The sequence below is a fragment of the Lentzea sp. NPDC006480 genome (assembly GCF_040611995.1).
In the GTDB taxonomy this organism is placed as follows: Bacteria; Actinomycetota; Actinomycetes; order Mycobacteriales; family Pseudonocardiaceae; genus Lentzea.
The window spans coordinates 1-41,842 of sequence record NZ_JBEXPJ010000067.1; the positions used below are offsets into that span (position 1 = coordinate 1).

The 41,842-nt window shown below is 68.7% G+C and carries 32 protein-coding genes and 1 pseudogene; 16 read left to right on the forward strand and 17 right to left on the reverse strand.

Translation table 11 applies throughout. The features are described 5' to 3' along the window. Positions 1–259: pseudogene (locus tag ABZX92_RS24805) on the forward strand (hypothetical protein); the annotation flags it as partial. A 24-nt stretch (positions 260–283) separates the two neighbouring features. Then, complete coding sequence (locus tag ABZX92_RS24810; protein ID WP_355563775.1) at positions 284–1,162, forward strand: LysR family transcriptional regulator; 879 nt, start codon at positions 284–286, stop codon at positions 1,160–1,162. Here the strand turns inward: ABZX92_RS24810 and rph are convergent. From rph to ABZX92_RS24835, 5 genes are all read right to left on the reverse strand, one after another. Then, positions 1,138–3,558 (reverse strand): rifamycin-inactivating phosphotransferase, encoded by a 2,421-nt coding sequence (rph, locus tag ABZX92_RS24815; RefSeq protein ID WP_355563778.1) that lies wholly within the window; start codon positions 3,556–3,558, stop codon positions 1,138–1,140. The genes ABZX92_RS24810 and rph overlap by 25 nt on opposite strands. 111 nt (positions 3,559–3,669) lie before the next feature. After that, positions 3,670–7,257 (reverse strand): discoidin domain-containing protein, encoded by a 3,588-nt coding sequence (locus ABZX92_RS24820; RefSeq protein ID WP_355563781.1) that lies wholly within the window; start codon positions 7,255–7,257, stop codon positions 3,670–3,672. Positions 7,258–7,424: 167 nt separating this feature from the next. Then, a complete protein-coding gene (locus ABZX92_RS24825) occupies positions 7,425–8,369 on the reverse strand; it encodes a LuxR C-terminal-related transcriptional regulator (RefSeq protein WP_355563784.1) in 945 nt (314 codons plus the stop codon). Between the two features lie 49 nt (positions 8,370–8,418). Beyond that, positions 8,419–9,513, reverse strand: a complete 1,095-nt coding sequence (locus ABZX92_RS24830; RefSeq protein ID WP_355563787.1) for a hypothetical protein — start codon at positions 9,511–9,513, stop codon at positions 8,419–8,421. 111 nt (positions 9,514–9,624) lie between these two features. Further along, positions 9,625–9,963: a hypothetical protein gene (locus tag ABZX92_RS24835; RefSeq protein ID WP_355563789.1), complete on the reverse strand. Its 339-nt coding sequence runs from the start codon at positions 9,961–9,963 to the stop codon at positions 9,625–9,627. A gap of 80 nt (positions 9,964–10,043) precedes the next feature. On the opposite strand from ABZX92_RS24835, the gene ABZX92_RS24840 reads away from it, so the two are divergent. Continuing rightward, positions 10,044–10,772 (forward strand): type 1 glutamine amidotransferase domain-containing protein, encoded by a 729-nt coding sequence (locus ABZX92_RS24840; protein ID WP_355563791.1) that lies wholly within the window; start codon positions 10,044–10,046, stop codon positions 10,770–10,772. 154 nt (positions 10,773–10,926) lie between these two features. Here ABZX92_RS24840 and ABZX92_RS24845 read toward each other — a convergent pair whose 3' ends face one another. The 3 genes from ABZX92_RS24845 to ABZX92_RS24855 all read right to left on the reverse strand — a co-directional run bounded on the left by ABZX92_RS24845 (position 10,927) and on the right by ABZX92_RS24855 (position 12,430). Continuing rightward, a complete protein-coding gene (locus ABZX92_RS24845; protein ID WP_355563794.1) occupies positions 10,927–11,250 on the reverse strand; it encodes a hypothetical protein in 324 nt (107 codons plus the stop codon). Continuing rightward, positions 11,247–11,624 (reverse strand): cupin domain-containing protein, encoded by a 378-nt coding sequence (locus ABZX92_RS24850; RefSeq protein ID WP_355563796.1) that lies wholly within the window; start codon positions 11,622–11,624, stop codon positions 11,247–11,249. Before ABZX92_RS24850 ends, ABZX92_RS24845 begins: the two co-directional genes overlap by 4 nt. A 92-nt stretch (positions 11,625–11,716) precedes the next feature. Further along, the gene (locus ABZX92_RS24855; RefSeq protein ID WP_355563799.1) at positions 11,717–12,430 is read right to left on the reverse strand and encodes a response regulator transcription factor; all 714 of its coding nucleotides are present in this window, start codon (positions 12,428–12,430) and stop codon (positions 11,717–11,719) included. Between the two features lie 410 nt (positions 12,431–12,840). Between ABZX92_RS24855 and ABZX92_RS24860 the strand changes: the two genes are divergently transcribed. The 11 genes from ABZX92_RS24860 (at position 12,841) to ABZX92_RS24910 (ending at position 27,280) form a co-directional block, all read left to right on the forward strand. Next, positions 12,841–14,130, forward strand: a complete 1,290-nt coding sequence (locus tag ABZX92_RS24860) for a SidA/IucD/PvdA family monooxygenase (RefSeq protein WP_355563802.1) — start codon at positions 12,841–12,843, stop codon at positions 14,128–14,130. After that, on the forward strand, positions 14,130–15,650 hold the full coding sequence (locus ABZX92_RS24865; protein WP_355563805.1) for a class I tRNA ligase family protein: 1,521 nt from the start codon (positions 14,130–14,132) through the stop codon (positions 15,648–15,650). Before ABZX92_RS24860 ends, ABZX92_RS24865 begins: the two co-directional genes overlap by 1 nt. Beyond that, entirely contained in the window at positions 15,650–16,693 is a 1,044-nt protein-coding gene (locus tag ABZX92_RS24870; RefSeq protein WP_355563808.1) for an FAD-binding oxidoreductase, read from the forward strand. Before ABZX92_RS24865 ends, ABZX92_RS24870 begins: the two co-directional genes overlap by 1 nt. Next, entirely contained in the window at positions 16,693–17,913 is a 1,221-nt protein-coding gene (locus ABZX92_RS24875) for an MFS transporter (protein ID WP_355563810.1), read from the forward strand. The genes ABZX92_RS24870 and ABZX92_RS24875 overlap by 1 nt, the downstream gene beginning before the upstream one ends. Beyond that, positions 17,910–19,145 carry an ATP-grasp domain-containing protein gene (locus ABZX92_RS24880; protein WP_355563813.1) on the forward strand — a complete coding sequence of 412 codons (1,236 nt, stop codon included), beginning with the start codon at positions 17,910–17,912 and terminating at the stop codon, positions 19,143–19,145. Before ABZX92_RS24875 ends, ABZX92_RS24880 begins: the two co-directional genes overlap by 4 nt. 90 nt (positions 19,146–19,235) lie before the next feature. Then, positions 19,236–20,522, forward strand: a complete 1,287-nt coding sequence (locus ABZX92_RS24885) for a SidA/IucD/PvdA family monooxygenase (protein ID WP_355563816.1) — start codon at positions 19,236–19,238, stop codon at positions 20,520–20,522. Next, positions 20,519–21,808, forward strand: a complete 1,290-nt coding sequence (locus ABZX92_RS24890; protein WP_355563819.1) for an ATP-grasp domain-containing protein — start codon at positions 20,519–20,521, stop codon at positions 21,806–21,808. The genes ABZX92_RS24885 and ABZX92_RS24890 overlap by 4 nt, the downstream gene beginning before the upstream one ends. A gap of 20 nt (positions 21,809–21,828) precedes the next feature. After that, the gene (locus ABZX92_RS24895; protein ID WP_355563821.1) at positions 21,829–23,028 is read left to right on the forward strand and encodes an acyl-CoA dehydrogenase family protein; all 1,200 of its coding nucleotides are present in this window, start codon (positions 21,829–21,831) and stop codon (positions 23,026–23,028) included. 10 nt (positions 23,029–23,038) lie between these two features. Continuing rightward, positions 23,039–24,238, forward strand: a complete 1,200-nt coding sequence (locus ABZX92_RS24900; protein WP_355563824.1) for an acyl-CoA dehydrogenase family protein — start codon at positions 23,039–23,041, stop codon at positions 24,236–24,238. Positions 24,239–24,260: 22 nt separating this feature from the next. Next, positions 24,261–25,946: a tryptophan 2-C-methyltransferase gene (gene tsrT / locus ABZX92_RS24905; RefSeq protein ID WP_355563827.1), complete on the forward strand. Its 1,686-nt coding sequence runs from the start codon at positions 24,261–24,263 to the stop codon at positions 25,944–25,946. Next, positions 25,943–27,280, forward strand: a complete 1,338-nt coding sequence (locus tag ABZX92_RS24910; protein WP_355563830.1) for an FAD-binding oxidoreductase — start codon at positions 25,943–25,945, stop codon at positions 27,278–27,280. The genes tsrT and ABZX92_RS24910 overlap by 4 nt, the downstream gene beginning before the upstream one ends. On the opposite strand, the gene ABZX92_RS24915 is transcribed toward ABZX92_RS24910, so the two are convergent. From ABZX92_RS24915 to ABZX92_RS24935, 5 genes are read right to left on the reverse strand one after another with little or no spacing between them, the layout of a single operon-like run. After that, complete coding sequence (locus tag ABZX92_RS24915) at positions 27,277–28,269, reverse strand: zinc-dependent alcohol dehydrogenase family protein (protein ID WP_355563833.1); 993 nt, start codon at positions 28,267–28,269, stop codon at positions 27,277–27,279. The genes ABZX92_RS24910 and ABZX92_RS24915 overlap by 4 nt on opposite strands. A 48-nt stretch (positions 28,270–28,317) precedes the next feature. Continuing rightward, on the reverse strand, positions 28,318–28,653 hold the full coding sequence (locus ABZX92_RS24920; RefSeq protein ID WP_355563836.1) for a helix-turn-helix domain-containing protein: 336 nt from the start codon (positions 28,651–28,653) through the stop codon (positions 28,318–28,320). A 52-nt stretch (positions 28,654–28,705) separates the two neighbouring features. Beyond that, positions 28,706–29,581: a hypothetical protein gene (locus ABZX92_RS24925; RefSeq protein WP_355563839.1), complete on the reverse strand. Its 876-nt coding sequence runs from the start codon at positions 29,579–29,581 to the stop codon at positions 28,706–28,708. A gap of 53 nt (positions 29,582–29,634) precedes the next feature. After that, a complete protein-coding gene (locus ABZX92_RS24930) occupies positions 29,635–30,588 on the reverse strand; it encodes a BtrH N-terminal domain-containing protein (protein WP_355563842.1) in 954 nt (317 codons plus the stop codon). 18 nt (positions 30,589–30,606) lie between these two features. Beyond that, the gene (locus tag ABZX92_RS24935) at positions 30,607–32,598 is read right to left on the reverse strand and encodes an ATP-dependent Clp protease ATP-binding subunit (RefSeq protein WP_355563845.1); all 1,992 of its coding nucleotides are present in this window, start codon (positions 32,596–32,598) and stop codon (positions 30,607–30,609) included. Positions 32,599–32,813: 215 nt separating this feature from the next. On the opposite strand from ABZX92_RS24935, the gene ABZX92_RS24940 reads away from it, so the two are divergent. Beyond that, complete coding sequence (locus ABZX92_RS24940) at positions 32,814–34,076, forward strand: RICIN domain-containing protein (RefSeq protein ID WP_355563848.1); 1,263 nt, start codon at positions 32,814–32,816, stop codon at positions 34,074–34,076. A 23-nt stretch (positions 34,077–34,099) separates the two neighbouring features. Beyond that, positions 34,100–34,552, forward strand: a complete 453-nt coding sequence (locus ABZX92_RS24945) for a GyrI-like domain-containing protein (protein WP_355563851.1) — start codon at positions 34,100–34,102, stop codon at positions 34,550–34,552. On the opposite strand, the gene ABZX92_RS24950 is transcribed toward ABZX92_RS24945, so the two are convergent. From ABZX92_RS24950 to ABZX92_RS24965, 4 genes are all read right to left on the reverse strand, one after another. Continuing rightward, positions 34,525–37,185: a GH92 family glycosyl hydrolase gene (locus tag ABZX92_RS24950; RefSeq protein WP_355563854.1), complete on the reverse strand. Its 2,661-nt coding sequence runs from the start codon at positions 37,183–37,185 to the stop codon at positions 34,525–34,527. The genes ABZX92_RS24945 and ABZX92_RS24950 overlap by 28 nt on opposite strands. Before the next feature lie 146 nt (positions 37,186–37,331). Beyond that, positions 37,332–38,600: a hypothetical protein gene (locus tag ABZX92_RS24955; protein ID WP_355563856.1), complete on the reverse strand. Its 1,269-nt coding sequence runs from the start codon at positions 38,598–38,600 to the stop codon at positions 37,332–37,334. 139 nt (positions 38,601–38,739) lie between these two features. Continuing rightward, complete coding sequence (locus tag ABZX92_RS24960) at positions 38,740–40,398, reverse strand: cellulose binding domain-containing protein (RefSeq protein WP_355563859.1); 1,659 nt, start codon at positions 40,396–40,398, stop codon at positions 38,740–38,742. Further along, on the reverse strand, positions 40,398–41,842 hold a 1,445-nt coding region (locus ABZX92_RS24965), incomplete at its 5' end, for a cellulose binding domain-containing protein (protein WP_355563862.1). The genes ABZX92_RS24965 and ABZX92_RS24960, both read right to left, overlap by 1 nt.

Sequence of the window (41,842 nt, forward strand, 5' to 3'; positions counted from 1 at the left end):
GCCGGTTGATCCGGCGCGCGCGTACGCCGATCTGACGGCGCAGGCGACCAAGCTCAACGAGGAAGTCCTGCGCGCGCAGGAGGATCTGTCGGTGAGCGCGGGCAGTGGTTCGGACACGACGGTGAAGTCGTCGGCGCTGGGTGGGCCAGACGGGCGGCGCACCTGGCGGACGGCGTGGAATGTGCTCACGAGGAGAAACGTAGGAAGGAACGAGCCTGGGGAGCAGACCGCGAAGTTGATCGATCACCGTCTTCCATGAGCCGCGTTCATGGATAGTGGAGCCGTGGACCTGAGCCCCGCCGAGCTGCGCCTGCTGATCGCAGTCGAGAGCACCGGCAGCTTCACCGCCGCGGGCCGCGAGGTCGGCCTCTCGCAGTCCGCGGTGTCGCACGCCGTCCGGGAGGCCGAACGTCGTGTCGGCGCCGTGCTGTTCGAACGCGGCAGACAAGGTGCCCGCCCAACACCCGCCGGGGAACGCGCACTCGTGCACGCCAGGCAGATCCTGCGCCAGCTGGAACTCCTGCGGACCGAGGCCCGCGACGCCGCGGCCGGCTCGGTCACCGGCCCGGTCCGGATCGCCGCGTTCCGCACCGCCGCCGCCCACCTGCTGCCACCCGCGCTCGACCGGCTGACCACCCGGTTTCCCGGACTGCGGCCGCAGGTCCTGGTCGTGCCGGAGCTGGGGCGCGGCACGGCGGGCGAGGTCGCCGACGGACGCGCCGACCTCGCCATCGCCACCCTCGACGACAACGCCGAACTACCGGGTCTGCAGCACGGCGACCTGGTCACCGAGCCGTACCTGCTGGTGCACCCGGCCGGGCACCCGGATCCACGCAGTCTCCCGTTGCTCGACTGGCCGGAGAACTGCTCCTCCTACACCCGGCACTGGTGGGCCACGCAGGACTGGCTGCCACCGCGCAGGCTCGATGTCGCCGACGACAGCGTCGTGCTCTCCATGGTCGCGCAGGGCATCGGCATGGCGATCCTGCCGAAGCTGACGCTGCTGAACCCTCCGCCGGGCGTGGAGGTCGTCGACCTCGGACCGGACCGGCCGACGCGCCGGCTGGTCCACGTCACCACCACCGCGGCCAGGCACTCGCTGGCCGTCCGTGAGCTGATCCGCGAGCTGCGGGCGGGTCAGTCCGAAACGATCTCGATGTAGCCGTCGGTGCCGTGCACGCGGATCCGCTGCCCGTCCTGGATCAGCCGCGTGGCGCCCTCGACCCCGACGACCGCGGGCAGGCCGTACTCGCGGGCGATCACCGCGCCATGCGTCATCACGCCGCCGACCTCGGTCACCAAGCCCGCGATCGCGACGAACAGCGGTGACCAGCTCGGGTCCGTGTAGGCCGTGACCAGGATGTCGCCCGGTTCGAGATCGGCGTCCGCCACGTCGAGCACGACGCGGGCCCGGCCTTCGATCATCCCGGCGGACACCGGCAGACCGACGATCGCACCGGCCGGCAGGTCGTCGCGCCGGTACGAGCCCGAGATCGCCTCGCCGTCCGACGTGAGCACCCGAGGCGGCGTGAGCGTCTGGTACGACCGGAACGCGTCCCTCCGCTGCCTGATCAGGCCGGCGTCGGACTCCTGGGTGCGCACGACTTCCTGAAGTTCCTGGAACCGCAGGAAGTAGATGTCCTCCCGCTCGTCGAGCACACCGGCCCGCACCAGGCGGTCCGCCTCCTCCAGCAACGCCTGCTTGTAGACGAAGTAGCGGCTGACCATGCCGTACTTCGGGTACTCGCGGTAGCCGGTGAACGCCCGGACGCGCTCGATCATCCGCCGGGTCTCGTCGGCCTTCTGCTCGCCGTCCGGCAACACCCGCAGCCGTTCCAGCACCTCCCGCTCCTTGGCCGCCGCCTGCCGGAGCCCTTCCTCGAAGCGCTGCTTGCCCGCGCCCTGCTCGAAGTTCCGGATGTTGGTGAGCAGCACCGGCAACAGGGTGCTGGGCTGCTCGCTCCACCGCGGCCTGGTGATGTCGATCTCGCCGACGCAGCGCATCCCGTACCTGTCCAGATAGGCCTGCAGCGCGGGCAGTTCGTCCACAAAGGACTCGTCGTGCGCGTTCTGGAGCAACGAGACCAGCTCGGGACGCGGCCGGATCGCGTCCGCGACGTCGAGCAGTGCGAGCCCCATCTCCGAGGTGACGTTGTGCGGGACGGACTGCGTCAGCACGTCGGCCGCGTTCTTCTCACCGAGCCACTCCTGCAGATGGTCGTTCAACCACCACGTCGTCTGCATCCCGGCCATGATCACCTCGCTGCTGCGCGGGTCGAACAGCAGCCGCCGCAGCTCCTGGAAGTCCGCGAGGATGAAGTCGAGCAGCTCGGACCCGGACTTCTCCCTGATCGCGAGCTTCAGCGCGGCGACCGAGTCCTCGTTCTGCTTGATCAGCTCGGTGACGACGTCCGGATCGGTCTCGATCGTGGCCTTTGCGGAGCCGGGGATCGACAGGCCCGGCCCGTCGTCGTCCGACAACGGCACGAAGCCTTCACGCCCCAGAACCGTCTCCAGCGCGTCGCGGATCAGCGGATCGGACTTGCCCGCGACGTCCAGGAACGCGTTGCGGCTCGTCGTGACGGACAGGACCGGGGTGATGTCGACGAACAAACGGCCGCCCGCCTCCGCCATCGGCCGGGGAGTCGTCAGCTGCCACACGGACAGGCCGAGCGGCGTCATCGCGTCGGTCATCATCTGCTGGTGGCCGACGGACACGTAGACGTGATTGTCCTGGTCAGCGACCTCCGGCACGGGGAACAGCGTCGTGATCGGGCGACTCTGGACGATCTGGAACCCGCCGTCCGCCAGGCACCACTCGATGTCCTGGGGACGGCCGAAGTGCGCCTCGATCTCCCGCCCCAGCCGCACCAGTTCCACGACCTGCGCGTCCGTCAGCACGTCGGTGGCGACCGCCCTGTCGATGATCTCCCCGTCGCGCACCTGGTAGCTGTCCGCGTTGACCAGCCCGGACACGAACGCCTCGCCGAGCCCAGGAACGGCCTCCACGCGGGTGATCTTCCGGTTGGACGTGACGGGGTCGGCGGTGAAGAGCACGCCGGCGGCCTGCGCGGCGACCATCTCCTGCACGACCACCGCCATGGTGACGTGCTGGTCAAAGCCGTTGCGCTGCCGGTAGGCGACAGCTCGGTCGGTGAACAGCGAAGCCCAGCACAGGCTGACGTGCCGCAGCACGTCAGCGGCCTTGACGTTGAGGTACGAGTCCTGCTGACCGGCGAACGACGCACCCGGCAGGTCCTCGGCGGTGGCACTCGACCGGACCGCGTACAGGCCCTCACCGAGCGCCGAGGTGATCTCCGCGGCGACCTCGTCCGGAATGGCGATCGCTTCGATGATCTTCCGCAGCTCGGCCGGTTCCAGCCGCTCGTCGACCGCGTCCCGCACCACGTGGGAGAACGCTTCGGTCGTCACCACGAACCCAGCGGGCACGCTGATGCCGTCGACCCGCGTCAGTTCGCCGAGGTTCGCTCCTTTGCCGCCGGCGGTCGCAACCTGAGTCTGGTCGATGTCGTGCAGGTCCAGCACATAGATCCCCATGACGGGAGAGTGTGAAGCAAACCGGGGGTCTTGCCACAAGACCCCCGGTGCGCTATAAGTTGAACATGGCGGGGAGACGAGTCTCCTCGCTTTTGTCGTTTCCTCAGGACATCAGGTCAGCTTCGGCGCCGAGTTGTACGCCTCCGCCAGCAGCCGCGCCGAACGAACCGTCCTCTGCGGACTGATCGTCACGGTCCTGGCTTCCCCCGGCAGCAACCAGAAGTAGTTGTCGCTGTACAGCGTCGGCAACACCCGATCAGTCCCGTTGCGCTCCCGCAGGGACAACCGGACCATCGCGGCCACCGTCTTGCCGGTGTTGCGCACGATCGCGGTGTAACCGTCCTTCGTGGACGTCATCGTGATCGCCAGCTGCGTGTAAGCCAGCTGGTTCAACGCGTGCATCGACGCTTCCGTCCGGTACCGCCAGTAGGTGTTCTCGGAGATCTGCTTGCCCTGGGCGTCCGTCAGCGTGAGGCGTAGCAGGTGGAACGCGGGCAGCGCGGCGTCGAACGGCACGGTGAACACGGCCGGAGCCGAGGTCGGAGCGATGTCGAGCTTCTGCTTCTGCTCCTGCCCGATCGGCTTGCCGTCCAGGCCGTACAACTGGGCCTTCACCGTCACGCCGGTCAGCGCGGAGGCGGTGTGGTTGACGGCGTTGACCTGCCAGTTGGTCGGGTTGGCCTGCACGTGCCGCTGCTCGCAGCCCTTGCGCGAGCCGTAGAAGCTGCCGTTGACCTCCAGGTCGTAGTCGTAGGTCTGCCACACCGTGCTGTGCCACGCGGGGTGCGACATCCACAGCAGCACACCGGTGGCGTCGTTCCACAGCTTGGTGTTCCACGCCTCGAAGATCGCGCGCATGCTCTCGTAGTTCACGAACTGCGCCTTGCGGCAGAACTCCTCCAGGCTGCTCGACGGCGCGAGCCGGGCGTCGATCGCGCCCTTGTAGCCGCCCGGCTGCTGGTTGCTGTTCTCCGACCAGTCGTGCAGGTACCAGGCATCACCGATCGGCCAGCCCGCGTTGCCCTGGCCGACGAGGTTGCGCATCGACTCCACGACGGACACGGTCGGCAGGCCGGTCTCGCTCCAGAACCCGAACTTCCCGCCGGTGGCCTCACCGGTGAAGTACTGCTTCGGGTCGACCCACCGGTAGTTGCCGTCGCCGGTGATCACGCCGCTCGCCGAGTTCGGCTGGTAGAGCAGGTCCGTGTTGGTGCTGACGATCTCCTTCAGCACGCTGTCCACAGAGGACGGCGGGCTGCCCTCGTTGCAGCCGAACCACACCGCGCAGCAGGCGTGCGAACGGTAGCGCAGCACGGTGTCCTTGGCCTGCTCGAAGAACTTGTCGTGGTTCGCGGGGTCGGCGGACCAGCCGAGCCAGAACTCGTTCCACAGCAGGATGCCGTACTTGTCGCAGGCGTCGAAGAGCTCCTCGCGGTAGGACGAGCCGACCCAGTTTCGGATCAGCGTGAAGTTCATGTCCTTGTGCAGCGCGACGGCGGCATCAGCGCGGGAGGCCGGCATGCGGCGCAGCAGCTCGTCCCAGCCCCAGCTGCCGCCGCGGGCGAAGATCTTGACACCGTTGACGATGATGATCAGCGGCTTGGGGGAGTTGTCCTTGTCCGCCACGTCCGTCCAGGTCTGGCCGTCCTGCGAGACCTGGATCTTGAACGTGGCCGCGTACGCCGTCTCCCAGCGCAGCTTCACGCGGTCGAACGAGACAGCGGAGCCGAGATCGACCTGCACGTACTCGTTGTCGTTGTAGTTCGACGTCCACCGCGACTTCGGGTCACCGTCGGTCACGGCGCCGGGGGAGGTCCAGTCCGCGCTCGACGAGGCTTCCGCGTTCCTGCCGCGCGCCAGGTCGGTGTCCGGGTTCCTGCTGTCCACAACGGACAGCGTGAAGACGGAGAAGCCCCAGCTGGTGGCACGCCGGCCGCCCTGCATCCGGACGTAGCGGGCCTGCTGGGCCGGGAAGTCGACGGTCTGGTCTGCGGCGCCGTCGACGATCGTGATCGGCAGGTCGTAGGAGTAGGTGATCTGCCGGATGCCGAACTTCAGCTTCTTGCGGTCGCTGACCGCGCTGCCCTTCGCGACGGTCAGCGTCAGGTCGTGCAGGGTGGGGTCGCCGTACCCGTTGGGCCACCACAGCTTCGGGTTCTTGATCCGCAGCTGGGAGTGCGTGGACGGGGAGAACCTGACCGCGGACTCGGAGTTCGCGGGCACGGTCACGGTGCTGCTGACCTTGATGCCGTCGAACTCGGCGGTGACGGTGACGTTCTGCGCGGTGGCCTCGACGTTGCGGACCGGCACGGTGAACGTGACCTCGGCGGTCGACGAGTCCGGCAGCACCGTGTCGATGCGCGGGTCGCCGATCACCACGGCGCCGGTCGAGCGCAGCCGGACGTGGTTCCAGATGCCGGAGGCGCGGTCGCGGACGGCGGGCATCCAGTCCCAGCCGGACACCGCCAGGTACGTCGGCGAGTTCTTGAACATCGTGCTGTTCGCGCCGACCCACGCCTCACCGCGCGGCCCCTTGTCGCCGGGGCTGCCGGGGAACGGCATCGGCGCGATCCGCACGGCCAGGTTCTGGTCACCGCTCTTGCGCAGCGTCGTCGTGACGTCCAGCGCGGCCCGGCCGAACGGGTTGCTCATCGCGCCGACTTTGCTGCCGTTGAGCCAGATCTCGGCCTCGTGGTTGATGCCGTCGAACTCCAGCCAGACGTGCCGGCCCGCGCTGACGTCGAGCCCGCTCGGCAGGCTGAACGTGCGCCGGTACCACCACACGTGCCGGGACAGCGCCTCCGGGATCTTCAGGTTGTTCATGCCGTACACCGGGTCCGGCAGGTGCTTCTGCTCGACGAGCGACGCGAGCACCGTGCCCGGGACGGTCGCCGGCACCCAGCCGCGGGTGTCGACGTTCGGTGCGGACAGCGCGGCGCCGTCCTTGGCGGGCGCGAAGTCCTGCATGGTCAGGACCCAGCCGGACTCCAGCGGCACGGACCCGTCGGCGCCCACGGTCAGCGCCGGGTTCTCCCGGTTCTGCACCGGCCAGTTGGTCCAGCCCTGCACCGCGGGCCGGTTGTCCCTGCTCGTGCCGAAGACCTGGAAGCCGTTGAGCCCCAAGGGGTTTGAGGTCGAGCGGCGGGACGCCGTGAACCGGACCCAACGCGCCCGGACGGTGGGTGTGAACGGGATGGTGACGACGGAGCCGGTGCCGGACTCGGTGCCGTGGACCGTCCGCCAGGTGCGGCCGTCGTCGGACACGTCGAGGTCGAACACGACCGCGTAGCTGGAGAGGATCTCGGTGCCGATGGTGTCGGCGCGGGAGGCGTTGGCGTCGAACGCGGGATCGCCCGGCTTGGCCTCGAACGTGAGCACCACCGAGCTGATGTCGCAGCGGCCCTGCAGGTCCACGATCATCCACTGGCCGTCGCCCTGCCCGGCCCGCCAGCCGGAACCCTGCACACCGACCTGCGTCAGACCGTCCACGGCGAACTCCGCCGGGGTGGCCGCGTAGTCGGTGGAGGAGACCGAGACCGGGCGGAACAACGCCAGGTCCGCTGCCGGTGCCGCGGCCTGCTCCGGCGCGGCGGACGCGGTGGCGGGCACCAGCGCGCCCAGCCCGAAGCCCGCGAGCAGCCCACTGCCGATCGTCAGCGCCTGCCGTCTCGAGACGCCGTCGCCGAAGTCCTGCGTCATTGCGAGCTCCGATCCCTGTTCCTGACAACGTTGCCAGGAAGCTTCGATCGCGTTACTTGCGCCGTCAATACGACAAACGAGACAGGAATTCCCGGCCAAGACATCGATGTCATCTCTGTCCTGCTCGCGCGTGAAAACCGGTCGGTGGACCGGGAAAGTGCGGGTCCTTACAACCAGCCCTGGCGCGACGCCTGCACGCCCAGCTGGAACCGGGTCTGCGCGCCGAGCGTCTCCTGCAGCCGGCTGATCCGCCGCGCGATCGTCCGTTCGCTGACCCCGAACTCGCGCGCGATCGCCTCGTCGGTCAGCCCTGCCAACAGATACGTCAGCAGCTGCTTGTTCTCCTGTTGCGGTGCGCTGTCCACCTTCGTACTCGCCGTGACCGGCACGGCCATCCGCCAGAACGCGTCGAAGAACCCGGCCAGTCCACTGAGGAACGGCGAGTCGTGCACCACGACCGCGGCGATGTTCGGCTTGCCCGCCACCGGAGCCCGCGCGGCGACCAGCGCCCAGCGATCGTCCACGATGGTCACGTTCATCGGCACGTGCGGGAACACCCTGGCCTCTTCGCCCGCCACCACGCACTGCTGCACCATTTCGAGCGCATGCGTGTCGTGCAGCACGTGCGCACCGTAGATGACCTGGTACGACACACCGCGGGCGAGCGCTTCGAAGAACCCGTCGACGATCTTGTGGCCCTCGGTGGAGAGGTTGCCGAGCGTCATGGCCCTGACCCGTTCGCGGGCGTCGGTCTGGACGCTGTCGAGCACCGCCCGCCCGGCCTCGTGCGACGGTAGCAGCTCGAAGTCCGTGCGCCGTTCGAGACCGCGTGTCCACAAGCGGGACAACATCTCCGCGCTTTCTCTCGCGAGCGCGGCCTCACGCGTGTGGCGCTGGGCGAGCGCTTCCATCGCGAGCCTTGGCGGGGTCGGGATGACCGTGTCACCGGTCAGCTCGACCAGGCCCATGGCGGACAGTTCGGCCAGCGGTGCGGACAAGTCGGTCTTGAGCCGTGCGGTGAGATCCGCGAGCGACGACGCACCTACCTCGACCAGGTCGAGGTAGGTGCGTTCCGCCGCTTCGGAGAGTCCGAGGGCCTGCAACGGCTGCACAGCTGCCGTTGTACCACCGCAACCGTCTTGAGAGGACGGCTGCAGCACGTCAGGCGTCCGGAGCGACCAGGATCGGGAGCTGCTTCTCGAACAGGCTCGCGAACGTCAGCGTCGACAGCACCTGCCCCTGCTTCTGCGCGTCGTTGGCGACGCCGTAACCCCACTCGGCCGCGTGCAGCCGCTGGTTGGGCGTGCCGTGGTGGGTGTTCCCCGCGAACGAGCAGTCGCCGAGCTGAGCGAACACCTCCACGAACTGCTGGACGCGCTTCCACTGCATGGTCGCGCCACGTGCGTGCGTCAGGTAGTAGGCGGCGAACGAGTCGGCCATCAGCTCGGTTCGCCTGCTCGCCTCTGGGCCGGTCAGGTCCGAGTTGAACAGGCCGCGCTGGAACTGCACGTGGTGGCCGTACTCGTGGGCGAGAATCGCCTGCGGGGCGACGTCGCCGAGCCCCACCGCCTGCATGCCCGCGAGCACACCGTCACCCATGACGATCTCCGGCGGCACCGTGCCGGCGCCGGGGACCTCCAGCCCGCCGATGGCGAAGGCGTTGAACGTGAACCCGGGGTGCCGGCCGTGCTGGAACTTGTCGGTGTCCATGAGCGTCGCCATCTGGTCGGCGAGGCTCGCCGACACGGGCTCGGGGAAGCCCCAGCCGACGGTGAAGACCCTGGTCAGCTTCGCCCGGTCGGTCAGCATCGTGCTGCGCAGCGGCAGCAGGCGGATCTTGCTCGGGTCGATGTCCCAGAACTTGCCGAGGTCGCGGAACGTGTGGGTGACCTGGGTGGTGAACGGCCCGAAGCCGGTGCCCGCGTCGTTCGGGAACAGGACGGTGTCGAGCAGCACGAGCTGCTGCGCGAGGCCGGCGAGGTTGTGGTCGACCGGGGTCCAGTCGGCCTTGCTCGCGGTGAGCCAGTCGCGGATCGGGCTGGAGGGCGAGCACACGTAGGCGCTCGGGTCGATGACCTCGATGTCGAGCCTGGACTGCAGCTGGCTCGCGTGCACGACCGAGTCGGCGGGCAGGTTCAGCAGAGCGTCGGGAGCCGTCCGCGCCCAGGCCGGAGGGGGCATCAGGCCGACAGTTCCAAGAGTTGTCACAGCAGCCGTCACGGCCACCGCCAGGCGGGAGGCGATGGTGTTTCTCATGGTTCTCCTCGGTGCCGTGGGGGAGCGGGTGCTCAGTATCAGCACCCGCCGCCTGCGGAAACGAGGCTCTGAGCTGGCGGAAAGTGGCATGACGAGAAGATGACAGCGCGGCTACTCGGGTCCAGGCGTGTCCACGATCAGCGTGGCGATCGCGGCTGGTGGCGCAGCGAGACCGGGGCCTCCCGCGTCGACCCAGTCGGCCACTCCGTGCACGGCGTCGTCGTCGAGGACGGATCCCACCCACACGGGCTTCGCGCCCGCGGCCCGCGCGGCCGGGCTGGGCTGCACGACGACCACGTTCGACACCTCGCACGCGTCCAGGCAGTCGGCGACCTTGACGGCGGCGAGCCGGGAACGCAGCAGCTCGAGCTGGCGGTCGTGGTCGACCTCCGGATGCTTGCGCTCGGTGCCGCAGCAACATCCCCGGCAGACCGTGATCCGTGCACTCATGATCGTTGTTGTACTCACTCGGGCACGGGATCGGGCGGGAACGTGCCGCGGTTCTCACCGGATGAGGGAGAATCACCGCCGTGCGCATCCTGATGCCGTTGCCGGACCACGACTTCGACGTGACCGAGGTCGCCGTGCCCTGGCGCGTGCTGACCGACGCCGGCCACGAGGTCGTCTTCGCCACCGAACACGGTGGGCAGCAACCGCAGGCCGACCCGTTGCTGCTGTCCGGTGTCCTCTTCGGACAGCTGGGCGCGGAGCCCGAGCCCAAGCAGTTCTACCAGCAGCTGACCGAGGCTCCTGAGTACCGCGCCCCGATGGCGTGGAGCGCCATCGACCCGTCGTCGTACGACGGGCTGGTCCTGCCCGGCGGCCACGCTCCCGGTATGCGCCAGTACCTCGGGTCCCCACTCCTGCAGGCCAAGGTCGCGGAGTTCTGGGCGTTGCAGCGACCGGTCGGGGCGATCTGCCACGGCGTGCTGGTGCTGGCGCGGGCGACGGACCCGGTCACCGGCCGCAGTCCACTGGCCGGCCGCCGCACGACGTGCCTGCCGAAGTACATGGAGCGCTCGGCCTACTACCTCACCGCCTGGCGCCGCGGTCGCTACTACCGCACCTACCCGGCCTACGTGCAGGACGAGGTGGTGGCGGCCGGCGCCACGTTCGAACGCGGCCCGACCGAGCTCTCCCGGCGCGGCACGGCGACGGACGACACGCCCGCTTTCGTCGTGCGGGACGGCAACTACGTGTCGGCGCGGTGGCCGGGCGACGCCTACCTGTTCGCCAGAACGTTCGCCGGCCTGCTCTGATGGCGTCTGCGAGTACCGCCAACTCTTGATCAAATCGCCTCTGACCACACCCAACTGCCCTGGACCCCGGCCGTCTTGGCGGCCCGGCGAGTTGGTAGCGGGAAAGTGCTGGATGATCTTGGGTTGGTGGTACTCGCAGACGCCATGCCAGCAGCTAGCCGACCTCGTCGATGTACGAGGTGCCGGCGGCCGCGTGCGGGCCGTAGCGTTCCCACTCCTCGCGCAGCCGCAGCCGGCCCTCGGCGGTGAACTCCGGTGTGTTCACGGTGTGCCCGCAGATCACGTCGCCGTTCTCGAGCACCATCGTGTATCCCATGTGGAGGGTGCCGTCCGGAGAGCGCGTTCCCGCGATCGAGCCGCGGCGGACCTTGCCACCGGCGAAGTCGGCCCACACGAGGTCGCCGTCCTGGTGGTACTCGGCGACGGTGTGCGGGTCGCTGTCGGGCTTGCGGAACCGGCGGCCGTTGTAGTCGATCATGCCGGGCGCTCCTCGGCCAGGTACTCCTCGGCCATGATCCCGTCCCACCAGATCGCGTAGTAGGAGAAGTCCTCCTCGTACGGGTTCTGGATGTGGTGGTCGACGCTGCCCGGCATCAACGCCAGGTCGCCCGCCTCCAGCACGCGGGTGTCCCCGCCCACGACGACTTCGGCCCGGCCGGACATCGCGATGAACAGCTCCTGCTCGCGGTGCTGGTGCCGGTCGGTGACGTCGCCGGGGCGCAGCACGCACCAGGCGCCGCGGAACGGCGTGGCGAGGCCCGGCCACGGGTGCAGCAGCTTGAGGTCGAGCCCGTGCTCGCGTTCGAGGTTCTCGGGCTCGCTCCGGCGAAAGTCCACTTTGTCCGTCGGCATCCCCAACTCCGATCGACGTTCGGCGACGAGGCGGAGCGTAGGTTCGCGGGTTTCCCTTCCGACAGGGGACGCTTTCCCTTCTACGTCAGGAACTACCGCCCCAGGCCGGCGTCGCGCGCCATCACGATCGCCTGCGCGCGGTCCGCCACGCCGAGCTTCGCGAAGATCGCGGACACCCGGTTGCTGATGGTCTTCGACGCGAGCGCGAACTCGCGGGCGATGGCCACGTTCGACCGGCCCGCGGCGATCCGGTCGAGCACCTCCCGCTCCTTGGCGGTGAGCTGCGGGAACGGGTAGGGCGAGTGGTCGGAAGCCGGGTGCATGAGCGCGCCGAAACGGGAGGCGATGGTTTTGCCGATGAGGAACTCGCCGGCCGCTACCGCCTGGATGCCGCGCACGATCTGGTCCGGGTCGGCGTTCTTCAACAAATAGCCTCGTGCGCCCGCACGAATGGCAGCCATGACGGTCACGTCGCAATCGCGGGCGCTGAAGACCAGAATGCCCGTTTCGGGGCATGCGCGCGCTATTTGTTCCACTAATAGGCAGTTTCCGGAACCGATGGTGTCGACGTCGACGACGAGCACGTCGGGCCGGCAGCGCATTGTCTCGGCCACCACCTCGGAGAATGTAGAAGCTTCACCAATCACCGTGAGCCCGCCGGCGCGTTCCAGCACAGAACGCACTCCGTGCCTGATGGCGGGCTGTGTGTCGGCCAGCACCACGGTGACTGCCGCAGGTCTGTGCAGTACCGCGATGTCGACGCCGCGGCGCAGCGACGGTAGTGCCGAGTGTTCCACCTGAGTCATCGGTCTTCCCCCGAAATAGCTCTTCGTGTCATTCCATAGCGGTCACCTGTTCTCCCCCAAAGAGCGGCACCGGCCGTAGGGTATATCGCTCCATCGGGGTGAGTCGCGATCTCGGAAACGTGGTTTTCACTCGTTCGGCCCAACGTACTGCCGCATGCCCGTGACGACCGGAGTAACGGCGTGCCTGCGATTGCCGAGGTTGTTCGGCGAAGCGGCTCAACGAGGGGTGACATCAGGTGACAGCCGGTGACCACGGCCATGATCACTCTCGGTGAACCGGTGTGGGAGTTCTTTGCCCCATAAGCGAATCGGCAATTGCCCATGCTGCCGGGAACAGTTCCCCTATCTGCTGGGAAACCCCGCTACCTAGCCTCTGGAACGCCACTCGGGGACGACTAGAGGGGGACCGTGTGACTGTCCATGACGTGGGCGTACTGGCGATCGGCGCAGGCCCGGCGAACCTCGCCCTGGCCGTCGCGATCGAGGAGTCCGGGGCGCGGGAACTGGCGGGCGACACGCTCGTGCTGGAGCAGTACGAGGACATCAAGTGGCAGCGCGGCACGCTGATGCCGTGGGCGCGCAGCCAGGTCTCGTTCCTCAAGGACCTCGTGACCTTGCGCAACCCGACCAGCCGCTTCTCGTTCCTGAGCTTCCTGTACGAGCAGGGCCGGCTCGACGAGTTCGTGAACCTGGGCACCTTCCACCCGTACCGCTGGGAGATGTCCGACTACCTGCAGTGGGTCGCGTCCTCTTTGGACCGGGTCCGGGTGCGCTACAACGCCCGCGCCCAGCAGATCGACCCCGTGCACGAGAACGGTGTGATCACCGGGTGGACCGTGACGCTGGCCGACGGCGACGTGATCCGGTGCCGTGACCTGGTCGTCGGCGGTGGCCGCGACCCGCACGTGCCCGCTGTGTTCGCGGATCTGCCCGCCGAGAAGGTCGTGCACAGCTCGCAGTACCTGCATCGCATCGGTGACCTGTCGAAGGGCCTGCCAAATGATGGGCGGCAGGTGCACGCCGTCGTGGTCGGTGGCGCGCAGAGTGCGGCCGAGATGTTCTACGCGCTGCACGGGGATCTGCCCGACAGCCGGGTCACCATGGTGGTGCGGTCGATCGGCCTGCAGAACTACCAGACCAGCAAGTTCATCAACGAGGCCTTCTTCCCGTCCTATGTGGACGAGTTCTACGACACGCCGGAAGAGGTGCGCGCGCAGATCCTCGACGAGATGCGGTTCGCGAACTACGCGGGCCTCGCGCCGCCGTTCCTCGACGAGCTCTACACGATGCTGTACCAGCAGAAGGCGCTGGGACCGCAGCGTTCCAGCGTCCGGTCGATGACCGAGGTCGCCGGCGCCCGGATGGACGGCGACGAGGTCGTGCTCGACCTGCACGACCGCAGGACCGGCAAGGTCGAGCCGGTGCGCTGCGACCTCGTGGTGCTCGGCACCGGCTACGACCAGCGGATGCCCGCGATGGCAAGGGATCTGGCCACGCAGCTTGGTCTCGACGACATCGCGGTGAGCCGTCAGTACCGCGTCGACATCGGTGACGCGGCGTGGGGCGCGCTGTACCTGCAGGGCGTCAACGAGAAGACGCACGGCATGTCCGACTCGCTGATCAGCGTGCTCGCCCACCGCTCGCAGGACATCGTCAACGACCTGCTCGCCCGCCGCACCGCCGAGCTGAGGACCGCCTGATGAGCAAGCTTCTGGTTATCGCCCCCGGCCCGACGGCGAACGGCGACCTGCACCTCGGCCACCTCGCCGGACCGTTCCTCGCCGCCGACATCTGCGCGCGGTACGCCCGTGCCGCCGGGTGCGACGCGCTGTTCGGCACCGGCATCCACTCGACGCAGAACTACATCGTCACCACCGCACGCCGCCTCGGCGTGCAGCCCGAGGACCTGCGGGAGAAGTCGGCGAGCCAGGTCGAGGCGTCGCTCGCGGCGATGGACATCCAGCCGGACGGGTTCGTGCGGTTCGACGAGCGGTACGTCAAGACCGTCGTCACGTTCTTCGACCGCCTGCACAGCGCGGGCAAGCTGCGGCTGCGCGCGGTGAAGTTCCCGTACTCGCCGCGGACGGGGGAGTTCCTCACCGACGCGTACGTGCGCGGCGGCTGCCCGGTCTGCCTGACCGACGGCTGTGCCGGGCTGTGCGAGGGCTGCGGCCACTGGATCGCCTCTGGCGAGCTCGTCAACCCGCAGTCCACATTGGACCCGTCTGATGTGGTCGAGCTGCGCGAGGAGAAGGTGCTCGTCCTGCCGGTCGAGGAGTACCGGGCGGGGCTGGAGGAGTTCTTCGCCCGGCACGCGCCGACGTTGCGGCCCCGGCTGGCCCGGATGATCGAGGAGATGCTGGCGCGGCCGTTGCCGGACTACCCGGTCACGCTGCCGATCTCCTGGGGCATCCCGGCGCCGTTCCCCGAGGTGGCCGGACAGGTCTTCTACTCGGACACCGAGACGATCACCTGGAGCATCCACGCCTCCGCTCTGGCGGCCCAGGCCCGTGGTGAGGTGCTGGAGAGCGACGACCAGCTGTGGTTCGCCGACACCGAGGTCGTGTACTTCTTCGGCTCGGACGCGGGGTTCGCGTTCGCGGTCGCCGGGGTCGCGATGCTGCTGGCGCTGGAGCAGTACGTGCTGCCCGAGCAGTTCGTCACCAACGAGTTCTACGAGCTGGAGAACGACAAGTTCTCGACCAGCCGCGGCCATCTCGTGACCGGGCAGGAGCTGCTGGACGAGGGCGTCCCGCGCGACCTGATCCGCTTCTACCTGGCCTCGACCAGCCCGGAGTTCCAGCGCACGAACTTCACCCGTGCCGCGATGGCCGAGGTGACGTCGTCCCGTCTGGTGGCGCCGTGGAACCGGATCGCGGCCAAGGTCAACGCGCTTCCCGGAACCCCACTGCCTGTCTCGGAACGGTCCCGCGTCGCCGCGCGGCTCATGGTGGAACGGTTCGCCGGTGCCTACGACGTGCGGCGGTTCAGCGTCACGGCGGCGGCGTTCACGATCACCGAGCAGCTGGCCCGACTGGACTCCTTCCCGCTCACCGCCGAGAACGCGGGCGACTTCTGCCACGAGGTCGACGCGTTCCTGCGCTGCGCCGGGCCGATCCTGACCGACCTCGCCACGCTGGCGTTGGGGGACACCACGATCCCGTCGACGTTCGACGCGGAGGAGTTCACTCCCCGACCACTGCCGGAACTGTCCGAGTGATGGCCAGAGTCGTCATCGTCGGAGCCGGCGTCACCGGCTTGCTGACGGCGGTCGAGTGCGCACTCGCCGGGCATCGCGTGACGGTGCTCGACCGCCGCAGCATCCCCAGTCCGGTGTCCACGTCGTTCGATCAGCACCGCGCGCTGAGGACGTTCGTCCCGGGCGACGTGGACGCCACCCTCGGCCGCATCGCCGCGCACCGGCGCTGGCTGGAGCTGGAGTCGTTGCTGGACACCAGGTTCTACCGCCGGGTCGGCATCGTCACGGCCTGGCCGCGCGCCGAGGCCGCGGTGCTGGCCGGCCAGGCGGCGAGGTGCGGGCTGCCGGTCGAGACGGTGGAGCCGGAGAAGCTGCCGCACCTGGTGTTCGCCGACGACACGGCCGGCGTGCTGGAGATCGACGCCGGCGTGCTGCTCGCCGAACGCGTGCTGGTCGCGGCAGTGCGCTGGCTGATCGAGCACCCGCTGGTGTCGTTGCGCCCCAACAGCCGGGTCATCGCCGTCGACACCGGTCGCGTCGAGGTCGAGGGCGGCACCACGGTCCACGCGGATCTGGTGCTGGTCGCCGAAGGTCCCTGGACGCGCGAGCTCGTCGGCGCCCCGGTGCGGTTGCACCGGCAGACCATGGTCTACCTGCGGCCACCCGAGCGGCTGATGCGCTGGTGGGAGAACGCCCCTGGTGCCGGACGCCTCGGCCGTGACGGCCGGGCGTGGCTGCTGCCACCGGGTGACGGCACCCTGCTGAAGATCAGCTCCGACGCCGTGCGCCGCGAGGTGGCCTCCGTCGACAGCGACGAGCTCGACCACAGGTGGGTCGACCGCCTGCTCGCCGCTTCCATCGTGTCCGATGTGGACAAGTACACCGTGGTCGCGGTCAAGCACTGCCACTACACCACCGACGCCGTCACGGGCGGCGCGCTGCTCACCGAGGTGGCTCCGGCCGTCTGGGCACGCGCGGCCTGCGGTGGGTCCGGTTTCGCTACGGCACCGCTGGTGGCCGGCCGGATCGTCGATGCCCTGCACGCCTTAGAGGAGGCAGCCTGATGTCCGAGAACGGTGGAGTCTTCGCAACCCTGCGAGCGACTCCCACACCCGTCCGCTACCTCCTCGGCGGCGTGCTGATCAACCAGCTCGGCGCGTTCGTCCAGACGTTCATCCTGCTGTACCTGACCTTCCGCGGTGACGCGCTCGGCATCGCCGGACTCAGCCTCGCCGCGTACAGCGTCGGGTCGATCTTCGGCACGCTGCTCGGAGGCGAGCTCACGCACCGGTTCGGGCCGCGCACGACGATCACGATGGCCATGCTGGCGTCCGCGCCGCTCGTGGCGTCGATCCCGTTCGTGGCCACGATCCCGGTGGCGTTGTTCCTGGTCGTCGGCCTCGCCGGGCTGGTGACGCAGGCGTACCGGCCGGCGGCGGCGGTGCTGCTGAGCGACCTGATGCCGGAAGAGCACCAGGTGATGGCGTTCTCGATGATGCGCATCGCGTTGAACACCGGTGCCGCGGTGGCCCCGCTCATCGCCGCCGGGCTGATCCTGATCGACTGGGACCTGCTCTTCTACCTCGACGGCGCCACCGCGCTGCTCTACGGGCTCCTGGCGTACGCGCTGCTGCCCCGCGTCGCGGCTCCGGAGGAGGAGCCCAAAGAGAAGTCCACTGTGGACGCCCGTGAGGCGTACGCGAAGATGCTGGGCGACCGGAAGTACCTCGCCTATCTCGCCGCAGTGTTCCTCGGCACGATCGCCTACGCGCAGTCGGTCACGGCGCTACCGCTGGAGATCGTCGCGGACAAGTACCCGACCAGCCTCTACAGCGCGGTGCTCACGGTCTCGTCGCTCGTGCTGATCACGTGCGAGCTGAAGATCACGAGCTACATCGTCAAGATCCCGCAGCACATCGCGGTGTTCGCCGGGCACATGGTGAACTCGCTCGGCTTCGTCCTCTACGCGCTGGCCTTCCAGTCCGGGACGTTCGTGATCCTCGGCGCGGTGTTCGCGGTGAGCGGTCTGATGATCGCCGGACCGACGATGTTCGCGCATCCGGCGAAGTTCCCGGGGGCGTACAAGTCCCGCTACATCGGCACGATGCAGGCCGTCATCGGGCTCGCCTCCGCGATCGGCCCGCTGTTCGGCGTCTTCACGTTCAACTCGCTCGGCGGCGCGTTCTGGATCGTCATCGCGCTGGTCAACGGCGTGGCGGGGCTGCTCGGGGTGTACGGCGTCCGTGAGGCCGAGAAGGAGCCCGTCGAGGCAGGTGCGGCATGAGACCCGTCCTCGTCGTCGGCTTCGTCGGCGTCACGATCGGCCTGGTCGCCCAGTTCCAGCCGGACGACTCGGTGATCTACGTCGAGGAACCGGACGTGATCCGCAAGCGGCACGTGCGCGACCAGATCGAGGGCGTCGGGTTCGTGCGCGGCCTGATCGAGTGGGAGTACCTCACGCCGGGCAAGGCGGACGAGTTCTTCCACGCCCACCGCGACCTCGACCCGGCGGCGATCATCCCGGCGATCGAGTACGCGACCCCGTTCGCGGCCCGCCTCGCCGAACGCTACGGCCTGCCCGGCGCGACGTTCGGCGCGGCGGAGATCATGCGGGACAAGGCGTTGCTGCGCCAGGTCACGGCCGCGGCCGGCATCCGCAACCCGGCCAGCGTCCGGGTGACGAGCCCGGCGGACGTGCTGGCGTTCATGCGAGAACGTTCGATCGTGCTCAAGCCGTCGAACCGCCAGGCCGCCGTGGGCACGCAGGTGATCCACGACCCGGACGACATCGAGCAGGCCTGGGCGCACTGCACGGCGCAGGACGAGGGGATCTTCGTCCCGGACCGGCCGATGGAGCTCTCCATGCTCGCCGAGGAGTTCGTCGAGGGCGAGGAGTTCAGCGTCGAGATGCTGGTGCGCGACGGGACACCGTTGTGGGCCAACACCACCGGCAAGCAGCTCGTGCCCGGACCGCTGCCGGTCGAGCTCGCGCACATCGTGCCCGCGGACATCTCCGCCGATCTGGACGAGCTGCTGAAGGTGGAGACCGCGCGGGTGATCGACGCCGCCGGGTTCCGCGACGGCATCGTGCACTGCGAGTGGATCGTCTCGGACGGCGTCCCGCACCTCGTCGAGTGCGCGGGAAGGCTCGCGGGCGACGGGATTCTGGACGTCATCCAGCTCGCCTACCCGGTCGAGCTGCTGCGCTGCTACTACGCCGTCCTGAAGGGCGAGGACCCGCCGAGCGACCTGCCGGCGCGGGCGAAGTCCGGTGCGGCGGTGCGGTTCCTGACGATCGAACCCGGTGTCGTCGAGAGCGTCGAGGGCGTGGACGAGGCACGGCAGCTCGACGGCGTGCACCTGCTGCAGGTGACGGTCGCGCCGGGGGAGAAGTTCGGCGGGCTCAGAAGCTCCTGGGACCGCGCGGGCATCGTCATGGCCACCGGCGACACGTCGGCGGAGGCGTTGCGCCGCGCGGAGAACGCCGCCGCGGCCGTCCACATCGAAGTCCGGTAATTCCCGACCGGTCGGGAACGGTTCCTCTTCATCTTGGGGAACTTCGTTGTCTAGCTTCATTTCTGGCTGCGAAACCATCGAGGGGGCACTGTGACTGACCGAGAAGTCGGGGTTCTGGCGATCGGGGCGGGGCCGGCGAACCTGGCCCTCGCCGTCGCGATCGAGGAGTCCGAGTCGGACCTGGCCGAGAACACCCTGCTGCTGGAGCAGAGCCCGGACGTCAAGTGGCAGCGCAACCTGTTGATGCCGTGGGCGCGCAGCCAGGTCTCGTTCCTCAAGGACCTGGTCACGTTGCGCAACCCGCGCAGCCGTTTCTCGTTCCTGAACTTCCTGCACTCCCAGGGCAGGCTCGACGAGTTCTGCAACCTCGGCACGTTCAGCCCGTTCCGCTGGGAGCTGTCGGACTACCTGCAGTGGGCCGCGAAGGAGCTGGAGCGGGTGCAGATCCGCTACGACTCCCGCGCCCAGAGCATCGAGCCGACGCGCTCGGCCGACGGGTCGATCACCGGCTGGGAAGTGTCCCTCGTGGACGGTGACCGGATCCGCTGCCGCGACCTCGTCGTCGGTGGTGGGCGTGATCCCCGCATCCCGGACGTGTTCAGCGAGCTGCCGGCCGAACGGATCGTGCACAGCGCCCAGTACCGCACCAGGATCGCGCAGATCCCGAAGGACAAGCCACTGCGCGCGGTGGTGATCGGCGGGGCGCAGAGCGCGGCGGAGATGTTCTACGCGCTGCACCAGAACCTGCCCGAGAGCCAGGTGACCATGGTCGTCCGGTCGATCGGGCTGCAGAACTACCAGCACAGCAAGTTCGTGAACGAGCTGTTCTACCCGTCGTTCGTCGACGAGTTCTACGACAGCGCGCCCGAGGTGCGCTCGCAGATCCTCGGCGAGATGCGGCTGACGAACTACGCGGGCCTCGCGCCGGAGTTCCTCGACCAGCTCTACACGATGCTCTACCAGCAGAAGACGCTCGGACCGCAGCGCTCGTGGGTGCGGCCGATGACCGAGGTCGTCGCCGCCCGCGTGGAGAACGACGAGGTCGTGCTGGACCTGCGCGACCGCATGAGCGGCAAGGTCGAGCCGCTGAACTGCGACCTGGTGCTGCTCGGCACCGGCTACGACCCCCGGATGCCGTGGCTCGTCCGCGACCTGGCCGAACGCGCCGGCATCGACGAGATCAACGTCAGCCGCAGCTACCGCCTCGACCTCGGCGAGTCCGCCTGGGGCGCCATGTACCTGCAGGGCGTGAACGAGGAGACGCACGGCATCGCCGACTCGCTGATCAGCGTCATCGCCCACCGCTCGCAGGACATCCTCACCGATCTCCTCACGCGGCGCTCGTCCTCTTCTCGGGAAACGGGAGTGAACGCATGAACCCCGCGATCCTCGTCATCGGCAGCGGACTCAAGGTCTACCGCGAGTACCTGGTCGCGCCGATCGCCGCGCGCGCGAAGGCCGCGGGCATCGACCTGGTCCTCATCAACAACCTCAAGCCCACCTGGCAGCGCCAGTACTTCGACGAGATCATCGTCGCGAACGTCTTCGACTCCGAGGTCATGGGCACCGCCGCCCGCGAGGTCGTCGCCCGGCGCAACGTCATCGGCCTGATGTGCTGGGACGAGCCGCTGGTGCTCGACGCGGGCCTGCTCGCCGCCGAGTTCGGTGTGCCCGGTCTGTCCGCGGCGGGTGTGCGCGGGTGCCGCGACAAGGAGCGCACGCGTGCCGTGCTCACCGCCGCTGGTCTGCACCAGCCCGGTTTCGAGCTCACGACGACTGTCGAGCAGGCGCGCGCCGCTGCTGAGCGCATCGGATACCCGGTCGTGATCAAGCCGCGCGCGATGGGCGCCAGCATCGGCGTCGTCTTCGCCACCAACGAAACCGAGCTGGACGAAGCGTTCCACGTTGCTCTGGCGGCCAGCGAGGTCGATCCCGGACCGTACCGGGCGAGCGCGATCGTCGAACGCTACGCACCTGGCCCGGAGATCAGCGTCGACGGCGCGGTCTACAAGGGCGAGTACCTGCCGATGTTCCTGGCGCGCAAGCACTCCAGCGACCACCCGTACTTCGAGGAGGTCGGGCACGTCGTCGACGCGAACGACCCGTTGCTCGAAGACGAGAACCTCATGCAGCACCTGGCGAAGGCCCACCAGGCGCTGGGCATCGAGAACGGCATCACGCACGCCGAGGTGCGGCTGACCGACCGCGGTCCGTTGATCATCGAGATCAACGGCAGGCTCGGCGGCGACCTCATCCCGTTCCTCGGCCGCACCGCCACCGGCATCGAGCCGGGTGAGGTGCTGTTCGACGTCACGACCGGCCAGCGTCCGGACGTCACGCCGGCTTTCCGTCGCGTCGCGGGAATCCGCTTCGGCATCCCGGAGCAGGACTGCCTGCTGAAGTCGATCAAGCTGCCCGCCGAGTCGCCTGGCCTGGTCGCGACCTCGCCGATGTGCGAGCCCGGCACGACGTTGCGCCTGCCGCCCGGCGGATACCTGGCGCGGCACTCGTTCGTGGTGTGCGAGGCCGAGGACACGCAGACGTGCGACGAGCGACTGACGGCCGCTGCCGCCCTGGTCGAGCTGGAGACCGAACCGGTCGGACCGCCCGATCCCGACGGCCCCTTCGCGATGCCCGCAGGACTTCTGGACGTGGACGAGTGACGACTCTGAGGAGCGAAGACATGACCACGGTGGCCGACGAGCCCCGCACGGCGACCGAGATCATCGCCCGCGCCAAGGCCCTCGCGCCGGTACTGCGCGAGCGGTCCGCCGAGATCGAGGCGGCCGGTCAGCTGCCTGCCGACGTGGTGGAGTTGTTGCGCGGCACGGGTGTGCACCGCATGTGCTTCCGCCGCGAGTGGGGTGGCCCGGAGCTCACGTCGATGGAGCAGACGCAGGTCGCCGAGGCCCTCGCGTATGGCGACGCGTCCGCCGCGTGGTGCGGCATCATCGGCGCGAACACCGGTCTGCTGGCCAACTTCCTCGAACCGGACGTGGTGCGCGAGGTGTACCCGCGGCTGGACACGGTGACGGCCGGCGTGCTGGCCCCTGCCGGGCGCGCCGACAAGGTGCCGGGCGGGTTCCGGCTGAGCGGCCAGTGGTCGTTCGGCAGCACCATCCACCACGCCGAGTGGGTGATGTCCGGTGCGTTCGTCTTCGAGAACGGCGAGCCGTACGCGAGCCCGGACGGCAGCAACCCGCACGAGTCGCGTCAGTTCCTGGTGCCGCAGAGCTCGGTCGAGATCCTGGACAACTGGGACACGACCGGTCTGCGCGGGTCCGGCAGCTCCGACTACCGGATCACGGACGTGTTCGTGCCGGATTCGCACACGCTGACGTTCGACAACCCGCGCTGCGAGCCGCATCCGCTGGCGCAGCCGGAGTCGTTCATGCGCAGCCTGTGCGGTGTTCCTCTTGGCGTCGCGCGGGCAGCTCTGGACTATGCCCGTGAGTGTGTGTTGCAGCGCGTCGACCGCATGACCGGTACGGACTGGGCGGACATCTGGCGTGTCCAGGTGACGCTGGCCGAGTGCGAGGCCGACTTCAACGCCACGCGCAACGGCGTCTACTCCGCGATGACGCGGCAGTGGGAGGTGCTGTCGGCCGGCGGCACTTTGGACGACCTCACCATGAACGAGCGCGCCGCGTCGCCGATCGCGTGGCTGCACGCGTTCCGCACGTCCCGCTCGATCGTGAACCGCCTGTTCGATTTGCTGCAGACGTGGTCGATCCACAAGTCCTCGCCGATGGACCGCTGGATGCGCGACACCGCGACCATGTGCCAGAACCTCTCGGCGCAGGACGCGATTCTCGAGTCCGTGGGCGCGTACCTGCTCGGTCGCCGGCCCAAGTTCCGCATCTGCCTCGGCATCGTCAAGTAGGGGGAACCAAATGACCATGACGACGGTGACCCCCGCGACCACCGCGGCGGAGCTGATCGATCGCTGCAAGGCGCTGACGCCGATGCTGCGGGAACGGGCCGCGGAGATCGAGTCGCTGCGCAACCTGCCGCAGGACGTCGTGGACACGTTGCGGGACAACGGCGTGTTCCGGATGTGCTTCGGAAAGCACTGGGGCGGCCTGGAACTGACCTCCATGGAACAGATGGAGGTCGTCGAGACACTGGCCTACGGCGACGCCTCCGTCGGTTGGTGTTCGATGATCGGGTCGAACACCGGCATCTACGCCGAGTTCATCGATCCGGTCGTGGCGAAGGAGATGTTCCCGAACCCGGACCAGATCGTCGCCGGTCTGCTGCAGCCGTCCGGCCGCGCCGAGAAGGTGCCCGGCGGTTACAAGCTCACCGGGCGCTGGCCGTTCGGCAGCGGAATCGACCACGCGGACTGGGTGATCTCCGGCGGGTTCGTCTACCAGGACGGCAAGAAGTACGCGAGCCCGGACGGCAGCAACCCGCACGAGTCGCGACAGTTCCTGGTGCCGCGCGACCAGGTCGAGCTGATCGACAACTGGTACACGACCGGGCTTTGTGGCAGCGGCAGCTGTGACTACACGATGACCGAGGTCTTCGTGCCGGAGGAGCACTCGTTCAGCTTCGACAACGTGCGTGGCCGCCGTGGTCCGCTCGCTCAGCCCGATGCGTTCACGCGCACGATGTGCGGCGTCTCTTTGGGTGTCGCGCGTGCGGCACTGGACTACGCCCGTGAGTCGGTGTTGAAGCGCGTCGACCGGATGACCGGCACGGACTGGGCCGACATCTGGCGTGTCCAGGTGACTTTGGCCGCCTGTGAAGCCGACTTCAACGCCACCCGCGCCGGGGTTTACGGCGCGCTGGAAAAGCAGTGGGAAGTGCTCGCCGCCGGCGGTGTGCTCGACGACCTCGACCCGATCGACCGCGCTGCCTGCCCGTTGTCGTGGGTGCACGCGTTCCGGATGTCGCGCTCGATCGTGAACCGGCTGTTCGACCTGCTGCAGACGTGGTCGATCCTCAAGTCCTCACCGATGGACCGCTGGATGCGCGACACCGCCACGATCTGCCAGCACCTCGCCGCGCAGGACCGGATCCTCCAGTCCGCCGGCGCGTACCTGCTCAACGCCAAGCCCGAGTTCGGCATCGCCCTCGGCATCGTCTAGCTACCACGCAGGGGGATCACCGATGAACAGAGGCCTGGTCACACTGGTAAACCCCAACAAGGTGCACCCGCCGATCGCGCCCTACGCGCTCGACGTGCTCACCACCTCGTTGGAGAGTGCGGGATTCGAGGTCGAGGTGGTGGACCTGACGTTCCACCGCGACGACTGGAAGACGTTCCTGACCGAGTACTTCACGACGCGCGATCCGATGCTGGTCGGCATCACGGTCCGCAACACCGACACCGTCTACGCGTTCGAGCAGCGCCCTTTTGTCGGTGAGCACAAGGAGATCATCACCGAGATCACCCGGCTCACCGAGGCACCGCTGGTGGCGGGTGGCATCGGCTTCTCCACGATGCCGTTCGCCCTGGTCGACTACTTCGGTGTCGACTACGGCGTGAAGGGGCCGGGCGAGAAGATCGTCGTGGATCTCGCCGACGCGCTGGCGACCGGACGCGATGTGTCCACTGTGGATGGGTTGCTCCGCAACACGCCGGACGGGATCGTCCGGACCTCCAGCGCTCTCACCCCACTCCTGCAGGTCGGGCCGACCGTGGTCAAGACGTGGCAGGTCGACGGCGCTGGGACGTACATCCGTCGTTCTGGTGACAAGTACAAAGTGGACAACGGCGAGTACTACAAGCGCGGTGGTCTTGCGGGCATCCTGACCAAGTCCGGCTGCGTGTACCGGTGTGCGCACTGCGTCGAGCCGGACGCGAAGGGTGGTGCGGTCGCTCGCCGTGACGTCTCCGCCGTGGTGGACGAGATGCAGTCCCTTGCCGCGCAGGGGATTCTCGACCAGCACACCACGGACAGCGAGTTCAACCTGTCGATCCAGCACGCCAAGAACGTGCTGCGGGAGATCGTGCGCCGCAAGCACGCCAGCGCCGCGAACCCGCTGAACAACCTGCGGCTGTGGGTGTACTGCCAGCCGTCGCCGTTCGACGAGGAGTTCGCGGATCTGCTGGCCGCGGCGGGGTGCCAGGGTGTGAACGTCGGCAGCGACCACATCCGCGACGACGTGCTCTCCGGGTGGAAGGTCACCGGCAAGGGCAAGACGTACTACACGTTCGAGGACACCGAACGGCTGGTGCGGCTGTGCAACGAGCGTGGCATCAAGACCATGGTCGAGGCGTTGTTCGCCATGCCGGGCGAGACCTGGGAGACCATGCGCGACTGCGTGCAGGCGTTCATGGCGCTGGACGCGACCGTGACGGCGTTCTCGTTGGGGCTGCGGCTCTTCCCGCACCACCCGCTCGGCATCTCCATCGCCGAGCAGTGCGCCGGCGTCCGCACGATGCCGGGCCTGCAGTCGAACACCGCGAACGGCCCGATCATCCTGAAGCCGTTGTCGATGTGCTCCGGCCTGGTCGAGTACGAGAAGCAGTTCATGTGGGACGAGCGCGGCGAGTTCCGGCTCGTCTGCTACTTCTCGCCGGACCTGCTGGAGGACGCGGGCACGAACACCGACCCGAACGGCCGCTGGTCGCGCACGGTCGAGTACCTGTGGTCCCTGGTGGATCCGGCGGACTACCACCGGGTGATGCTGCCGACGCTCGCGGGTATGAGCGAATCGGAGAACAACTACGCCGACAACCCGTTCCTGATCGGCCTGACGAGTCTCGGCTACAAGGGCGCGTTCTGGTCGCACTGGCGGGAACGCGAGGAGATCCTGCGCGAGGCCCAGCTGGCGGGTGTCGTCTCGTGACGTTCGACAGCCTCGCGGCACAGGCGCTCGGCCGGGTGCTGCGGCCCGGCGACGAGGGCTTCACGTCGGGCAGCAAGCCGTTCAACGAGCGTTATGCCGCCACGGTTCCGGCGGCGGTGCTGTCGGCGGCGTCGGCCGAGGACGTCGCCACGGCGATCAGGTGGGCGCGGGAGAAGTCCGTGCTGCTGGTCGCGCGCGGCGGCGGCCACAGCTACGCCGGAACTTCCGTCAACACCGGCCTGGTACTCGATCTGCGTGGACTTTCCAGTGTTCATGTGGATCCGGACACGGCACTGGTCACGGTCGGCGGCGGAACGCGGACAGGTGCGTTGTTCGCGGCGTTGAGGCCGCACGACCTCGCCTTCCCACTGGGCAACTCCGACGAGGTCGCGATCGGCGGGCTCACGCTCGGCGGGGGAGTGGCGGCGGTGTCGCGGGCGTGGGGCCTCACCTGCGACTCGCTCGTCAGCACCGACGTCGTGCTCGCCGACGGCAGCATGATCACGTGTTCCGCCACCGAGAACCCCGACCTGTTCTGGGCCTGCCGGGGCGGTGGCGGTGGCAACTTCGGTGTCAACACCTCGTTCACGTTCCAGGCGCGCCCGGTCGTGGACAGCGCGACCTGCCTGCTGTTGTGGGAGTGGGACCACGCGGTCGACGTGATGCTGCTGGTGCAGGAGATCCAGCGCACCGCCCCGGACGCGTTGTCGTTGCGCGTCGGCCTGACCAGCGGTGGCGTGGTGTCGCTGATCGGCTGGCACCTGGGTTCGGCGGACGAGCTGCGCACGTTGCTCGCGCCGCTGAACCACACGAAGCCGTTCCGCTGCGACATCGAGGACCGCACGTACTGGGAAGCCGTCGAGTACGTGCACCACGAGACGGCCGGCGGCGCGTTCGCGGGACGCACCCGCACGACTTCCGTTCCGCTGCCCGAAGAAGGGGTGCGCACACTCGTCACGGCCGTCTCGAAGTGGCCGGGCAGCGGCAACCCGGACGGCGGCGGCGCGGCACTGTTCGGCTGGGGCGGCGCGATCAACGCGCTGGGCGTGACCGACACGGCGTTCCCGCACCGCGAGGCGATGTTCCTGGTGTCGCTGGACACCTCGTGGGCCTCGTCGGACAGCCCGCAGGTCGTGCGCGACAACCTGGAGTGGCTCACGGCGTTGCACGAGGACATGGGTCCGTTCGCCGACAACGCGTCCTATCTGAACTTCACCGACCCGGACCTGGTGGACTGGCGGCAGGCCTACCACGGCCCGAACCACGCCCGGCTGGCCGAGGTGAAGAAGCGGTACGACCCGGACCGCTTCTTCACGTTCTCCCAAGCCGTTTAGTGCGTCACCGTGACGACGATCTTGCCGATGTGGTTGCTCGCCTCCAGGTAGCGGTGAGCTTCGGCGATCTCGGTCAGGTCGAACGTGCGGTCGACAGTCGGCGTGAACGACCCGGTGGCCAGCCCGGCGTTGACGAACGCGACAGCGCGGCGCAGCCGCTCGGGATCGGAGGTGATCGAGTGCATCGTGTAGGTGCGGCTGGTCAGTCGCGGGTAGCTGCTCGCATTGGGCAGCGGGGTGGGACGCGGGTCGAGGCCGCCGTAGACCACCAGGTGGCCGTCCGGGGCGATGGCCTGCGCGATGGTGTCGACGCCAGGGCCCGCGACCGGGTCGAACGCCAGCCGGACACCTTCGCCGCCGGTGATCTCCTTGACCCTGGTGACGAGGTCTTCCTCGGTGGTGACGACGACCTCGGCCGCGCCCGCCTCCAGCAGGCGTTGTGACTTCGCGGCGTCACGGGTGGTGGCGATGGGGATGGCGCCGATGTGCCGGGCGACCTGGATGGCCGCCTGGCCTACGCTGCTCGCGGCGGCACTGATCAGCACGTGGTCGCCGGGACGCACCTCGCCGGACTCGAAGAGCGGTCCGTACGCGGTGATGTAGGCCATCCACACGGCCGCGGCCTGCACCGCGCTGGTGTTCGCCGGGCGCGGGAAGACCGCGGCGGCGGGCACGATCACGTGGTCGCCGTAGGTGCCGTACCTGGTCAGTGAGAAGGCCGGCACGACAGCGATCGGGTCGCCCTCGGCGAGGTGCGACACGCCCTCGCCGACCGCCTCGACCACGCCCGCGGCCTCGTAGCCGAGGGTGGAGGGGAAGACCGGCTGTTCGTAGTAGACGCCCTCGCGGAACATGATCTCGGCTCGGTTGAGGCCGATCGCGTCCACGCGGATCCGCACCTCATCCGGCCCCGGCGCCCCCACCTCGACGTCGCGGAGGGTGAGCACCTCGGGACCGCCGAGCCGGTCGAACAGCACATGCTTTGCCATGGAGCCAGCTTGCCTCATACTTTGATGGCCGTCAAACTTTGACCACCATCAAACTTCGGCCTGGGCCGCGGACACCACCGCGGAGAGCAGCCCGGGAAACCGTGCGTCCATCTCTTCGTCGCGCAACGAGTTCAGCTTCGCCGTGCCCCGGTAGTGCTGCCTGATCACGCCCGCCTCGCGCAGGACGTTGAAGTGGTGGGTCAGAGTCGAGTCCGACACCGGGGTGTCGAACGTGCCGCAACCCTTCTCCCCGCCGGCCTGCGCGAGCTGGCACACGACCATGCGCCGCACCGGGTCGGCCAGCGCCTCCAGGGCCTGCTGCAACGAGACCTCGGACAGCTCCGGGTGATCGACGGTGCGCGGGGTGGTGCGGGGGCGTGCCACGGTGACTCCTCACTGCTTCGACAACGCCGATGGTACGGCCGTCGTCGAACCTTCAGCGTTCCGCGACCCAGCCGCCGTCGTTCTCGTCGTCGGTGCCCAGCAGCACCTCACCGCGGAGAAGGGTCACCGCCTCGATCTTGCGCCCCTCGAACACGCCTCGCAGGCGGGGACGGCGGGCGAGGTCGACGGTGACGGTGTTCTGGTGCGGGGTGAGCCGGCCGATCTCGCGCAGCGACGAGGAGAACGGGCCGTCGTCGCCGGGGTCGACCGCGGACGACACGAGCAGTTCGCCGCCCGCCGTGATCGCGACGTCGGACGCGTGCCGCACGGTCTCCGCGTGTGCGCCGGTGTCGTACTCGACGGTCGAGACCGGGCCGAGCTCGTGGTCCTGCAACGAGAAGTACGCGCTGTAGATGGTCGTCGGCCTGATTCCTTCGCCGCGGTCCGCCCACACCGCCGCGAGCCGGGAGCCGACCGCCTTCAGGGCGAAGCTCTCGTTGTTGTCCTCGGGGTCGTGCGGCAGGTCGAACGCGGCCACCACCGTGACCACGTCCCGTTCGACCCGTACGTGGAACGCCCGGCTGCCGCTCGTCACGGCGATGTACTCGCCTGGCCGGCGCGGCACGCCGGCCACGGCTTCCAGGTCGACCGGCGTCTCACCCCGCCACGCCATCGGCCGGACCGCGCTGACCCGTCCGCCGTCGAGGACGATCCGGCGGACGCGTTCCTGGCCGGGCTTCTTGTTGTCGATGACCGAGAGGACTTCGACGTGGTCGCCGCGGCTGGTGAGCACCGCGAGTCCGCTGACTCCCGCGGTGATGCCGGTGCCGACCCGTTGCCACGGCACGGCATGGGCGGAGGCGGGCGACGGGACGACGGCCGCGGTGACGGCGAGCAGGCTCGCGGCCAGCAGAGATCGAGATGACACCGGTCCAAACTGGCACAAGTCCCCGAACCGGCCAAGTCGCGTTGCCTGAACGGTCAGCCGGACAGGACCTCCATGGCGTGGCGCTCCTTCTCCGCGAGCTCGCCGAGGATCTCGGAGGCCCGGGCCAGGTCGCCCTTCTCGATGTGCCGGGAGACGTCGGTCCACAGTGGAGCGATCTCGGCGTACAACAGGTGTCCTTCGCGGATGTTGCCGTCGTCGACGATCGTGGCGGCCTCGGCGAGGAAGTCCCGGTAGAGCGCGCGGAACATCGAGCCACCGGTGCCGCCGCGTTCCATCAACGTGGCGGCCAGCGCGAGGTCGACGGACCGGTCGAGCCACTTCGGCACCTGCTCGGCGGCCTTGGCGATGCCGCAGTGGCCGAGGTTGGCGATGGGCGGGTTGAGGAACGCGTGGGCGTTGGCGGCGATCGCGCTCCGGATGGCGTCGCCCAGATCAGGCTGTCCGGTGCGGGAGATCGTGAAGGAGAGGTTGCGGGCGGTCATCGGTCCACGTTCCGCACGAGCCTTCTCCAAGCTGGCCAGTGACGTCGTCACGGCACCACCCTGCTGAGCGGTGTCGACGAGGTAGGCGTGCGCGGAGTCGTAGCCGTACATCGCAACGAAGTGGCCGCCGAAATGGACCTTCGCGGTGAAGTACTCCAGGTGGTACGAGTCGAGCTGCAGGCCGACCGGGCGTCCGGCCATCAGCGCGGTTTCGACGTGCTGCCGGGCTTTGCGTGGCGAGGAGGTCTCCTGGACGTGCAGCGTCAGGCCCAGCCGGTCGGCCGCGGTCCGGGTGAGCGCGAACGGTTTGACGCGACCGCCGAGGAACGGAAAGTCCATGTTCTTGGCGTCCCAGTAGACGAAGCTCAAGCCCTCGCCGAGCCCGAACAGCATCGGCTCGGAGACGTCGAGGCCCTCGTGCCGCAGCAGGGCGCCGAGCGCGGTGGTCTCGCAGTGCAGGCCGGCGAACGAGACGTTCTCGATGATCACCGCCGCAGCCTGCACCCTCTCACCGTGTGAGGGTCAACTGATGGCCAGCGCGAGGCTGGAGTCCGTGACCGTGACGACGACGTGCTGCCCGCTGTGCAACGAGCCGTCGAGCAGCGCGCGGGACAGCCGCCGGTCGAGCTCCCTGGCGATGGTGCGGCGCAGCGGGCGGGCGCCGTACTCGGGGACGTAGCCGCGGGAGGCGAGCCAGTCGACGGCCTGCTCGTCCACCTCCAGCGTGATGTTCTGCTCGTGCAGCCGCTGGCGAGTGCGTTCGAGCAGCAGTGCGGTGATCTGCCGCAGCTGACCGGAGTCGAGGCCGCGGAACGGGATGATCTCGTCGAGACGGTTGAGGAACTCCGGGCGGAACCGCCGGCGGACCGTGCCCATCAGCGACTCGCGCAACTGGTCGGCCGGAACGTCGGACGTCGCCGCGGCGAGCAGCTGGTCGGCGCCGATGTTGCTGGTCATGATGATGACGGTGTTCGCGAAGTCCGCCGTCCGTCCCTGCGCGTCGGTGAGCCTGCCCGCGTCGAGCACCTGCAGGAGCGTGCTGAAGACGTCGGCGTGCGCCTTCTCGATCTCGTCCAGCAGCAGCACCGAGTACGGGCCGCGCCGGACCGCCTCGGTGAGCTGGCCGGCGTCCTCGTAACCGACGTAGCCCGGCGGCGCGCCGATCAGCCGCGCGACCGAGTGCTGCTGCGCGAACTCGCTCATGTCGAACCGGATCAGCCGGTCCTGCGACCCGAACAGCGCCTCGGCCAGGGCGCGGGCGACCTCGGTCTTGCCCACACCGGTCGGCCCGAGGAACAGGAACGAGCCGACGGGCTGGTGCGGGTGCTTCAGGCCCGCACGGCCCTGGCGGACGGCGTCGGCGACCGCCTCGACCGCCTCGTCCTGCCCGATGATCCGCTCGTGCAGGTGGTCCTCCAGGTGCAGCAGCCGATGCCGTTCGGCCTCGGTGAGCTGGGCGACCGGGATGCCCGTGCTGCGGGACACGACCTCGGCGACATCGTTCGGCACGACCTCGGGCGCGTTCGCCAGCGCGGCGCGGGCGGCCTCCAGGTCGGCGACCGCCTGGGCGAGATCGGCGCGGAGCTGGGGGTTCTCGCCCTGCTCGGCCACGTCCCGCTTCAGCCGCCACACCCGTTGCTCCAGCGGCACCGGGTCGGGCGGTATCGCGGACCTCTCCCGCAACCGGACCCGCGCGCTCGCCCGGTCGACCAGGTCCACCGCCTTGTCCGGCAGGAACCGGTCGGTGACGTACCGGGCGGACAGCTGCACGGCGGCGACGATCGCCTCGTCCGCGATCCGCACGCCGTGGTGGGTCTCGTACCGGGCGCGCAGACCGCGCAGCATGGCGGTCGCTTCGTCCGGCGACGGTTCGGCGACCAGGATCGGCTGGAACCGCCGTACCAGCGCGGCGTCCTTCGCCAGGTACCGCCGGTAGTCCTCGACGGTGGTGGCCCCGATGACCTGGAGTCTCCCGGTCGTGAGCACGGGTTTCAGCATGGTCGCGGCATCCATCGGCGCGCCCTCGGCACTGCCCGCGCCGACCAGGGTGTGCAGCTCGTCGATGAACAGCACCACCATCCGGTCCGACGCGGTCACCTCCTTGATCACCGCGTCCAGCCGTTCCTCGAACTCGCCCCGGTACTTCGCCCCGGCGACCATGCCCGCCAGGTCCAGCGAGATCAGCCGCCTGCCGCTCAGCGTGGCGGGCACCTCGCCGCTCGCGATGCGGGCCGCGATGCCCTCGACGACGGCGGTCTTGCCGACGCCGGGATCCCCGATCAGCACCGGGTTGTTCTTGGTGCGCCGCGACAACACCTCGAGCACCTCGTCGATCACGTCGTCCCGGCCGATCACCGGGTCGAGCAGGCCGTCCCGCGCCTCGGCGGTGAGATCACGCCCGAAGCGGTCCGTGCGCCGCGTCCCGGACTGGGGCTGCCCCAGTCCGCTGAACAGCTTCTCGACCAGCTCCTCCAGCGAGCTGCCCCCGAAGCCGAACACCCAGTCCTCGCCCAAGGCACGCCACCTCCACTCGAAGGCCCACCCCTCCGATACTCCCCCTCGCGGGCCACGAGCACAGGTCGGAGGGCGCGGTCGTTTTCCCGGTCGCCATAACGGCACGCAGAGGTCTGGACCAATCAAGTCCGGTTGTGCCTTAATCCGAGTGCGGCCCGCGCCCGTTCCCCCTGCCCTCTGGCGCGCTCTTCTTCGTGCGCCGGAAAGGAATCCCTGTGCTTCAAAGCTTCTTCAAGCGCGCCCTGAAACTGGTCGCCGTGATAGGACTCATCGCCGCCGCGGTGACTGTGCCGGCCGAGGCGGCAGCGCCGTTCAAGGTGCTCGCCTTCTACACCGAGCCACAGGACCAGGCGCACAAGAGCTTCTCGCGCGAGGCCAACATCTGGTTCCCGCAGCAGGCCGCCGCGAACGGTTACACCTACACCGCCACGAAGGACTGGAACCTCCTCACGTCCATCACACCGGGGCAGTACCAGGTCGTGATGTTCCTCGACGACAAGCCGCACAGCCAGCAGCAGTTCGACGGCTTCAAGCGGTACCTGGACGCGGGCGGCGCGTTCTTCGGCTTCCACGTGTCCGCCTACTCCGACTCGGAGGACCAGCCCTTCACCCACTGGTACCACTACGACTTCCTCGGCTCCGGTCGCTTCTCCACCAACAGCTGGGGGCCGACCGCCGAGACGCTGCGGATCGAGAACCACGGCAACCCGGCCACCGCGAACCTGCCGGACACCATCCTGTCGTCGGCCAGCGAGTGGTACTCGTGGGAGAAGAACATCCGGCAGAACCCGAACATCACCGTGCTGGCGTCGCTCGACCAGTCGACGTTCCCGGTCGGCGACAACCCCGGTGAGATCTGGTACTCCGGCGACTACCCGATCATCTGGACCAACAAGAACTACAGGATGCTGTACGCGAACTTCGGCCACAACAAGATGAACTACGCGACCGACACCGCGTTGTCATCGACGTTCGAGAGCGCGCAGCAGAACAAGCTGATCCTCGACGGTCTGCGCGGGCTCGGCGGCGGCACGACCGACCCCGGCGGCATCTCGCCCACGACCTGGTACCCGGTGGTCAGCAAGGCGAACGGCAAGTGCGTCGACGCTCGCGCGGCGGGCTCGGTCAACGGCACGGTGATCCAGCAGTACTCCTGCAACGGCACCACCGCGCAGCAGTTCCGGTTCCAGCCGACTTCCGGTGGCTACACGCGTGCGGACAACCGCACGAACGCGGCGCTGGTGCTCGACGTGTCCGGGGTGTCGTTGGCCGACAACGCGGGTGTGCAGCTGTGGACGTACGGCGGCGGCAACAACCAGCAGTGGCAACCGGTCGCGGAGGGTGGCGGGTACTACCACCTCGTCGCGCGGCACAGCGGCAAATGCCTGACCGTTCCCGGCGGTTCGGGGGCCGACGAGGTGCAGTTGGTGCAGGCGGCGTGCAACGGAAGCGCCGCGCAGTCGTTCCGCATCGCCTGACCACGGCCGTTACCATCGCGGTCGTGCCTTCTTCGCCGGTGAGCGTCATCGACGTCACGGCCCGGCCGACCGCGGTGGTTGCCGCGACGACGACCTGGCAGGAGTTCCCGCGCCTGTGGCCGCCGATGCTCGACGAGGTGTGGGCCTGCCTGCGCGCGGGAGGCATCACCAGCGGCTGCCGCAACATCATGCTTTACCGCGACGACGTGCCGAACGTCGAAGTCGGCGTCGAGCTGACCGTGCCGTGCCCGTTGACCGGGAGAGTGGTGGCGTCGGAGCTCCCGGCCGCCCGCGTGGCGCGGACGGTCCACATCGGACCGTACTCCGAACTCGGTGCGGCGCACCAGGCCGTGCTGGTCTGGTGCGCCGCGAACGGTTTCCGGCCGACCGGAACCCGTTGGGAGATCTACGGCCCCCACGATCCGGTCGAGCCGTGGACCGAGATCTGCTACGAGTTGTACACCTCGAACTCGTAGATCCGGGCGGCGGTGTTGCCGTTGTTCGTCGGTGTCGTGACGTTCAGCCGGACGTACCGCGCCTGCCGTTGCGTGATCTGGTGGTACGAACGACTGGACCGCACCGACGACACGTTCACGACCGTCGTCCAGTTCGTCCCGTCAACGGACGTCTGGACGTTGTACGCACCTGTGTTGAAGCCGGTGGACTCCCCGCCGAGCCCGGCGTGCTTCAGCACGAACGACCCGACGTTCTGCGCCGATCCGAGATCGACCTGGAGGAACTTCGTGCCGGCGTCCAGCGAGCACCATTTCCCGGACAGGCTGCCGTCGAACGCCTTCGCCGCTGCCTCGCCCGCGTTGCAGGGAGTCGAGGCCGTGGCGGGCTTGCCCTGCGCGAGGTTGGTGCCCAGAGCGGGAGCGGCGGGTGGGGGAGTGAAGCCGTCGTTGAACGAAGGCGGCACGTCCGCGGCGGCCGTTCCCCACGCGCTGGGCGACGATCCCATGGCGAAGTTCAGCGTCGTGTTGCCGGAGATGTCGCCGTAGCGCAGCCAAGATCGCGTGGACGACACCCCGTTGCGGCTGAAGCTCTGCACGTACTGGGCTCCGGCGCCGGAGGCGTTGATCTGCACGGTGCCGCCCGGCCTGGTGATCGTGACGGACGGGAACAACGGTCCGTGCAACGCGAGCACGTCCGAACCCGGCGTCGGCGGGTACATGCCGAGAGCCGCCCAGACGTACCACGCGGAGGTGGCGCCGAGGTCGTCGTTGCCGGGCAGCCCACCGGCCGCGTTCGTGAACGACTCGGTCATCACCCGCCGCACCGCCGCGCTCGTGCCCTGCGGGTGGGCGGCGTAGTTGTAGGCCCACGGCACGCCGTGCTCCGGCTCGTTGCCGATGTAGAAGTACGGCAGGCTCAGCCCGCCGTTGAGCTGCGTGAAGTGGTGGTCGAGGCGTTGCACGGCCGTCTTGGGCCCGCCCATCAGGTTGATCAGGCTGCCGAAGTTGTACGGCACCATCCACGTGTACTGCGACGCGTTGCCCTCGGTGTAGCCGGTCGGGCTCGCCGGGGTGACCGGCCACGCCCACGAGCCGTCGGCGTTGCGCTTCTGCACGTAGCCGGACTCGGGGTTGTACACATTGGACCACCACTGCGCGCGGGTCATGTAGGTGTTGTACTTCGCGGTGTCACCCACGGCTCGAGCGAACTGGGCGATGGCGAAGTCGGACGCCGAGTACTCCAGCGAGTCCGACGGGTCCTCGGTGACGTAGTGCCGGCTGAGGTACCCCGCCTGGCGGCCTCGGGTGGGCTGGCCCTGGGTGGTGCCGCCGTTCGAGCTCTTGTCCATCAACGCCAGCGCCGACGCGGTGTCGAAGCCGCGCACGCCGAACGCGTACAGGCTGGACACGATGATCGGACCGGGGTCGCCGGTCATCACGAAGTGCTCGTTGCTGTTGTGCGACCACTTCGGCAGCAGTCCGCCCTGCTCGCCGTCCAGCACCATGGACTTGGCTATGTCACTGGCTTCCGCGGGTGCGAGCAACGCGATCAGCGACGCCCACGAGCGGTAGATGTCCCAGCCCGAGTAGTTCTGGTAGACGGTGTGGGACGCCGTGCGCACGGTCTGGTCGAAGCTGCGGTACTGACCGTTGACGTCGCTGGCGATGTTCGGGTTCTGGAACACGTGGTACAGCGCCGTGTAGAACTTCTGCAGGTCCGCGGCGGAACCGCCGGTCGCCTGCGCGCGGTTGAGCACGTCGTTCCACGCGGTGTCGGCGGCGGTGCGGACACCGGCGAAGTCGAAGCCGGGGTTCTCGGCGGCGAGGTTCGCCTGCGCGCCCGCGACGCTGACGAACGAGACGCCGATTTTCAGCTGCACCACGGAGTTCGCAGAGGTGTCGAACGTGACGTAGCCGCCGGAGTTCACGCCGCTGGTGCTCGCGGACCCCGCGTTGACCGTGCCGCCGAGCCACGTGCCGAACCCGGTCGGCGCGCGGTCGAACTGGATGGCGTAGAAGAGCTGGTAGGTCTTCGCCGAACCGCAGAAGCCGCCGCCGGTGAACGTGCCGGTGAGCTGGCTGCCGTTGATCGCGATCGACCCGCTGCGGTTGCCGGTGGCGCTGCGGCTGCTGTTGACCAGCACCCGTGCCGTGGTGGTGTTCGGGTAGGTCAGCCGCATGAAGCCCGTGCGCTTGGTGGCGCTCAGTTCCACACCGGTGTTGTAGGTGTCGAGCCGGTTCTTGTAGTAACCGGGCGAGGCCGACTCGTTGGCTTTCGTGTAGCTACCGGCGTATCCGGTCCAGTTGGTGCCGGGAGACGTGCTCAGGTTGCCGGTGACCGGCAGAATCCCGAGGTCCTCGTTGTTGGCACAGCCCGCGCCGTTGAAGTGGGTGAGGCTGAACTCCTGGATGCTCGCGTCGCTGTAGCGGTACCCGGACGGCGACGCGGTCGGTGTGTCCGGGCTGAGCTGCACCATGCCGAACGGCACCACGGCGCCGGGATACGTGCTGCCGCCCGCGCCGCCGGGGACCGGGTTGGGCGAGTTGCTGTTGTCGGTGCCGATGAACGGGTTCACGTGCTGGGTCAGGGGCAGCGCGGCGGCGAGGGCGGGGGTGGCGGTGACGAGGCCTGCGGTGAGCAGGCCGGCGATCATCAGGGGAATGGAGCGTCTGGCGCGTCGGTGCAGGGAGCCGAACATGTGCCTTCCTCTCTCAAAACGCTGGACGACAACGTTGTCATCGTCCAGGCGGGCACGAGATCGTGCCACGCGGATCTGGATGACGGCGAGAGCTTGGTCCTCTAGCAGGCAGGGAAGAAGGACCGAGTGCCGCCGGTGGCGAGCCGGTCGGTGAAGCGGCAGCCGTAGCGCGGGTCGTCCGTCCGGCGCACGTCGTCACCGGCCGGCCGCTTGCCCCGGTCGACCCACGCGGTCAGGTCATCCCACGCGGTCCCGACCTCGGCAGGTGAGAACTCGCAGTGGTCGATCGTGCGAATCGCCCGCTGCACCAACAGGTTCGTGCGGCCGAAGCGGGCCGTGTCGTCGCGATAGTCCTGCTCCATCTTGAACGGCACGAACATGTCGCCGATCCCGTGCAACGACACGACAGGCGCGCTCGGCAACCCCTGCACTGCAGGGATTTCCGTGAGTGCCCACGTGTAGCGCGCCACCGGGTTGGCAGGACGAACCCGTTGCACGGCGCCGTTCACGTCGACCGGCGAGTTCGGCCGGTAGCGGGTGCCGACGTTCGTGGCGAGCTGCAGCGGGTTGCTCGCCAGGCTGTCACCCGTCGGGGTGGTGACGAGGTTGAACAGGAAGTTCTGCCAGTACGCGTAAGCCGCGCCGGTACCAGGTCGCGCCCCGCCGGACAGGTTGGCGACGATGGCCCGGAACTGCTCGTCGTGGCCCGCCAGCGCCTTCTGGATCCGGGGCACCACGACGCTCGCGTAGTCGGGTGGCAGGGGATAGGCGCGGTTGCCGGTCAGCGTCTGCGCGACCAGGTGGTAGCTCAGGAAGTAGTCGAACAGCTCGTGGTCGCCCAGCACACCGCACATCGGCATCGCGCCCGCGTAGAACCCCGGGTACTGCTCCAGCGACCGCGCGATGACGTGCCCGCCCATGGACACCCCGGCCAGGAACACCTTCTTCGGCCGTTGCACCTTCTGGCCGAACAGCGTCGCGAGCTCACGGGTCGTCGTCACGCCGGCCCGGACGTCGTAGCTGTTGCTGTAGTAGGACGACGCGGCCCAGGCGTAGCCCTCGTCGAGCCAGCGCTGCCGCAACCCGTACGGCGGCGCGTCCACGGTGAGCACCTTGCCCTCGCCGCGATAGCCGTGCGCCCACATCGCGAGCCGGCCGTTCCAGCGCGGCGGCACCTCGATGATGTAGCCCGCGTGGCTGTGCACGCCCTGCACGACCTTGGTGGCCTTGCCGCCGACCGTCGCGGGAGCGAGTGGCGGATTGACGATGGTGTAGCCGGGCAACGGTGTGTCGCCGCTGTTCGCGGACGCGGGGTGCGTGGCCGCGGACACCAGGAGGAACGACAACGCGACGCTGAGCAGTCGTCTCATGGCCGGGACGCTACTAGCGCCTCATCCCCGGCAACAGGAACTTGTCCGGTCAGGGCGGGATCGCGCCAGGAACGACTCGAACTGACCTCCTCTGGAAAGCCGAGTGCCCGGCGGGAGCCGCCGGGCACTCGGTGGGGTGTTACGGGGTGACCGGTGCGTTGGTCAGCCCCTTCACCGCCCCGGTCACCGTGTTCGAGGCGTAGACGACGTTGGGCATCGCCGTGCACTTCGACACCGAGGTGATGTTGACGGCGTACTGGCCGACGCCGCCGAGGTCGGAGCGGTTGTTGCGCCAGGTGTTGCCGCAGCCGTTGGGCAGGCTGGGGGTGGTGCTGGTGTTGTGCGTCTCGTAGCCGTTGGCGAAGGTGCCGGGGCTGCGGAACGTGCCGGTGTTGTCCTCGATCAGGTAGCCGATCCCCTTGACGTCGACCCAGGAGTCGGCCGAGTTCTCGCCGGTGATGCCCTGGCCGTCGAAGGTGTTGCCGCGGATGACGCCGTCGTAGGTGCCTTCCTTGACGTCGATCGGCTCGGCCGCGATGTTCGGGCCGATCTTGTTGCCCAGCACCTGGATGCGGTCGCTGCGGTCGATGCCGCCGGTGTTGCCGTGGCAGGCCCAGTTGGAGTTGGCGGAACCGAGGTACACGCCCTCGCCGTAGCCGGGCTGGACCAGGCCGGTGTCGGTGATCACCGAGTTGCGGATGACGCTGTCGGCGGACGAACGGCGGAAGTGCACGGCTTCCTCGTCGACGTGGTGCACTGAGACCGAGTCGATCGTCGTGTGGTGCGAGTTGTCGAGGACGATGCCCTTCTTCGACTCCCGCACGGTGAACCCGGTGAGGTTCCAGTGCGGGGAGTTGAAGATCCACAGGCCGTAGCCCGAGTCCCAGCCGGCGGTGGGCGCCGGGCAGTCCGGCGGGTCGCCGGACGGGCCGTCGTTGATGATCACGGCGTCGCGCGGGCCGCTCAGGGTGATGGGCTGCGACGCGGTGCCCGCACGGCCGTTCGCGAGGAACGAGCCGTGGTAGGTGCCGGCCGCGAGTTTGATCGTCTGGCCGGGGGTGGCCGCGGCGAGTGCTGCCTGGAGCTGGGCCGGGGTGGAGACGTCAACGGTGTCACCACCTCCGCCGCCCGGACTGGTCGTGGCGCTGACCGGTGCGCTGGCCGCCGACGTGTTGCCCGCCGCGTCCTTGGCACGCACCGAGAACTGGTAGGCGGTGGCGGGGGACAGGCCGGTGACCGTGGCCGACGTGCCGGTGACGGTCGTGACCGCGCTGCCCTGCAGGACTTCGTAGCCGGTGACGTCCACGTTGTCCGTGGACGCCGTCCAGGACAACGACACCGAGCTGGACGTCACGCCCGTCGCGCGCAGACCCGTTGGCACGGTGGGAGGCTGCGTGTCGGTGGGCGGGGTGGTGCCGCCGCCGCACGACGCACCGTTGATCGTGCAGTTCACCGGGAGGCTGCCGCCCGCCGCGTTGAAGCCGAACTTCGCGGTCGCGCCGGGCTTGATCGTGCCGTTGAAGCTCGCGTTGGTGAACTTGTGGTGCTGACCCGTCGACGTCCGGACGGAGCTCCACGAGCTGGTGATCGTCGTGCCAGACGGCAGGTCGAATTCCAGCGTCCAGGACGACGTGGCGGTGTCACCGGAGTTGGTGATGGTCACGTTCGCGCCGTAACCGCTGTCCCACACCGAGGTCTGGGTGACCTCGGCCTTCAGCACGGGTGCCGCCAGGGCAGGCCCGCCGTTGAGCAGTGCCGCGACCGTCGCGGCCACTGCTGCGAGCGTCAGTGCTCTCATCAGTTGCCTCCGCAGGGGTGGCCGTTGACGGTGCAGCCGGTCGGGGTGCCGGTGCCCGCAGCGTTGAAGCCGAACTTCGCGGTGGCGCCGGGCTTGATCGTGCCGTTGAAGCTCGCGTTGGTGAACTTGTAGTGCTGGCCGGAGCTCGTCCGGACCGAGCTCCACGAGCTGCTGACCTTCGTGCCGGACGGCAGGTCGAGCTCGACGGTCCACGACGATGTCGCGGTGGCACAACCGTTGGTCAGCGTCACGTCGGCGCCGTAACCGCTGTCCCACACCGAGGTCTGAGTGATCTCGGCGGTGACGCACGAGCCCGCCGGCGGAGTGGTGGTGGTTGTGGTGGTCGTCGACGTCGTGGTCGAAGTGGTGGTGGAGGTCGTGGTCGACGTGGTGGTGCTGGTCGGCGGGGTGCCGTCGACCGACTTCAGGAACAGCGACGCGGCCGAGTCGGTCTTCGTGGCGTCCACGCCGTGCCCGCCGGTGTAGTCGCGTTGCTCGTTCATGGCCCAGTCGGCGATCGGCGTGCCACCGGCGTCCAGGTGCTGGTAGGCCGTGCCGTTCCAGCCGAACTGGTAGACCCGCGAGTGGTCGGCGTAGTAGTCGGTGAACGGGCCGCCGGTCGCGAGCTGCTTCGTCATCGTGTTGTTGAAGAAGACGTTGCGCGGACCGGAGGCGCCGGACCACTTGACGGCCTTCTTGCCGGCGCCCCACCAGATCGGGAACCAGTTGGAGTTGTCCGGTCCGCCGCCGCCTTCCTCACCGCAGTTGGCCCGGCAGTTGCCGGAGCGATGGGCGTAGGAGACGCGAACCGTGTTGAGCTCGAACAGGTTGTTGCGTTCCCAGCCGCCGTGCAGGTTGAGGTCGGAGTCGAAGTCGTTGCCCACCACGACGTTGCCCGACGCGGACCACTGGAAGGTGAAGTGCCGCAGGTTACGGGAGGTGTTGCCGGCGTAGAGCGAGTCCCAGACGCGCGAGCAGCGGAAGTAGCCGTTGCCGCCCTTGCCCTTGTTCCACGACCCGTCGAGCTCGTTGTTCACGATCTGGAGGTTCTTGGCCTCCTCGGTGACGATCGGGTGCGAGCCGGTCATCTCCGCCTTGATCCCGCGCACCCAGGAGTTGGCCGCCCACTTGAAGACGATCCCGTGCATCTCGGCCGCGGGCGCCATGTTGCCGTAGTTGTCGATCGCCTCGTTGCGGTCGAGCCCCGGCATCGCCTGGGTGAAGCCGAAGTCCTCGAAGCCGACGCCTTCCACCGGGTCCAGCAGCGGCGAGACCTTGGAGTCGTAGGCGGCCCCGTCGATCGGCGCGGAACCGTCCGAAGTGGAGTTGACGGGAACGTCGAACTCCAGCGGCTTGTCCAGCGTCACCGTGTTGCCGGAGACCGCGACGACGGTGAAGATCTGCTGGCGCATGTGCATGTTCAGCATCGGCCACTCGGTGCCGG

What these genes read in the sequence shown, in the direction of transcription:
- ABZX92_RS24875 (WP_355563810.1), top strand. Translation starts at nt 16,693, where the DNA reads ATGTCCGAGAACGGTGGAGTCTTCGCAACCCTGCGAGCGACTCCCACA.
- ABZX92_RS24850 (WP_355563796.1), bottom strand. Translation starts at nt 11,624, where the DNA reads ATGCCGACGGACAAAGTGGACTTTCGCCGGAGCGAGCCCGAGAACCTC.
- ABZX92_RS24915 (WP_355563833.1), bottom strand. Translation starts at nt 28,269, where the DNA reads ATGGCAAAGCATGTGCTGTTCGACCGGCTCGGCGGTCCCGAGGTGCTC.
- ABZX92_RS24830 (WP_355563787.1), bottom strand. Translation starts at nt 9,513, where the DNA reads ATGAGAAACACCATCGCCTCCCGCCTGGCGGTGGCCGTGACGGCTGCT.
- ABZX92_RS24835 (WP_355563789.1), bottom strand. Translation starts at nt 9,963, where the DNA reads ATGAGTGCACGGATCACGGTCTGCCGGGGATGTTGCTGCGGCACCGAG.
- rph (WP_355563778.1), bottom strand. Translation starts at nt 3,558, where the DNA reads ATGGGGATCTATGTGCTGGACCTGCACGACATCGACCAGACTCAGGTT.
- ABZX92_RS24960 (WP_355563859.1), bottom strand. Translation starts at nt 40,398, where the DNA reads ATGAGAGCACTGACGCTCGCAGCAGTGGCCGCGACGGTCGCGGCACTG.
- ABZX92_RS24900 (WP_355563824.1), top strand. Translation starts at nt 23,039, where the DNA reads ATGACCATGACGACGGTGACCCCCGCGACCACCGCGGCGGAGCTGATC.
- ABZX92_RS24855 (WP_355563799.1), bottom strand. Translation starts at nt 12,430, where the DNA reads ATGACTCAGGTGGAACACTCGGCACTACCGTCGCTGCGCCGCGGCGTC.
- ABZX92_RS24845 (WP_355563794.1), bottom strand. Translation starts at nt 11,250, where the DNA reads ATGATCGACTACAACGGCCGCCGGTTCCGCAAGCCCGACAGCGACCCG.
- ABZX92_RS24895 (WP_355563821.1), top strand. Translation starts at nt 21,829, where the DNA reads ATGACCACGGTGGCCGACGAGCCCCGCACGGCGACCGAGATCATCGCC.
- ABZX92_RS24820 (WP_355563781.1), bottom strand. Translation starts at nt 7,257, where the DNA reads ATGACGCAGGACTTCGGCGACGGCGTCTCGAGACGGCAGGCGCTGACG.
- ABZX92_RS24955 (WP_355563856.1), bottom strand. Translation starts at nt 38,600, where the DNA reads ATGAGACGACTGCTCAGCGTCGCGTTGTCGTTCCTCCTGGTGTCCGCG.
- ABZX92_RS24890 (WP_355563819.1), top strand. Translation starts at nt 20,519, where the DNA reads ATGAACCCCGCGATCCTCGTCATCGGCAGCGGACTCAAGGTCTACCGC.
- ABZX92_RS24880 (WP_355563813.1), top strand. Translation starts at nt 17,910, where the DNA reads ATGAGACCCGTCCTCGTCGTCGGCTTCGTCGGCGTCACGATCGGCCTG.
- ABZX92_RS24865 (WP_355563805.1), top strand. Translation starts at nt 14,130, where the DNA reads ATGAGCAAGCTTCTGGTTATCGCCCCCGGCCCGACGGCGAACGGCGAC.
- ABZX92_RS24870 (WP_355563808.1), top strand. Translation starts at nt 15,650, where the DNA reads ATGGCCAGAGTCGTCATCGTCGGAGCCGGCGTCACCGGCTTGCTGACG.
- ABZX92_RS24950 (WP_355563854.1), bottom strand. Translation starts at nt 37,185, where the DNA reads ATGATCGCCGGCCTGCTCACCGCAGGCCTCGTCACCGCCACCCCCGCC.
- tsrT (WP_355563827.1), top strand. Translation starts at nt 24,261, where the DNA reads ATGAACAGAGGCCTGGTCACACTGGTAAACCCCAACAAGGTGCACCCG.